The sequence below is a fragment of the Duganella aceris genome (assembly GCF_011090165.1).
GTDB classification, from domain to species: Bacteria; Pseudomonadota; Gammaproteobacteria; order Burkholderiales; family Burkholderiaceae_D; genus Rugamonas; species Rugamonas aceris.
The window spans coordinates 797,690-852,280 of record NZ_JAADJT010000001.1 but is presented as its reverse complement, the minus strand read 5'-3'; the positions used below and the strand labels follow the sequence as shown (position 1 = coordinate 852,280).

Below are 54,591 nucleotides of genomic sequence, written 5' to 3'. Positions count from 1 at the left end.
AAGTTTTCATCGATCACGGCCTTGATCAGCGGGATGGTCGCCTCCTTGCTTAGCTTCTCGCGCTGGACTTTCTGCACCAGGGTCAGGATGCCTTGCTGGCGGCGGCTACGCTCGTCGAGCCAGATCTGGTTGTCCAGCGGGCGGGCGTCGGACGCCTTGCGGATGATCGCTTCCTGTTCCGAGCTGAAGGAGCCGAACCACAGTTCGAATTGCTCCATCGATTTCTTGTAGCGGAACTTGTTCTGATCCTCCTTGCTGCCCTTCATGTTCTTACTGCGGAAGTCGGCATTGTTGGAGGCGAACTTCTTCTCCAACGTGGCGATCTGGTCCGGCTCCAGCGACATGGCCAAATCGGCCAGTTCCGGCAGCGCCTTGTTCAGCAGCAGCTGGGTGCGGTTCTTGATGTCGTCGTAGTCGGCGGTCAGGTCGGCGGTGGTCGGATTGCCGGCCAGCTGTTTCTGCCCATGCTTGAGAATTTGCACGTAATCCAGCAGCTGGGTCTTGCGGTGCCAGCGGAACAGGTCGCGGATATCTTCCTTGACCGCGATCTTCTGATCCGAATTGAGGTCGACGTATTTGTCTATCCACCAGTACAGCAGCGTGTCGCCGTGATTGTAGGCGGTCTTCAAGGCGCCGCAGCCGGCCACGACCACCATGAGGACTATCAGTAAAAGACCGGTTAGCGATCGGCGGCTGTTTTGTGGCATGTTAGACTTTTGCATTTACTCACTCTCTCGATTAGCACCTATGAACGTAGTTATCCTGGCCGCTGGCATGGGCAAGCGCATGCAATCCGCGCTGCCAAAAGTTTTGCACCCGTTGGCGGGCAAGCCGCTGTTGTCGCATGTGCTGGATACCGCGCGCAGCTTGTCTGCCAGCCAATTATGCGTGATTTACGGACATGGGGGCGCAGCCGTGCAGGAGTTGCTGGCCAAACAACCTGAGAAGGTCGCCACCGCGCTGCAGGAGCCGCAGCTGGGCACCGGCCACGCCGTCATGCAGGCGCTGCCGGAGTTGGACGACAATGTGCCGACGCTGATCCTCTATGGTGACGTGCCGCTGACCACCGCCGCGTCGCTGCGGGCGCTGGTCGATGCGGCAGGCAACGACAAGCTCGGCATCTTGACCGTGGTGCAGGACGATCCGTTCGGCCTGGGCCGCATCGTCCGGGAGCATGGGGAGATCACCCGCATCGTCGAGCAAAAGGATGCCACCGAGGCAGAGCGCGCCATCAAGGAAATCAACAGCGGCATCATGGTTGCGCCGACCAGGCGCCTAAAGCAATGGTTGGGCGCCATCAAGAACAACAACGCCCAGGGCGAGTACTACCTGACCGACATCGTCGCGCTGGCCGTGGCGGACGGCGTGCCGGTGGTGTCGGCGCAGCCGTCGGCGCAATGGGAAGTGGCCGGCGTCAACAGCAAGGTGCAGCTGGCCGAGCTGGAACGCATCCACCAGCGCAATATCGCGATCAAGCTGCTGGAACAGGGCGTGACGCTGATGGATCCGGCGCGCATCGACGTGCGTGGCGAACTGATCTGCGGCCGCGACGTCAGCATCGACGTCGGCTGCATATTCGAGGGCAAGGTCGAGCTGGGCGACGGCGTGCGCGTCGGCGCCCACAACGTCATCGTCAACGCCCGCATCCTGGCCGGCGCGCAGATCAAGCCGTTCTGCCATATCGAAGAGGCGGTGGTCGGCGAAGTCTCGATCATCGGCCCGTACGCGCGGCTGCGTCCCGGCACCGTGCTGGCCGAGGATGTGCATGTGGGTAACTTCGTCGAAATCAAGAACGGCCAGGTCGCCGCGCACAGCAAGGCCAACCACTTGGCCTACATCGGCGACGCCACCATCGGCTCGCGGGTCAACATCGGCGCCGGCACCATCACCTGCAATTACGACGGCGTCAACAAGTCGCGCACCGTCATCGAGGACGACGCCTTCATCGGCAGCGACAGCCAGCTGATCGCCCCGGTCACCGTCGGCAAGGGCGCGACCCTGGGCGCCGGCACCACGCTGACCAAGGATGCGCCGGCCGGCAAGCTGACGGTATCGCGTCCGCGCCAGGTCACCATCGAAAACTGGACCCGCCCGGTGAAAAAGCCGAAATAATCCCTTGTGGATAAACGTGTGGGCAAGCGCATGAACAAGCCGGGATAACTATCCCGGCTTTTTTTATTGTGGATAACGATGTGGAGAAGCCTGCTGATAAGCCCTGAGGAAGCCGGGTATAAGCATGGGAAAAGCCAGGGACAACTTGGCGCCGATGAGTGACGCCAGCCAGCTTTCATCTCTGATGTGGATAAAGCTGTGAGTAAGGCGGGATAACTTTAAATTGTGGATAAACTTGGGAATAAGGCAGTGCAAATCCCTTGGAAAAGCGGCTGACAACATGGGAAAAGTATTTCGCCATGTGGATAAGGCTGTGCAAAACCGGCGGGATAACAGCGGTACAAGTCTTCAGACAGCGATCCGGGTCTCGAATTTGCTCCGGAAAGTGGAAAAGTAGGCTTTCACGTTGCGGACATTGACCTGGGTGGCAAACAAACGATGCGCCAGCGCGTGGTAAGCCGGCATATCTGCCACCTGCACGATCAGCACGAAGTCCGGCCCCGGCGCCACGCGGTAGCATTGCAGCACCGCATCCTCGCCGGCCACATGGGCTTCGAACTCGCCCATGCGTTCGGCCGCCTGGATATCCAGCGAGATTTCCACAATCGCCGTCAGGCTCGGTCCGACCTTCTCCGGCGCCACGATCGCCACCTGGCGCTGGATGACGCCGCTTTCGGTCAGTTGTTTAACGCGGCGCAAGCAGGTCGGCGGCGAAACGTGCACCGCCGCCGCCAATTCCGCGTTTGTTTGAGAAGCATCAACTTGTAATGCATTAAGTATGCGTTTATCCAGTTCATCCATAAAAATAACCACTCTAAATGAAATAATATTTCACGATACTAGCATGGTGAAATAATATTCCACAACACGGAATAATTAGAAAGCTTATTTCACCACCGCTGCTCTACGATGACTTCATCAACCAACTGAAGAGGTTCCCCATGTGCGGCATCGTCGGCGCGGTAGCGCAACGCAACATCACCCCCATCCTGATCGAAGGCCTGAAGCGCCTGGAATACCGTGGTTACGATTCCTGCGGCGTGGCGCTGCATGTGGACGGCAAGTTGCAACGCTCGCGCAGCACCTCGCGCGTGGCCGACCTGGAAAAGCAGATCGCCGAAGTCGGCATGCAGGGGTTCACCGGCATCGCCCATACCCGCTGGGCCACGCACGGCGCACCGGCCTCGCACAACGCCCACCCGCACTTCTCGCCGACCACCGACCAGGCGCGCATCGCGCTGGTCCACAACGGCATCATTGAGAACCACGACGAACTGCGCGCCGAACTGGTCGCGCTCGGCTACGTGTTCCAGAGCCAGACCGACACCGAAGTCATCGCCCACCTGGTCGACCACATGTACAACGGCGACCTGTTCGACACCGTCCAGCACGCCGTCAAGCGCCTGCAGGGCGCCTACGCCATCGCCGTGTTCTGCCGCGAAGAACCGCACCGCGTGGTCGCCGCGCGCCAGGGCTCGCCGCTGATCGTCGGCATCGGCCAGGGCGAGAACTTCGTCGCCTCGGACGCGATGGCGCTGGCCGGCACCACCGACCAGATCATCTACCTGGAAGAAGGCGATGTGGTCGACCTGCAACTGGGCCGGGTCTGGATCGTCGACGTCGACGGCAAGCCGGTGCAGCGCGAGGTCAAGACCGTGCAAGCGCACACCGGCGCGGCCGAGCTCGGCCCGTACCGCCACTACATGCAGAAGGAAATCTTCGAGCAGCCGCGCGTCATCGGCGACACGCTCGAAGGCGTCACCGGCATCATGCCGGAGCTGTTCGGCGACGGCGCCTACAACGTCTTCAAGCAGATCGACCGGGTGCTGATTCTCGCCTGCGGCACCAGCTACTACGCCGGCCTGACCGCCAAGTACTGGATCGAATCGGTGGCCAGGATCCCGGTCAACGTCGAGATCGCCAGCGAATACCGCTACCGCGACAGCGTGCCGCATCCGGACACGCTGGTGGTCACCATCTCGCAGAGCGGCGAAACCGCCGACACATTGGCCGCGCTGAAGCACGCGCGCGGGCTGGGCATGCAGCACACGCTGACCATCTGCAACGTCGCCACCAGCGCCATGGTGCGCGAATGCAAACTGTCCTACATCACCCGCGCCGGCGTCGAAGTCGGCGTCGCCTCGACCAAGGCCTTCACCACGCAGCTGGCCGGGCTGTTCCTGCTGACGCTGGCGCTGGCGCAAGTCAACGGCCGCCTCACCGACGCCGAGGAAGCCGAGCACCTGAAAGCGATGCGCCACCTGCCGGTCGCGATCTCGTCGGTGCTGGCGCTGGAGCCGCTGATCATCGCCTGGGCCGAAGAGTTCGCGCGCAAGGAAAACGCGCTGTTCCTGGGGCGCGGCATCCACTACCCGATCGCGCTCGAAGGCGCGCTGAAGCTGAAGGAGATTTCGTACATCCACGCCGAAGCCTATCCGGCGGGCGAGCTGAAGCACGGCCCGCTGGCGCTGGTGACTGAGGAAATGCCGGTGGTCACCATCGCCCCGAACGACGCGCTGATCGAGAAGCTGAAATCGAATATGCAGGAAGTGCGCGCGCGCGGCGGCCAGCTGTACGTGTTCGCCGACGTCGACTCGCGCATCACCTCGGGCGAAGGCATCCACGTGATCCGCCTGCCGGAGCATTACGGCCTGCTGTCGCCGATCCTGCACGTGGTCTCGCTGCAACTGCTGGCCTACCACACCGCACTGGCGCGCGGCACCGACGTGGACAAGCCGCGTAATCTGGCCAAGTCGGTGACGGTGGAGTAGTCGGCCAAGCTTCGAGAACCTCTATCAAGCCATCTACAGCAAGCTGCAGATGGGCGAAATACATTGGATGAGATGAATGACAAATGATAATCCACGAATTATTCCCTCGTCAGGGAGTTGGCGATGTTCGCTTTCACTCATCCACACAAGTTCTTAAAAAATTCGGTTATGTTGAGGATATAGATGGTTTCGATGAAACCTTGCCCTGGCATACATACACGAAACATGAAGGACTGCATTGTTACGTAAAGCAAGGCAAGCTGGTTTGCATTAAGTTTTGGAGGCGAGGATTTAATCGGGAAAAGTGCCGAGGCGCTCATTTCAATTTTCGGCAATCCAGACGAAATTGGGGAGCCTTTATGGATCGACGATAGCACTCAACAAATTACGTTTGAATTCTTTGAGCTCGGGCTAAAGATTTGGTTTGAGGCTGGAAAGGTTATTTCTGTTTTTTGCAATGATAATTATTGAATTTTAGATGGCCTAAGCCAACGCTCGCAGCTCCCCTTTAAGCATCGCGCTCAGCGTCTGCGCCAGGAAAATCGCGATCGTCAACGTCGCGACCGCCAGCGCCAGCAGCGCGATGGCGTCGGTGACGGGACCGGCGGCGTGCTCGGCATAGCGCATCGCCGCCCCGGCCGACGCCGCCAGCGGAAAGCTGGCGGCCCACCACGACACGCGGAACGGCGAGCAATGCGGCAGATGGCGCAGTCGTCCCAGCAACACGGCCAGCACGAATACCATCAGCATGTACAGCGCCTCCGCGAACATATCGATACCGCCAATGGTCGTCACGTAGGCGCTGAAGCCCACGGCGAACGGCGCCACCAGGATCAGCAGCGACGGCTGCAACGCCGGCGCCAGCGGTTCCTCCAATGCCAGCCTCTGGAAGATGAGCGTGAACAGCGGCACCGCGAAGAACAGGCCGACGGCCAGGCCGAACACCATCACCCCATGCAGGCCTTGCCATTGCAGCTGTGGCACCGCCAGCGGCACATCCAGCATGCCGACCACCGGCACGATCCAGGCGGGCGCGACGTGGGTCGCGGCCTGACGCACCGTCATCCAGCGCATGACGATGATCCATGCCAACGCGGTCATCCCCACCGCGCCCAGCACCCACGACAGACGCGCCAGCCATAAGCTGTGCTCGGCCAGCAGGTACGGCATCAGCAGCAAGCTGATCATCGGCGTGCCGAACAGGTTGGCGGCGATCGGGTGATGGAACTCGGCGCGCACCGCATCGAAGCCGGAAATGGCCTTGATGCCATAGGCGACGATCAGCGCCGCGAAAGCGGCGATGGCGGCCGCGCCGATCGCCTGGCTGATCCACAGCGGCGCGCCGAAATGCTGATGCGCCAGCCGCCAGGCGACCGACAAGCCGGTCAAGCCCATGACTCCGCCGAACATGCCGACTGGCAGATATGAAAGTGGTGTGGTGGTGGTTTCCATGATGGTCGACGCGAGCGGTGGGGGAGTCACGATGTTCTCGCAATCCATCCCTGTTGACGATGCTCCAAACGATAGATTTTTTGCTTTTCCGTCTAAATCGGAATGTCCGCCAATCATTACGCTATATGCCCCATCTAACAGATGGGCGCCGCAAAACCTCCTACTGTGGACGCATGAGCACTTCTACTTAGATAAAGGTCGTCAAGATGAAAATTCCCAGCCTGTTGTCCTCCGCCCTGATCGGCGCCGTCGCGAGCGCGCGCTCCATGACGCCCATGGCCACCATCGCCGCCGCCCGCGTCGCGGATCGCAGTACCAGCGGTGAACTGGTCCTGCTGGATCGACCGTTGTTTAAATATGGCGCGCTGGCGATGGGCGTTGGAGAACTGTTCGGCGACAAGATGAAGACCGCGCCGGATCGGACCGTCTTCCTGGGACTGCTGGCGCGTGTCGCGAGCGCCGGGATCGCCGGTGCGGCGCTGGCGCCGAAAGGCCGCGAGTCGGCGGGAGCGGCGGTCGCGGTCGCCACGGCCGTACCGCTGGCCTATTTGACGCTGTCCGCCCGCAAGCGGGCCATGGCGAGCATCGGGCAAACCCGCAGCGGTCTGATCGAGGACGCGCTGGTCGTCGCGGCAGGCGCCGCGATCGTTGCGCTTGCAACGCGGCAGAAACGCGATTAGCTACTCACTATGAGACGCGGCCAGCGCAGTGCAGATTTTTCTGCGCAGCACGAGTGCTAATCATGGCAGCGGTAACACGTCGGATACAATGCCGTTCGTTAGCTTGTAGGGCACGTGAACTCGCGTGCTTGATTTTCCGCCAAAATCGACAGGGTCACGCGTGATGACCAGGCGACCTTGAACTTCGGCTGTCGCTAGAATTATGCAATCAGGAAGCTTTTTTGAGGTTAGCCGACGCAGTTCACCGGCTCGACGCATGATTGCTTCATTGGTCTGCACAATTGCGATTCCCGCGTTCGCCAGATCGTTGTCGAATACCGTGATTTGCGACGAACTTAGCTTGCATGTCGCCTCCATCCAACTGATGGTGCTGATGACCGCGTCGTCATATCCAGCCAACTCCAAGGTAGCCGCCTTAATACCCAGCGTGTGGTCGATCAGGATGTTAGTGTCGAAGAGTACTAGGACCATTCGGCACGCATTTCCTCCTGGTAGGCGACGCCATCTTTGGGCTTGTCGGGGTCGCCGTCCCAGATACCGCTACTCGGTGCCAATGCTCTCAGGCGTGCCTGGCGCCGGGCTTCCCGGGCGTTGGCAGTATCGTCCCGATCATCAGTTGGTTTTGAAGATGCCAGGGCTTTAAACAGTTCCTCTTTCGCCACGTCGGCCAGTCCGGTTTGGCGTGCGCGGGACACCGCCTCAAGCAGTTCCATTTCTTTGTCATTCAGTACCAAGGTAAGTTGTCGCACCACACACCTCGCATCAGATTACATGCAATGCAGTGTATAACAAATTGGCTTGGCAGCTTATCAGTCGTCACGTCATTCTTAACCCGGTTTTACACGACGGGTGTATTTCCTCATGGGAATTTAAGAGTAAGATAGGAAACATCCCGGCTGATATCCGCGTCGGGGATTTTTCCCGAAAGTTCCCATGCGACCTAGCCTGATTCCGATCACCTGCATCGCCGCGCTGCTCAGCGCCTGCGGTGGCGGCACCACCGACACCGATGCCGGCACCATGCAGGCACAAGCCAGCGCCAAGCTGGCGACCGCCTCCACCGTGCTGCAACTCGATGCGGGCGACTTGTCCAGCGAGGACGCGCAGCAGTTCGCCCAGCCCTCTTACCACATGGCGCCGCTGTTGCTCGACACCCCGGATGCGGCCGAGTCGGGCGCGGCTGCGTCAGCCGTCGTCCATCAACAGACGGTGCCCTCGGAGTTTCGCAGGCTGAGCACCCGCCGCTTGACGGTGCAGGCGCTGCGCCAGGTGCAGGCCGATCGGACCGAGTCGTCCAGCGATAACTCGGCGGCGCCGCAAGCGTCCAGCAGCACGGTCGCCACCTATACGCCGGCCCAGATCCGCGCCGCGTATGGATTGCCGACGCTGCCGGCCGGCTACACCAACCTGACGGCGACGCAAGCCGCGCAGCTCGGCGCCGGCCAGACCATCTACATCGTCGACGCCCAGCATAATCCGAACGTCGCCGCCGAACTGGCGGCCTTCAGCAGCAAATTCGGTCTGCCGACCTGCGCCACCAAGAGCATCGCCGCCGGCGCCGCCTTGCCGTTGTCGGCGGCGTCCAGCGCCGCCTGCGAATTGTCGGTGGTGTACAGCACGTCGGCCGGTGCGATGACCACCACCGTTCCGTCCTATGATTCCGGCTGGGCGACCGAGATCGCGCTCGACGTGCAGTGGGCGCACGCCACCGCGCCGTTGGCGCGCATCGTGCTGATCGAAACCAACAGCGCCAGCTACAGCAATCTGCTGGGGGGCGTGAAGCTCGCCAACAATATGGGGCCGGGCATCGTGTCGATGAGCTTTGGCGGTTCCGAAAGCAGCACCACCAGTTCCGCCGACAGCACCTTTTCAGTCGCCGGCATGACCTATCTGGCGGCGACCGGCGACTCCGGGGCCGGAGTGGCATGGCCGTCGGTATCGTCGAAGGTGCTGGCGGTCGGCGGCACGACGCTGACCTATGGCGGCAGCGGCGCGCGCTCCGAGACGGTATGGTCGGGAACCGGCGGCGGCGTCAGCGCCTACCTGGCGACACCGAGTTACCAGACCAGCGCAGTGCCCGGCATGGGCAGCGCGGCGCGCCGCACGGTCGCGGACGTCTCCTTCAACGCCGATCCGAACAGCGGCCAATATGTCGCGGTTATCGCCTCCGGCAGCAGCACCGTGAAATGGACCAGCATCGGCGGCACCAGCCTGGCGACGCCGCAATGGGCCGGCCTGATCGCCGTGGCGAACGCGCTGCGGGTCCAGAACAGCAAGGCGGTGCTGGCCGCGCCGCATACCGCGCTGTACACCCAGATCGCCACGGTGCCGGGTAGCTACGCCAGCGCGTTCGCCGACATCACCTCCGGCAGCCATGGTACCTGCGCCACTTGCAGCGCCAAGACCGGCTACGACGCGGCATCCGGTCTCGGCACGCCGAACGTGGGCGCGTTGCTGAGCACGCTGTCCGGGTTGACCGTGCAGACGGCGCCGGTGGTGAGCGCCGCCACCGTCAACGGCAAGGCCGGCACGGCGCTGAGCTTCACGGCGTCGGTGACGGCCACCAACGCGGTCACTTACGCGCTGTCGGGTGCCCCGTCCGGCATGACCATAGCCGGCACCGGGGTGGTCAGCTGGGCGGCGCCGGTGGCCGGCACCTACAGCGTCACCGTCACCGCCAAGGATGGCGTGAATGGTCTCAGCGGTTCGGGCGTGTACACGGTGGTGATCAGCGCCGCCTCCAGCACCACCACGACCACCACGCCGGTGACCTCCGGCACCAGCGGTCCGGTCATCAAGGCCGGCGCGTTGACCGGCGTCGCCGGCCGCGCGTTGAGCGGCGCCATCGGCATCACGGATGCGACCAGCAAAACCATCATGGTCAACATCTCCGGTGCGCCACTGGGCATGATGTTCGTCGCCAACGGCACGACGATTTCGGTGGTGTGGGCGGCGCCGGTGGCCGGCAGCTATTCATTGCGGCTGACGGCGACCGATGGCAACGGCGCCAACGCCTCCGCCGTCATTCCGGTAACGATCAGCTCCCGCTGAGGCCACTTAATAAACGCTTAAGATATCTCCACCAGAATCTTCGGTACTGGTCCACCCACCTACCGAAGAATGAAACCTGCCCAATGAGTGCCGCCGGCGATGATCTGGCGCTCTCCCAACTTTTGCGCCGGCTGGCCGACGATGCCAGCCGCGACCGCATCGCCGTAGGCGACCTGATGCAGGCGCTCGGCGACCGCGCCATCGGCGCCTTGCTGTTCATTTTCGCCTTCCCCAATATCTTGCCGGTGCCGCCCGGCACCTCCGCCGTGCTGGGCGCGCCGCTGGTGTTCCTGGCGGCCCAGCTGACCTTCGGCATGCGGCCGTGGCTGCCCGGGTTCATCAGCCGGCGCTCGATGGCGCGCGCCGACTTCCATAAGATGGTCGGGCACGTCTTGCCTTGGCTGCAGCGGGCGGAAAAGCTGCTGCGTCCGCGCGTCAGCGTGCTCACCGTTCCCCCGTTCGAATACCTGATGGGCTTGATTTGCCTGCTGCTGGCCACCGTCCTGGTGCTGCCCATCCCGCTGGGCAATATGCTGCCGGCCTTGGCGATCAGCCTGCTGGCCCTCGGCCTGATCGAGCGCGATGGCTATGCGATCGCCGCCGGCCTGCTCGCCGCCGCCACCGCCGCCGTGGTCGTGTCCGGCGTGATCTGGGGCCTGATCAAAGGCGCGGTGTACATGATTTCCCAAGTGCTGGCTTAACGTAGACAGGTAATGATTATGGAATGGTTTTTCGACCCCAACATCTGGGTGGGCTTGCTGACGCTGGTCGTGCTGGAGATCGTGCTGGGCATCGACAATCTGATCTTCATCGCCATCCTGGCCGAGAAGGTTCCGCCGCAGCAGCGCGACAAAGCCCGGCTGATCGGCCTGTCGCTGGCGATGCTGATGCGGCTCGGCCTGCTGACCATGATCTCGTGGATGGTGACGCTGACCGAGCCGCTGTTCTCGGTGGCGGGGACGCCGATTTCCGGCCGCGACCTGATCCTGCTGCTGGGCGGGATTTTCCTGCTGTTCAAGGCGACCATGGAGTTGCACGAGCGGGTCGAGGGCAAGTCCCACGTCCACACCGGCCCGCGCGTGTACGCCAGCCTGGCGGCGGTGATCGCGCAGATCATCGTGCTGGACGCGGTGTTCTCGCTCGACGCGGTGATCACCGCAGTCGGCATGGTCGAGCAGCTGGGCGTGATGATGGCGGCGGTGGTCATCTCGATGGCGGTGATGATTTTCGCCTCCAAGCCTCTGACCCGCTTCGTCAACGCCCACCCGACGGTGGTGGTGCTGTGCCTGAGCTTCCTGCTGATGATCGGTCTGAGCCTGGTCGCCGAAGGCATCGGCTTCAAGATTCCGAAAGGCTATCTGTACGCCGCGATCGGCTTCTCCATCGTGATCGAATTCTTCAATCAGCTGGCGCGCAAAAACTTCGCGAAGAAGGATGCGCACGTGCCGCTGCGCGACCGCACCGCCAACGCCGTGCTGCGCCTGCTGGGCAACCGCTCGCGCGCGGAGATCAGCCAGGAGGCGGAAAGTGAGATGGCGGTGCCCGAGCCGTCCGCCTTCGACAATGAGGAGCGCAATATGGTCAGCGGCGTGCTGAGCCTGTCGCAGCGCTCGATCCGTTCCATCATGACCACGCGCTCGGACCTGACCTGGCTCGACCTGACCGGCGACGCGGCGACGCTGCGCCAGCAGATCCTGGCCACGCCGCACAGCTTCTTCCCGGTGTGTCGCGGCCAGCTCGACGACATCGTCGGCATCGCGCGCGCCAAGGATCTGATCGTCGATCTGTCGCTGCACGGGCAAATCAAGCTCGCCAGCCTGCGCAAGCCCATCGTCATGCCGGACTCGGTCGGCGTCTTGAAAGTGATGGAAACACTGAAGCGCTCGCACGGCCAGCTGGTGCTGATCGCCGACGAGTACGGCACGATCCAGGGCCTGGTGACGCCGGTCGATATCCTGGAGGCGATCGCCGGCGAATTCCCCGACGAGAACGAGCAGCCCGTGGTGCAGTCGCTTGGCGACGACCAATGGAAAATCGACGGCACGGCGGATCTGCTGTACCTGCAGCAGGTGCTGCATAGCGACGCGTTGGCCGCCGACGGCGGCGACTACAGTTCGCTGGCCGGCTTCCTGCTTGAACGCTTCACCACGCTGCCGCAGGCGGGAGAACAGATCGAGTTCGACGGCCTGCGATTCGAAGTTCTGGAAGTCCAGGAGCGGCGCATCGCCACGGTGCTGGTGACGCGCCTGCCGGTCGCCGAGGCTATTGCTCAGGAATAGGCCGCACCACCAGGAAGTGATACGACATGGCGCCGCAGAAGGCGATCGCGGCGCCGGTCAGCAAGGCCGGTACGAAGGACCAGGTCTGCGCGATGTAGCCGGTCAGGATCGGTGCCAGCGCGCCGCCGAGGAAGCCGCCGAAGTTCTGTAGCGCGCCGAGCGACGCGATGCGGCTCGGCGGCGCCGCCACCGTGGCCAGCGACCAGGCGCAGGCCGACGAGGCGTTGGCGAGGAAGATGACGACGGCGATGCAGGCCACCGCCACCACATTGCTGTCGGCCAGCGCCGCCGGAATCGTGAACGCCACCATGCCCAGCGTCGACACCACCACCGCGTTGCGGCGGCCCGACAACGGCGACACGGCGGCGCGGGCGACGCGGTCGGATGCCCAGCCCGCGATCAAGGCGCCGGCGAAGCCGCAGATGAACGGCACCGAGGCCGCCATGCCGGCGTAAGCCAGGTCCATATGCCGCTCGGTGCGCAGGTAGCCGGGCAGCCAGGTCAGATACACCCAGTTCAGATACACCGAACCGAAGAAGCCGAGCATCATGCCCCAGGTGGTGCGGTGCCGGAACAGCGCGCGCCAGGCGGCGAAGCTGCTGGCCGGCCGCTCGCCGCCGGCGCCGTCCGCTTCGAGATAGGCGCGCTCGGCGGCAGACATGCCGGCATGCACCGGATCGCGATACAAGGCGATCCAGACCAGCGCCGCCACCAGCCCCATCGCGCCGGTGACGAAGAAGGCCCAATGCCAGCTGGTCGCGACGATCAACGGCGACAGCAACAAGGGCGCGAGCGCCACGCCCAGCGGCGAGGCCGAGTTGTAGACGCCGGTCGGCGTGCCGCGCGCGCGCAGCGGGAACCAGTTGCTGACCACCCGCGCCGCCGCCGGAAACTGCGGCGCCTCGCCGATGCCTAGCGCGATGCGCGCGATCACGAAGTAGCCGAAGGTCGACGCCAGTCCGCCGGCCGCCTGGGCCAGCGACCACACCACCAGGCCGATGCCGAGCAGCCAGCGCGGCCCGATCTTGTCGACCAGCGCGCCGACCGGCAACTGGCACAGCGCATAACTCCACGAGAACGCCGACAACAGCAGCCCCATCTGGCCGAGCGACAGACCGAGGTCGGCGCGGATGAATTCGTTGGCCACCGCCAGGGTGGCGCGGTCCAGGTAATTGATGACGCCGCACACCACCAGCAGCACCAGCGCCAGGCGCTGGCTACGGCGGATACGGGGCGGAGTCGCCAGGTCGGCTGAGGTGTGGATCATGTCGGAATATACGCAGCGCTGCCCGCTGTAAATCGGGAAAAGGAAGGCGAGTATAGTTCACGACACGATGTCCGGGCAGAAATTGCGTTAGCCGGCGCTGGTGCCCGCCAACGCCACGGCATCCGCGCCGGCGGCGATGCGCAGCGGGGACGTGGGGTCGTTCGCGGCGCGCCATACCGCTTCCGCCACGTCGATGCCGCGCGTGACCTCGGTCTGGGTCGACCATTCGGCGAAGATGTTCTGCGCCAGGTCGGCGTAGGCGTCGGGAATGCCGCCCTGCATCCGTGGCTGCGCGTTGGCGCCGAAGCGGGTGTCGGGCGCGCGTCCCGGCAGCACCAGGTGGACCCGCACGTCGAACTGGCGCAGCTCCAGCGCCAGCGATTCGGTGAAGGCGTTCACTGCCGCCTTGCTGCCGGTGTACACCGCCAGCAGCGGCAGCGCTTTCAAGGTCACGCTCGAGGTGACGTTGACCACTACCCCGGCCCGGCGCTGGCGGAACTGCGGCAGCACGGCCTGCGTCATGGCCATGGTGCCGATGGTGTTGGTCTCGACGACCGCGCGCAGGTTGTCCAGCGTCGCGCCTTCGAGCGCGCCCAGCATGCCAATGCCGGCGTTGTTGACCAGCACGTCGATCGGCCCCGCCTCCGCGACGGCGCGGCGGATGCTGTCGGCGTCGGTGACGTCCAGCGCCAGCACCCGCAGACGTTCGGAGCGCGGCAACACGTCTTCGCGCGGCGTGCGCATGGTGGCGATGACGTTCCAGTCGCGGTCGAGGAAGTATTGCGCGGTGTCGAGGCCGAAGCCGGACGAGCAGCCGGTGATGAGGACGGTTTTCATGAAAATCCTGTAAGTGGTTGACGATGGAACCACTGTAGCCGCGCGCCGCCGGACTTGCTACAATCAACAGTCCATGTTTCATGTGCAGGAGTCCGGTAATGATAGATCCACTCGCCGAGGTGGTCACGCTGTTGCAGCCGCAGGCCAGATTCTCGAAAGTGGTGAGCTCGGCCGGTCCGTGGCGCGTGCGCCGCACCGATGTCGGCCAGCCCTTCTATTGCGTGATCCTGAGCGGCGCCTGCCGCCTCGCCGTCGACGGGCGCGAGCCGATCGTGCTGCGGCAGGACGATTTCATCCTGATCCCGCAGGCCGAAGGCTTCGTCATGTCCAGCCTGGAGGACATGGTGCCGGCCGACGCCGATTCCGAGCCGGTCGCGGTGCGTCCCGGCGAATTCAGACATGGCCCCGCCGATGCGGCGCCGGATGTGGTGCTGCTGCTGGGCTATTGCCGATTCGGCTCGCCGGACGCGGCCTTGCTGGTGTCGTTGCTGCCGCAGCTGATGCACGTGCGCGGCGAACAGCGACTGGTGACGATCGTGCGCTTGCTGGGCGAGGAATCGCGCGCGCAACGGCCGGGGCGCGAGGTGATCCTGTCGCACCTGCTGGAAGTGCTGCTGATCGAAGCGCTGCGCTCCGGCGCCGGCACCGCCGCCTCGCCGGGGCTGCTGCGCGGACTGGCCGACGAGCGCCTGGCCGCCGCGATCCGCCGCATGCACGAGGACATGACCCGTTCCTGGACCGTGGCGGAACTGGCCAAGACGGCCGCGCTGTCGCGCTCGGCATTCTTCGAACGCTTCAGCCGCGCGGTCGGCGTCGCGCCGATGGAGTACCTGCTGCGTTGGCGCATGGCGTGGGCCAAGCATCTGCTGCGGCACCACGACGGCAATGTGGCCGAGGTGGCCGAGCGGGTCGGCTACGGCTCGGCCAGCGCGTTCAGCGTCGCCTTCACCCGCCACGTCGGGCTGGCGCCGACGCGCTACGCGCGCGGCGCTGCGGAACAGCTGGTCTGATCACGGACGATGCTCGGTCCACACCATGCCGCGCTGCGCGGCCACGACCACGGCCTGGGTGCGGCTGCTGACATCGAGCTTGTGCATCAGCGACTTGAGGTGGGACTTGACCGTGCCGCAGCCGATGCCCAGGTCGCGCGCGATCGCCTTATTGCTGCCGCCTTCGGCCAGCAGCGCCAACACCTCGCGCTCGCGCGACGTCAGGTTGCAGGGCCGCAGCGACTGCGCGGCCGCGCCGTCGAAATAGCTGCAGCCTTCAGCGATGACCCGCACCGCGTCGATCAGTTCGGCCGCCGCGCAAGTCTGCGTGAGGTAGCCGCGCGCGCCGTGTTGCACGGCGGCCCGCACTTCCCGCTCGCCGGCCTGCGGCATGACCAGGATGACCGGACAGCACCAGCATGCGTCGGCGGCCATGAAGCCGTCGAAGTCGGTCACCGCCACATCGGCCAGGGTGGACGACGGCGGGACCACGCTGATGCCGTCCTGCGCCGCCAGGATGGCGACCAGGCCGGCCTGGATCAACGGCAGCCGATGCGCCACCAGTACCGTGATGCCCATCAGGCGCGCAGGAACGCCAGCAGGTCGGCGTTGATGGTGGCCGGCATGGTCATCGCCATGCCGTGCGGCGCGCCGGGATGCACCTTCAAGGTGGCGCCCTTGATCAGCTTGACCGCGAGCTGGGACGAAATCCCGATCGGTACGATCTGGTCGTCGTCGCCGTGCAACAGCAGCGTCGGCACGTCGATCTTGGCCAGGTCGGCGCGCATGTCGGTTTCGGAAAAGGCCTTGATGCAGTCGAACGACGCCTTGATGTCGCTGCGCATGCCCATGCGGTAGAAGTCTTCGATCAATCCCTGCACCGGCTTGTTGGCGGGGCGGTTGAAGCCGAAGAACGGCATTGCCAGGTCGCGGTAGAACTGCGAGCGCACGCCCGAGACGCCGGCGCGCAGGCCGTCGAACACTTCCTTCGGCGCGCCTGTGGGATTGTTGTCGGCCTTGATCATGTAAGGCGTGACGGCGGCGATCAGCACCACCTTGGCCACCCGCCTGGTGCCGTGGCGGCCGATGTAGCGCGCCACCTCGCCGCCGCCGGTGGAATGGCCGATCAGCACCGCGCGCTTCAGGTTCAGCGCATCGATTACAGCGGCCAGGTCGTCGCCGTAGTGGTCCATGTCGTTGCCGTCCCAGGTGGTGCCGGACTCGCCGTGGCCGCGACGGTCGACCGCGATCACACGGTAGCCTTGCTGGCCGAGGAACAGCAGCTGCGCCTCCCACGCCGCGCCGGACAGCGGCCAGCCGTGCGAGAACACCACCGGCTGGCCGTTGCCGCCGCTGTCGCGGTAGAAGATGCGGGTGCCGTCCCTGGCGCTGGCGGAACCGCCGGCGGGCGACGGCGACTGTGCGGCGGCCTGCGCTTGCGGCGGCATGGCCAGCACGGCGGCACCGGCCAGCGCGGTCGCTTGCGCGGCGCCGATCAATGCCTGGCGGCGGGAGTTCGGCAATTCGGTGCGGGTGGCGTTGTTCATCGGCGTAGCCTTTCAATGCGCGCCTTTGCTGGCGCTGGTGGGATGGATGACAGCCGGACCATTCTGCCGCCGTGCCGAAGGCGCAACAAGCTATCCATTGGTATGCTTTTGCGATCCCATGCCGATCAGCTGGTTCATGTGCACCAGGTCGACCAGCGTGCGCGCGCCCATCTTCTTCATCACATTGCTGCGGTGGATCTTGATCGACGATTCGCTCAGGCACAGCTGGTCGGCCATGTGCTTGTTCATCAAGCCGGTCACGACCAGGCTGAACACCTGGCGTTCGCGCCGCGACAGCGTGGCGTAGCGCTCGCCGACCCGCGTCTGCGCCGCCGCGTGCAGGCGGCGTTGCTGGTCCTCGGCCAGCGCCTCGCCGACGGCGGCGACGATCTCCTCGGGCCGCGCCGGCATCACCAGGAAGTCCAGCGCCCCAGCCTTCATCGCCCGCACCGCCGTCTGCACGTCGGAGCAGGGGCCGAGGTAGATCACCGGCAGCGCGTGGCGGCGCAGCGCCAGCTGGCGCAGCAGCAGCGCGACGCCGTCGTCGCCATCCTGCGGCGGCACGATCAGGCAGCCGGACCGCTGCGGCATCCACGCGCCACGGAACTGGCTGTGGTCGTCGAGCGCGCACACGGTCAGGCCGGCCTTCACCAGTAGCCTGCGCAGCATGTCGCAGACTGCGCTGTCCTGCTGGACGACATACACCACTCCGTCGGCGTGGGGTGGTTGTTGCATGCGGACTCCTGGCGACATTATTGACCGCCTCAGTGTAAGGATGGCAAGGCTTGCCAACTAGCAGCTTGCAACGGATTACACTTATTTGCCGGGCGAATAGCTATTACAGCGGCGTGGTGTGCCAATCGACTTCCCTGCCGAGGCTGTCGCCCAGCTGGCGGCGCAGGTAGGCGGAACAGGCCAGCGCCATGTCCAGCGGCGCGTGGAACAGCGTGACGCCGGCGATCAGTCCGTGGGCGTCGTAGCGCAGCAGCGTGGCGCCGTGCAGCGGCCGGTTGCCGAACGCGCCGCCTTGCCAGGTCAGCAGCGTCTGCCAGCCGTCGTCCAGCTGGGCGGTGAAGGCGATGCTGTCGTACATGTCGCGCGTGGCGCCGAAAAAGGCGCGCAACGCGTCCGGGCCGATGGCGCGGCCGTTAAACACGGTCGCCTCAAGGAAAACGTCGGCGCGGAAGGCGGCGGCGAATTCCGCCGCCGTGGCGCTGCGCAGCACCGCGCGCCAGGCGTCGCCCGGTCCCGGCGGCGGCGCGGCGCGGGCGGCTTGGTCCGAGTTGGGCGTCATCGCGCTTACGCCGGCAACAGCGTCGCTTCGACGCTGATCTTGGCGCGCATCACCTTGGAGATCGCGCAGCCGGTCTCGGCCTGGGCCACCAGCTGGTTGAAGCGGGCCGGGTCGATGCCTGGGATTTTCGCCACCAGGGTCAGGTGGCTGGTGGTGATGTCGAAGCCGCTGTCGCTCACTTCGAAGGTGATCGCGGCCTTGGTTTCCAGCAGGTCGGGTGTCAACTGTTCCAGCTCCAGCACATAGGCCAGGAACATGGTGAAACAGCCGGCGTGCGAGGCGGCCAGCAGCTCTTCCGGGTTGGTGCCGCTGAGCTGTTCGAAACGGCTGCCGTAGCCGTAGGGATGCCGGTCCAGCGCCCCGCTCTGGGTGCTGATGGCGCCGTCGCCGGTCTTCATGCCGCCGCTCCAGCTGACATTTGCGCGTCGTGTGATTTTCATGGCTTCTCTCTTTCAGGTGGGGGTGGGTACAGCGCGGGGTAGTCGGTATAGCCTTCGGCGCCGCCGCCGTAGAAAGTGGCGCGCTGATAGGGCTGCAACGGCGCGCCGCGCAGCAGCCGCGCCGGGAGGTCGGGATTGGCGATGAACATGCGGCCGAAGCCGATCGCGTCGGCGTGGCCTGCCAGCAGTGCGGCCTCGGCCGATGCGTGGCTGTAGCCGCCGGACGAGATCAGCACGCCGTCGTACAACGGGCGGAATAGCGGCGCCACCCCGATCGCGGTCTCCGGCAACTGGTCGCTGCGGCCGACGCCCGAGGCGCGCGCTTCGATCAGATGCAGGTAGGCGTTGCGGCGGCGGCTGATCGAGGCGATGACGTGGGCGTACAGCGCGGCCGGATCGCTGTCGTGGCTGCCCCCCGCTCTGCCGAACGGCGACAGCCGCACGCCGACGCGGTCGGCGCCGATGGCGGCGCAGACCGCGTCCAGCACCTCCAGCAGCAGCCGGGCGCGGTTGTGGATCGCGCCGCCGTAATGGTCTGCGCGCTGGTTGCTGCCGTCGACCAGGAATTGTTCCAGCAGATAGCCGTTGGCCGCATGCAGTTCGATGCCGTCCATGCCGGCGGCGCGCGCGTTGAGCGCGGCCTGGCGGAACTCGGCGACGATGGCGGGGATCTCATCGAGCGCCAGCGCGTGCGGCGCGACGAAATCGCGCAACGTGGCGTCGGCCGCGTAGCCTTGTCCCGGCGCGGTGATGGCAGAGGGGCCGAGCGGCGCCGCGCCATCGCGGTGCGACGGATGCGACAGGCGACCGACATGGAATAGCTGCTGCACGATGACGCCGCCGGCGGCGTGCACCGCGTCGCTGATGTGACGCCAGCCGTCGATCTGTCGCGGCGTGTAGATGCCGGGCACCGACGGCAGGCCGCGCGCGCCTGCGCTGATGTGGGTCGCTTCGGTGACGATCAGCCCGGCCGAGGCGCGCTGCGCGTAGTACACGGCGCTTAGCGCAGCGGGCACGCCGCCGTCGCCGGCGCGCATGCGCGTCAGCGGCGGCATCACGACTCGGCTGCGCAGCCGCAGCGCGCCGGCACGCAAGGGTTGGAACAAGGGATCTGCTACCGCGTCGGTCATGGCCCGCCTCGAATGGAATGCCGCCCGCATCCGTCAGCGGGCCTGGCGATGATCCATTGTGGTCAGGCCGGCGCGGCCGCACAATCTGGCACTTAGTATATTTCTGCGCCGCCGCGCTTAGACGAAATGCAGGCGCAGGCCGCACATGGCCAGGATGATGACGGTCGACAGCAGCGCCGCGAACGCCGCGCCGCACAGCATGACCGTGTCGGCCAGCGGCTTGCGTGCGCCGTGCGCCAGCATCACCACGCGCAGGCCGGAAAAGGTGTGGGCGACCACGAAGAACGCCCCCAGCAGGTAGTACGGTACCAGGCGGATGCTCCAGGCATCCTTGATCATGCCGACCGGCGCGCCGGTGGCGAAGGCCCAGTCGGTGTCGATGCCCAGGTGCACGCGCGCCAGATACAGCACCGCGTTCAGATGGCTGATCACGGCGAAGATCAGATAAATGCCGGCGGCGATCTGGAAAGTGCGATAACGGTCGGTGCCGCGCTCGGTCAGGCGCCAGGCCATCTGCGCGCCGGAGACGATCAGGAACGCGAACCCGGCCAGCAGTATCGGTTCGACCCATGCGGCGCGGTACACCACGCGGAAGAGCTTCATCACCGCCGTATGGGCTTCGTCGCCGATCAGGCCGAACAGATGGTTGCTGAAGTGGAAGGCGATATAGACCAGCACCAGCACCGCCGCCGCGCCGTGCGCCACGCGCATTTTTCCATGCGGATTCGGGGCCGACATGGCGGCCGGCGCGCGATTGTCGGCGTAGCGGATCGCCACCGCCAGCAGCAGCCACATCGCGCTGACGAACCAGACATCCAGTTGCGGTGCGCCCAACAGCAGGAAGATGACGCCGATGAACGTAAACAGCGGCGGCGCCGCCACCGCCAGCAAGGCGACCCGACGCGCCAGCAGTTCCGCCGCCGTCGGGCGGTAGACCAGCGACAGGCGCATCGCCGCCAGCAGCGCGACCACCGGCAAGGCGATCGCCAGCGCCAGCGACAACGCCGCGATCAGCCAGCCCGTCACGGCGCCGGTGGCGATCATGCCGGTCGCCGCGTGGAACGCCATCAGTGGAAAGGGATAAATCAGCGCCGCGGCCGGCGCCGCGAACCACAGGGGACGACGTCCGCTCACTGTCGCCAGTGGGCGGAGGTCGGAAATGGTGGACGACATTGCTACTCCTTATGATAAAAAAACGATCATAAGGAGATCAGCGGTGGAAGATAAGTTCCAGTTTGGGGGATAGCCGGGCGGTCAATAGCGCACGAACTTCGATTCGTCCGGCGCCACGCCGGACAGCGCGACCTGCCGCACCGGCATCGGCCGCATCGGCGCGCGGCCGTGATTGGCGGCCGGCGGGCGCGCCGCGCGGCGGCCGCCGACGCCGCCGCTGAGCTGGAAGAAGCCCATGGTCTGCTGCAATTCCTCGGCCTGGCTGCTCATCTGCTCGGCGGTCGACGCCAGCTCCTCCGAGCCGGCCGCGTTCTGCTGCGTGGTCTGGCTCAGCTGCGCGATGGCGGCGTTGATCTGCGCCAGGCCGGCCGATTGCTCCTCCGACGCGGCGGTGATTTCCTGCACCAGGTCCGAGGTCTTCTTGATGTTCGGCACCATCTCGCCCAGCATCTTGCCGGCCTGCTCGGCCAGGTGGACGCTGCTGGTGGCGACCTCGCCGATTTCCTGCGCCGCGATCTGGCTGCGCTCGGCCAGCTTGCGCACCTCGGCCGCGACCACCGCGAAGCCCTTGCCGTGCTCGCCCGCGCGCGCCGCTTCGATCGCCGCGTTCAGCGCCAGCAGATTGGTCTGGTAGGCGATGTCGTCGATGATCAGCACCTTGGCGGCGATCTGCTTCATCGCCGACACCGTCGAGCGCACCGCGTCGCCGCCCTCGCTGGCTTCGCGCGCGGCGCGGCTGGCCATGGCGTCGGTGACCTTGGCGTTGTCGGTGTTCTGCGCCACCGAGGCCGTCATCTGCTCCACCGAGGCCGAAGTCTCCTCGACCCCCGCCGCCTGTTCGCTGGACGCCTGCGCCAGCGATTGCGAGGTGGCGCTGACCTGCTCCGACGCGGCGGCCAGGCTTTCGGCGTTGGCGTTGACTTCGGCCACCACCTCGGCCAGCTTGGCCATGGTGTTGTTGGCGTAATCCTTCAGCTCGCCGAACGCGCCTTCGTACGGCTTGTCGATGCTCTGCGTCAGGTCGCCTTCCGACATCGCGCCCATCACCCGCACCACGTCGCCGATGCTGGAGCCGGTGGTGACCGCCAGCTGGTTCAAGCCTTCGCCCATTTCACGCTGGAAGCCCTGCAGGCCGTTGAGGTCGACGCGGGCGTCGAAATTGCCGCGGTTGGCCGCCGCCACCACCGTGCGCTGGCCGTCGATCACCTGTTGCAGCTTGCCCACCATGTCCTTGACCGCCAACAGCATGCTGCCCTGGTCGCCGGGCCGGGTCTTCACTTCTCCGCTGAGGTCGCCGTTGGAGATGCGCGTCATCAGCTCGGCCGCGTAGCCCGGCTCGCCGCCGAGGCTTTTGACCAGGCTGGCCGTGATCAGCCACGCCACCGCGATCGCGATCAGGATCGCCGCACCCGACAGCAGGAACACCAGCCGGCGTGTGCTTTCGTAGGTGTCCGATGCGGCGATGCGGCCCTGTTCCATCAGTTCGGTCTGGAACTTGACCAGCGCCTCCAGCGAGGCCAAGTAGCCGTTGTTGACCGTGACGAACTGCTCCTTCATGTAGTCGAGCGCTTTTTTCGGATCGCTCTTGATCAAGCCGTACAGCTCGTTGTAGGCGGCGTTCAGCGCGGTGCTCTTGTCGGTGATGTCGCGGAACAGCTGGCGGCCCTTGTCGCTGCTGATCATCTTGTCGAGCTTGGCCAGCGCCTCGGCCACGCGGGCGCGGTTGGTTTCCGCCACCGCCTTGTATTTGTCGCGCTCCTCGTCGCTGGTGTACAACAGCATGCTGCGCAGCTGGCGGCCGTTGTCGATGGTGCGCGTCATCGCCTCGTTGGCCAGCACCACCTTGGGATAACGGTCTTCCAGGATCAGATCGACGCCGTTGTCCATCTCCGCCATGCGCGTCAGGCTGATCACGGACAGCAGCAACAGCAGGATCACCACCGCGCCGAAACCCAATGCCAGGCGGGTCGCCACTTTCATCTTCGAAAACATAATTTCTCCTAAGGTATGACGTGTCCGGCATGCGCGCGATGGCGCGCATGAACAACATGCAATGACGTGGAAATTTTCTTTTCTTGCCGGGGCGCGAAACTCGCGACTAGCGTCATGAAAGGTGGCTGGCGCCGGACGGAAATACGCAACGATGAAGGCAAACTTTGGTCTTCATCATGTCATGCTTGCGTGTTTTTAGGCAAGTATTTTCCGGCCGGCGGCCAATTGCCGCGCCACGCCCGCCACGCGTTTGCCCAGGTGTTCGGCGGTCAGCAGGTCGGCCTGGCTCGGGCCGAGGTCGGGACCGGTGTCGGCGTCCGACTGCGCGCCGGCGCCGAGGAAGAAGCCGTGGCGGTTCAGCGTGTCCTCGCTGGTGGTGCTGGCGTTGTGTCCCGGCGCCAGGCCGAGGTTGACCCAATGCATGCCGTGCTGCGCGGCGAAGATCGCCAATTGCTGCAGGGTGGCCAGTTTGTCGCCCGAGCGCGAGGCGGAGTTGGTGAAGCCGGCCGCAACCTTGTCGCCCCAGCCGGCGCCGCCGTTCTGGAAGGCGTTGAAGACGACCTTGGAGGTGGCGTCCATGAAGCCTTTGAATTGCGCCGAGGCGCTGCCCATATAGGTCGGTGCGCCGAAGATCAGCGCGTCGCATTGTTGCAGCCGGTCCCAGTATTGTTCGACCTGGTCGACCTTCACCAGCAGCACTTCGCTGCCCTCGACGGCGGCGGCGCCTTTGGCCACGGCCTGCGCTTGTTTTTCGGTGTGTCCGTAGCCGCTGTGGTAGACCACCGCGACGGTGATTGCTTGCTTCATCTTGGTTCCTGGTAGAGGTTGGCCAGCAGCCGTGCGGCGGCCAGCGGGTAGTAGCCGATTTCGACGGCGGTGATCGCGTTGGCGGCGTCGCGGGTCATGACCACCATGGCGTGGATCACCACGGAGTCGTCGCCGAGGCCGGCGTGGTATTGCAGCAGCTGGCGCGCACCGGCGGCGCCGTGAAAGTCCACCGTCATGCCACTGTAGAAGCCGGCGATGCGGCGGATCGCGCCGCGCACCGCCTCGGCGCCGGCCACCGGAGTGGCCAGGATCGAAGCGTGCAGCACGGCGTCCGGCGCCAGTTCGGCGAAGAAGGCCGGATCGCCGGCCTGCGGCGTGCTCACGCCGTCACGCCGCCGTCGACCGGCACCACGCAGCCGGTGATGAAGCTGGCCTCCGGCGACGCCAGGAAGGCCACCACCGCGCCGATCTCTTCCGGACGCCCGTAGCGGCCCAGCGCCGTGGTCGAGGTCAGGAAGCTGGCGAAGTCGCCCACGTTCGGATTCATGTCGGTCTCGATCGGGCCGATGCCGAGCGCGTTGACGGTGATGCCCTTCGGCCCGAGATCGCGCGATACGCCCTTGACATAGCCGACCAGCGCGGCCTTGCTGGCGGCATAGTCGGCCAGGCCGGGCACGCCGACGCGGGTCGCGGCGGCCGAGGCCATGGCGATGATGCGGCCGTTGTCGCCGATTACCTGGCCGGCGGCGCGGATGGTGGCGATCACGCCGTCGACGTTGACGGCGCGCATGCGGTTGAAGGCGGCGGCGTCGCCCTGAATGCTGTCGCCGGCTTCGAAGGCGCCGGCGTTGGCCACCAGGATGTCGAGCCGGCCGAAGGCTTGCACCACCTCGGCCACCAGTTGCGTGGCTTGCTGCTGCTGGCCCTGGTCGGACTGGAAGGCGGCCGCCCTGACGCCCTGCGCCTGCAGCGCCGCGACCACCAGCGCCGCCTTGTCGCCGTTGGCGGTGTAGCTGATCGCCACGTCGGCGCCCTGCGCCGCCAGCGCCATCGCCGATGCGGCGCCGATGCCGCGTGAACCGCCGGTGACCAGCGCCACTTTACCTTTGAGTACCTTGTTCATTTTTTACTCCCGAGATCTGTTTTGATGTCTGATATTCTATGGACGCAAGACAGGGATCAGTAGACGCCGCCGCCGGATGACATTTATCCGCTGCGCGAATGCGAGCTATTTATTCGGTGAGCAAATATATGAATTCCACCCGGGCTGGATAGTAGGCGGGCGCAGGATAGGCCACACTGGAGCCATCTTATTTCCCACGGGAGTACATCATGAAGCAACGCACCTACCTCATTTCCGGCGCCAGCAAAGGGATCGGCCTGGCGCTGGCGCAGCGCCTGCACGACAGCGGCCACCAGGTGGTCGGCCTGGCGCGCGGCGCCGACGCCGGCTTCCCCGGCAAGCTGGTCAGCGTCGACCTGGGCGACGCCGCCGCCACCGCGCGCGTGCTGGAACAGCTGACCGCCGAATACCGCTTCGACGGCCTGGTCAACAACGTCGGCCTGGTGCGTCCGCAGCTGCTGGGCGCGATCACGCTGGACGACCTGGATGAAGTGATGCGCCTCAACCTGCACGCGGCGGTGCAAGCCACCCAGGCGCTGCTGCCGCAGATGCGCGAGCAGCAATGGGGCCGCGTGGTCAACATCTCCAGCCTGACCATCCTCGGCACGCCGGCGCGCAGCGCCTACGCCGCCGCCAAGTCGGCGTTGACCAGCTTCGCCCGCACCTGGGCGCTGGAACTGGCCAGCACCGGCATCACCGTCAACGCGGTCGCGCCCGGCCCGACCGAGACCGAACTGTTCCGCGCCAACAGCCCGATCGGCAGCGACAACGAGGCGCGCATGCTGGCCTTCGTGCCGATGGGCCGCTTCGGCCAGCCGGACGAGATCGCCGCCGCCATCGCCTTCCTGCTGTCCGAGGACGCCGGCTACATCACCGGCCAGACGCTGCACGTCGACGGCGGCGGCTCGATCGGCAAGCGCGCCGCATGAGCGTGGCCGTGCACCAGCGCCAGGCCGAGATCGCCACCAGGGACGGCGCGATGCCGACCTGGATCTGCCATCCGCAGGGCGCCGGCGCGCACCCGGCGCTGATCTTCTACATGGATGCGCCGGGCATGCGCGAGGAATTGCGCGCCATGTGCCGGCGGCTGGCGGCGGCCGGCTATTACGTCATGCTGCCGGACCTGTATTACCGCAGCCATCACGGCGACATGGGGCCGTTTCGCGGCGACGAGGACGCGCAACACAAGCAGCTGATCGGCCGCCTGATGGGCAGCATCGGCATCGAGCTTGTGATGGCCGACACCGCCGCGCTGATCGCCCACGCGCGCGCGGATCCGGCGGCGGCGCCCGGTGCGCTGGGCTGCGTCGGTTACTGCATGAGCGGCCAGTACGCGCTGAACGCGGCGGCGCGTTTTGCGGACGAGATCGCGGCGGCGGCCTGTTTCTACGGCACCCATCTGATGACCGAGCGCGAAGACAGTCCGCATCGGGTGGTGCGCGACGCGCGCGCTGAAATCTATGTCGGCTGGGCCGGCATCGATCCGTTCGCGCCGATGGAGCAACTGGCGCCGTTCAGCGCCGCGCTGCAAGCGGCCGGCGCCGACGCCCGGGTCGAGCTGTATCCGGACGTCTGGCACGGCTTCGCCTTCCCCGAGCGGCTGGTCTACAATGCCGACGCGGCGGAGCGCCATTGGGAGCGCCTGCTGGACCTGTTCGGGCGCAAGCTGGGGAGCAAGCAATGAACGACCGTTTCCAGGAGTTGATGGTGTTCGTGCGCGCCGCCGACACCGGCAGTTTTTCCGCCACCGCGCGCGACCTGGGGCTGTCGCAGCCGTCGGTGTCGCGCATCGTCTCGGAGCTGGAGACGCGGCTGGGCATCAAGCTGCTGTTGCGCAGCACGCGCCGCATCGTGCCGACCGAGGCCGGCGTGGCCTTCCTGCGCAAGGCGCGGCAAATCCTGTACGACCTGGAGGACGCCGACGAATCGGCGCGCGGCATCGACAGCCTGCGCGGCGTGCTGCGGGTGGCGCTGCCGTCGGTGCTGTGCATCAAGATCCTGATTCCCGGCCTGCCGCTGTTCCTGAAAGACCATCCACAGCTGAAGATCGAATTCCTCACCTCCGACAATATGCAGGACCTGGTGGCGGACGGCGTCGACGTCGCGATCCGCTTCGGCAAGATGAGCGATTCCGGCTTCGGCGCGCGCAAGCTGGCCAGCCTGGAGCGCATGCTGGTGGCCTCGCCCGCCTACCTGGCCGAACGCGGCGCGCCGCAAGCGCCGGCCGAGCTGGCGCAGCACGACCTGATCGTCGGCCCGCTGGTGGCCGCCAACTGGCCGTGGAGCTTCGAGCGCGACGGCAAGACCGACACCATCAAGGTCGAGCCGCGCTTCCTGCTCAATTCGGCGGAAGCGGCGATCGCCAGCGCCTGCCACGGCCTGGGCCTGGCGCGCGCGGCCACGCTGATGTGCCGCGACGAGCTGGCGTCGGGCCAGCTGGTGCCGGCGCTGCCCGGCTACAAGCTGGAGCCGGTCGACCTGCACGCCGTCTACCCGGCCGGCCGTACGCCGTCGCAAAAGGTGCGGCTGTTCACCAGCTTCCTGTCGCAGTTGCTGTAGCCGTTTCGCTTAAAGCCGCACGCCCGGCGGCGGATATGCTACAAAGAGCGTCATGATCAAACGACGAACCATACTCACCTTGCCGGCGTTGCTGGCGCTGGCGCCCGGCGCGCGGGCGGGCGTGGCCGCGCGGATGCGGCTGGTGACGGCGCATCTGCCGCCGCTGGTGTTGGAGGACGACCGGAGCCGTCCGGGCGCGCTGATGGAAATGGTGCGCGAGCTGTGCCGGCGGGCGAAGCTGGCGCCGGAGACGGAATTCGTGCCGTGGCGGCGCGCCGTGTTCCTGGCCACCAGCATGCCGGCCACGGCGATCTTTCCGCTGACCCGCCTGCCCGACAGGGAGGCGCAATTCCGCTGGCTGGCGCCGCTGTACGAGGAGCAGTACGGCTTCCTCGCGCCGCGCCGTGGCAATTTCGACCTGAGCCGGGTGGCGGAGATGAAGGACCGCCGCATCACGCTGCTGCGCGGCGCGGCCCAGGCGGCGATCCTGGCGGAGCTGGGCTACAACAACCTGGTCGAGGCGGCCAGCATCGACGAGATCCACCGCTTCCTGGTGGCCGGCATGGCGGACGCGGCTTTCGGCGAACGCAACATCATCCGCGCGTCGCTGCAAAGCCGTTCCGCCGAAAACCAGTTCGAGGTCGGCGCGCCGTTGCGTAGCACCACCGCCTGGCTGGCCGGGTCGCTCGACTTCGACGAGGACGACGTGCAGTTGTTCCGCCGCGCCATGGCCGCGATGGAGGCCGACGGCGCCAAGCGCCGCATCCTGGCGCGCTACGGCCTCGCCTAGACCTCGCTCCACTGCCGCAGCAGATTGTGATAATGGCCGGTCAGGCCGACCAGTTCCGGGCAGTCGCCGAGGCGGGCGCGCAGGCTCTGGATGTTCTGGTCCAGTTCCAGCAGCAGGCCGCGCCGCATGTCGTCGCGCACCATGCTCTGGGTCCAGAAGAACGAACACACCCGCGCGCCGCGCGTCACCGGCTCGACGCGGTGGATGCTGGTCGACGGATACAAGATCAGATCCCCCGCCGGCAGCTTCACTTCGTGCTCGCCGTAGGCGTCGGTGACGATCAGCTCGCCGCCATCGTACTCGTCCGGGTCGCTGAGGAACAGCGTCGACGAGACGTCGGTGCGCAGCCAGGGACCGCCGGGGATGCGGCGCATCGCGCCGTCGATGTGGGCGCCGTAGTGCTCGCCGCCGGCGTAGCTGTTGAACAGCGGCGGAATCGTGCGCAGCGGCAGCGCGGCCGAGAAGAACAGCGGATTGCGGCCCAGCGCGTCGAGCACGATCCGCCCCAGCTCCAGCCCCAGCGCCGAGGTTTCCGGCAACTGCCGGTTCTGCTTGACCTTGGCGCCCTGCGTGCCGACGGTGGCGCGGCCGTCGATCCAGTCGGACTGGTCGAGGCGGCGGCGCAGCTCGGCCACCTGCTCGCGGCTCAGTACCTCGGGGATGTGCAGCATCATGATGGTCTCTCCTGAATGTAAAAAGCCCCGCCGGTGAAGGCGGGGCCCAGCAACCCGGAATCGGAACCGGCGCTTAGAACTTGACGTTGGCGGTCAGGCTGGCGGCGCGTGGGCTGCCCGGGGTGTAACGGTAGCCGGATTTGTTAATCTGGGCGACGTACTCTTTGTCGGCCAGGTTGTACACGTTCAGGCGGACATCGAAGTTCTTGTTGATCGGATACGACGCCATCGCATCGAACACCCACGACGAGTTGACGTAGGCCGGGGTGCCGACCGCGCCGTCGGTGCCGCGCAGCAGCTTGTCGGTGAAGCGGGCGCCGCCGCCGATCTGCAGGCCGAACGGCAGCGTGTACGAGGTCCACGAGGTGAACGCCTGCTTAGGCGTGTAGCTCAGCTGGTTCTCGCCGTTGGCGGTGACCACGCGGCCGGCTTCGACCTTGGTGTTCATGCGGGTGTAGCCTGCGCTGACCAGCCAGCCACGGGTGATTTCGCCGGTCACGCCCAGTTCGATCCCCTCGACGCGCTTCTTGCCGTTCTGGTAGAACACGGCGGCGTTGGTCGGATCGACTTCCACTTCGTTCTTGACGTCGGTGCGGTACAGCGCGGCCGACAGCGACAGTTTCTGCGCCAGCAGGTCCCACTTGGTGCCGAGCTCGTAGGAGGTGGTTTCCTGCGGATCGTAGTTGACGTTGGCGGCGCTGTTGGCGGCCGCGCTCAGCGTGAAGTTGGTGCCGCCCGGCGGCGATTTCGAGCTGGCCACCAGGGCGTAGAAGCTGCTCTCCGGAGTCAGCTTGTACAGCGCCGACAGCTTGCCGTTGACCAGGTTGTCGCCGGTTTTCAGGTTGGTGGCGAGGCGGGTGCCGATCGGGATCAATTGCGGCGCCGGCGCCGTGACCGCGGCCTGGAGCGCCACCGCGTCATAGGTGGTGGTGTAGTGGTCGACGCGCACGCCACCGTTCAGGATCCACTTGTCGCCGATCTTGGCGGTGTCGAACAGGTACACGCTCTGGGTGTCGGTGCTGCCGTTGCCCTGCGCGCCGGTGCGGGCCGAAGGAATGCTGACCGCCGCGTGCGGGTTCGGGTAGTAGATGTTGGTGCGCGGCAGCGTGACGCCGCCGATCGCGGCGATCGTGTAGTTGATCTGTTTCTCGGTGGTCAGCTCCAGGCCGCCCACCACGGTGTGCTTGACGGCGCCGGTGGCGAATTCCTGGGTCGCGGTGGTCTGGTTGGTGAAGATCTTGTTGCTGGCGTCGCGGTAGGTCAGGTTGGTGCGCGCCATGGTCCAGGTGTCCATCGGACCGGTCAGGATCAGGTTGGCGCCGGTGGCCATGAACGAGGTCAGCAGGTAGTTCTGCTCGGTCTTGCCGGCGCGGGTGGTGTTCTGCAGTTTGACGCCGTTGGCGAAGTCGTGCTCGAAGCGCGCGGTGAACATGTCGGCGGTGACGTCGTCATGGTCCAGGGTCGAGCCGTAGAAGTTTTTCGGATCGACGCGCGGCGCCGTGTTCAGCACCGCCAGGCGGGCTTTTTCGGCGTCGGTCGCGGTGGCGGCGGCCGGCGAGCTGTAGCCCGGCAGGCCGATGGTCAGCACGCCGCCGTCCGGCACGTTGTCCTGCTTGACGTGCAGGTAGTTCAGGTAGATGCGGGTCGGCGAACCGAGGCCGAAGGCGACCGACGGCGCCACCGCCCAGCGCTTGTTCTTGACCATGTCGCGCGCCGGATTGCCGCTGTCCTGGTCGAGCAGGTTGAGGCGGAAGGCGGTGCCGCTGTTGGCGTCGATCACTTTGTTGAGGTCGGCGGTGCCGCGCTTTTGCTGGCCGCTGCCGAAGGTGACGGAACCGAGGTAGGCATCTTCCAGCAATGGCTGCTTGCTGACCAGGTTGATCGAACCGGTCGGCGAGCTGCGGCCGTTGTCGGTGCCGGCCGGGCCCTTGAGCACGTCGATCTGTTCGATGTTGAAGGTGTCGCGCGAGATCGAGCCCATGTCGCGCACGCCGTCGACGTAGATGCTGCTGGAGGCGTCGAAGCCGCGCATGTAGATGGCGTCGCCGGTGGTGGTGTTGCCGTTTTCACCCAGGAAGAAGGCGCCCACGCCCGGGGTGTTGCGCAGCGCTTCGGTCAGCGTGACGGCGCCTTGCTGTTCGATCAGTTCTTTCTTGATGACGGTCAGGGTCTGGGCGGTGTCGACCAGTTTTTCGGTGTACTTGGCGGACGAGGCGCGTTCGGCCTTGAAGTCGTTCTCGCGGTTGCCCTGGACTTGCACTTCCTGCAGTTTTTGCGGGGTGGCGGCGTCCGGCGCGGTGGTCGCGTCGACGGCGTGGGCCGCGACCGGCAGCAGCATCACGGCCAGAGCCGCACTCATGTGTTGGTTGAAACGCGACTGCGCGTGTTTGCGACTCTTGATCATTGCCATGTGCTTCTTTCTTCCAGAATGGTGACGGCTGGCTGCGCGTAAAACTGCTGCGATCTGCGTCCGGCTGCCGGGGGTAGGTAATCGAATGGGTGAGATTGTAACAACATTTTGCAATAACGTAAATGCGAATTGTTATCAATACCATTTCGATACGCGTTTCCCCTATGGGAGAAGTGTTGCAAATTGGCGAATTGAGATGTTTCCGAGGGAATTTTGCGCCGCTCAGGCGTCTTCGCGGTCGAGCCAGGCGCGGGCCTGGGCCAGGGTCTGTTCCAGTTCGGCGCGCACGGTCTGGTAGCGCTCGCCGAGTTCGTGCTCGCGCTGCTCGTTGATGGCGTCCTCGGCGTCGATCGTGGCCTGGATCAGGCGCTTGGCGCCCAGCACGCCGACCGCGCCGCGCAGGCTGTGGAACATGCGCGCGGCGTCGCGCATGCGGCCTTCCTGCAGCGCCTGGCCGGCCAGGTCGGCCGGCTGCATGCCGGTCTCGATGGCGCCGCGCACCATCTTGACCATCACGGCGCGGCCCTTGGCGTCTTTGCCCATCACGCGCATCAGGCTGTCCATGTTGAAGACGGCCGGTTCGGCCGGCGGCGCGGACGGGGCCGGCGTCGGCGCCGCCGCTGGTGGCGCGGCGGCGGCGGCCATCGAGGCCAGCATGTCGGCGATGTCGTCCAGCACCGGGGCCGGTTTCGGCGCCGGCGGCGCGGCGGCGGCGGCCGGCACGGAAGCCGGCGCGGGCGCAGGCGTGCGCAAGGGCGCGGGCAGCGGCGCCGGCACCGGCATGGCGGCGGCCGGGGCGGCCGTGGCGGACTGGCGCTTGCGCAGGTGGCGCAGCAGCACCGCCAGCATTTCCTCGACCTCGATCGGCTTGGCGATGAAATCGGTGATGCCGGCCGCCACCGTGTGCTCGCGCTCGGACTCCAGCACGCCGGCGGTCATGGCGATGATCGGCAGCGTCAGCTTGAGTTCCTGGCGCAGCAGGCGGGTGGCGGTGAAGCCGTCCATCACCGGCATCTGCATGTCCATCAGCACCAGGTCGTAGCGGGCGGCGTCGACCCGCATGCGTTCGACCGCCTGCTGGCCGTCGCCGACCACGTCCAGCGTGGCGCCGGCGTGCTCCAGGATGCCGCGCGCCACCGCCTGGTTCAGCACATTGTCCTCGACCAGCAGGAAGTGCACCCCGGTCAGCGTGCCGCCGATGCCGTGCTCGGCCGCGCCGCGCGACTCCGGATCGGTCGTGGACACCAGCGCCTGGTGCAGCGCGTCGAACAGGCTGGAGCCGGTGATCGGCTTGACCAGCACCACGTCGGCCTCCGGCGCGTGCGAGATCTCGTCCATGCGGTCGCGGGCGAAGGCGTTGACCATGACCACGATCGGCTGCGCGCGGCCGGGCCGCCCGTGCTCGCTGGCGGCCTGGCGGATGCCCTTGGCCGTGGCCAGTCGGTCCATGCCGGGCATGTGCCAGTCGGCCAGCACCACGTCGTACGGCTGCTGGTCCAGGCTCTGGCGGTAGCGGCGCAGCGCGGCGGCGCCGGAATCGACCTCGTCGGCCTGCCAGCCCCAGGCGCGGATCAGCCGCGAGATCAGTTCGCGGCTGGTGCGGTTGTCGTCGGCCACCAGCAGGCGCAACTGGCCCAGCGCCGGCTTGCGGCGCTCCTCGGGCTGCTCGGCCGGAATCTCGAACGGAAGGCTGAACCAGAAGGTCGATCCCTGGCCCTGCCGGCTGTTGACGGCGATCTGACCGCCCATCAGCTCGATCAGGCGCTTGGTGATCGCCAGCCCCAGGCCGGTGCCGCCGAAGCGCCGGGTGATGCTCTGGTCGCCCTGCGAGAAGGCGTTGAACAGCTGTCCCTGCTGCGCTTCGGTCATGCCGATGCCGGAGTCGCGCACCTCGAAGCGCAGCAGCGCGTTGTGTTCGTCGCGCGCGCTCAGCTCGATGCCGACCACCACCTCGCCCTGCTCGGTGAACTTGATCGCGTTGCCGGCCAGGTTGACCAGGATTTGCTGCAGCCGCATCGAGTCGCCGCGCAGATAGCGCGGCACCGCCGGATCGACGCTGATGGCCAGCTCCAGCTCCTTGTCGCTGGCGTTCATGGTCATCATCGTGGCCAGCGAATTCAGGGTGTCGTCGAGCAGGAAGTCGACCGGCGACAGCTCCATGTGGCGCGCCTCGATCTTGGAGAAGTCCAGCACGTCGTTGAGGATGCCCAGCAGCGACTGGCCGGACACGCGCACCATGTTCAGGTACTTGCGCTGCTGCTGCGACAGCGCGGTGTTGCCGAGCAGGTAGACCATGCCCAGCACCGCGTTCATCGGGGTGCGGATCTCATGGCTCATGTTGGCGACGAAATCGCTCTTGGCGCGGTTGGCCGCCTCGGCGCGGTCGCGTTCGCGCTCCAGCTCCACCGCGCGCGCCTCGACCTCCAGCCGCAGCCGGTGGCGCTCGGTGATGTCGGAAATCACCGCCAGCACCTTGGTGCCCTGGTCGGTGCGCACCGCGCTGAGGTTGATCTCGACCGGGAACTCGCTGCCGTCGCGGCGCTGGCCGAACAGCACCGTGCCCTGGCCCATGCGCACCGGCTCGGCGCTGAGGCGGTCGGCGAAGAACCTGACGCGGTGGCCGGCGTGCGCCGCGCGCAGCCGTTCCGGCACCAGGATTTCCAGCGGCTGGCCCAGCACCTCGTCGCGGCCGTAGCCGAAGCAGCGCTCGCCCTCGCGGTTGAAGGTTTCGATGCGGCCGTCGACGCCGACCACGACGATGGCGTTGGGCGCGAACTCAACCAGGCTCTGCAGGCGGGCGTCGGCCGCCAGCCGTTCGTGCATCAGGTCGTTGAAGGCCGAGGTCAGCTGGCCGACCTCGTCGCGCGCGTGCACCGGCAGCGGCGTGAACGCGACCGGGTCGCGGTGCAGTGCGACCATGGTGTCGCGCAGCCTGATCAGCGGCGCCAGCAGGCGCAGCGTCACCCAGCCGATCAGCGCCGCCGCCAGCAGCGAGGCCAGCCCGGCCCACAACAGCAGGCGGTACAGCACGCCGTCGAAGGGTTCGAACGCTTCGTCGGCCGGCAGCGACGTGCCCAGCAGCCAGTCCACCGATTTCAATTGCCGGAAGCTGTTGAGCGCCGGCTGGCCGCTGCTGTTGATGCCCATCAGCGTGCCTTCGAAGCCCTGCTCCAGCGCCTGGGTGGTGGCGGGATTGGGGTTGGGATTGGCGGTGCGCGGCTTGAGCAGGCGGCTGATGTCGGGATGCAACACGTACAGCGGATTGTCGCCGCGGGTCAGCGCGAAATAGTAGCCCGCCTGTCCGACCTTGGCGGTGCGCAGATGGCCCAGCATATTGTCCTTGTACAGGCTCAGCACGCCCAGCAGCACGCCCACCACCTCGCCTTTGGGATTGAGCACCGGCGCGATCATCTGCACGATCGGCTGCTTGTTGATCTTGCCGATGACGGGTTCGGTGATCATCGGCTTGCGGGTGCGCATCACGGTCTTGAAGTAGGCGCGGTCGGAGGCGTCGACGCCGACCCGGCCCGGATTGACCGGCAGGTCGGCGATCACCTTGCCGCGCGCGTCGAGCACCAGCAGGTCGTCGAACAGCGCCAGCACGGCGCGGTCCTGGTAATAGGCGCGCAGTTTGTCGGTGGAGTTGGCGATGTCGAGCGGCTGGTTGCGGGCGGACACGGCGATGATGTCGAGCAGCATCGTCAGCTTGTCGTCGAGCTCCTCGGCGGTGCGGTTGACCAGCGCGGTTTGCTGGGCGAACAGGACTCTGGTGAAGTCGGCCTGCATGCGCCCGGTCTGGACGACCGTCACCAGGGCGATCATCAATATCGACGTGATGCTGGTCGCGAGTGCGACCTTGGCCTTGATCCCTGGTGGCTTCATTTCATCCTTGTCGGCGTGGAAGCAGAATTGCCAAAACGCATAGGGATTCTCCTATCAAAGCCCATGCTTTGCAAGAACGAAAACGGCTGGCGTGCGCCAGCCGTCTTGCTATGAAACGGGATTAACTTGTGACTTATTTTTTGCTATCCGCTTACTTGGCGTTGACCGCCGCCAGAATCACGTCGGCGACCTTCTCCGGTTGCGACACCATCGGCACGTGGCTGCTTTGCAACGTGGTGGTGACGGCGTTGAGCTTCTTGGCGAAAGCGCGTTCCAGGTCCGGTGCGATCATGCGGTCGTTGGCGGCCACGATGTAGTAGCTCGGCTTGGTTTTCCAGGCGGCCACGGTGGTGACGTCGCCGAAGGCCTTGGCGGCGATCGGACCCTGGGTGGCGGCGATCAGCGCGGCGGTGGCCGGCGACACGTCCTGGGCGAAGTTCTTGGCGATCGAATCGGCCGGCACCCACAGGTAGCCGCCGGCGTCGGCCTGCAGCGAAGCGATGCCCGGCGGCACGGCGTAGTTCTTGCCCAGCGCGCCGGCGGCTTCACCTTCGGACGGCGCGAAAGCGGCCACATACACCAGCGCCTTGATCTTGTCGCTGGTGCCGGCTTCGGTGATGACCATGCCGCCCCACGAGTGGCCGACCAGCACGACCTTGCCGGTCTGGGCATCGATCACGCGCTTGGCGGCGGCGACGTCGTCGGCCAGCGAGGTCAGCGGATTTTGCACGGCGACCACTTTCAAGCCTTTGGCTTGCAGCAGCGGGATCACTTTCTCCCAGCTGGAACCATCGGCGAAGGCGCCATGGACCAGGACCACGGTGGTGTCGCTGGCTGGGGTGGCGGCGCCGGCGTTCAGTGCGGCGGCGGACAGGAGGGTGGCTGCGAGTGCGATGGCGGTGCGTTTCATGATAATTCCTTTCGGGTTATACGCTAATAGTTAGCGCGCTAATCATTTGGGTTTTTAATACGCGTTTCACGTGGAACGCGTTTCGATGGAGTGAATATAGCGCACTAATAAATCGCGTGCAAGTTAAATTGGCGGGAATGCGAAAATATTTTCAATCGCCCAGGTTGCGGTTCAGCTTGTGCAGGTTGGTCATCAGCGAGTCCACCTCTTCGAAGCTGACCGAGCATTGGGCGGCAAAGTCCTCGCTGACCTTGATGGCGGCGGCGCGCAGGGCCTGGCCGGCCGGCGTCAGCGTCAGCACGCGGTTGCGCTCGTCCCGCGCATCGCGGTCGCGCAGCAGATAGCCCTCCGCTTCCAGGCGCTTGACCACCGGCGTCACCGAGCCGGAATCCTGCTGCAGGCGCTGCGCCACGTCCTTGATGCCCAGCCCCTCCTCCTCCCACAGCACCACCATCACCAGGTATTGCGGATAAGTCAGGTTCAGCGCGGACAGCAGTGGCTTGTACACCTGCGTCATCTTGAGCGAGGTGTTGTAGATCAGGAAGCACAGGTGCTGGTCCAGCCGAGGCGGCGCCGGCAGCTTGGATGGGAGCTTGGAAGAGGTCATCGCGTTAGCCTAGCGACTATCCGGCGGCAATGCAAACCCAAGCCCCAAAAATATTTTCAACGCCGCGAATCCAAACGCGCCCGCCGCCCCTCTTAGTAGCCGAGGGACTTCCTCTGCGACGATTTGGAGAGCAAAATGTTTTATGTGAAAAATGTACCGGGTTGGGAGCGCGTCGTGCGCGTGGTGGTCGGCCTGATCGCCGTGGTGATCGGCTACAGCGTGCTGGGCGGTATGTGGGGTTCGGTGCTGGCGTTGTCGGCCGCCGGCATCGTGGCGTCCGGCCTGTTCGGTTTCTGCCCGATGTGCGCGATGGTCGGCCGCCGCCTCGACAAGGCCGCCAAGCAAGCGAAACAAGCGTAAGGAACCATGAGCCTGGCAGACCAACATCTCCCCGTGCTGGACGCCGCCCATCGCGGCGATCCGGCGGCCCTGGCGCAGCTGTTGCGGCTGTGCCAGCCCGACATCCGCCGCTACGCCCAACGCAACTGCCTGATCGGCGACGTCGACGACGCCGTGCAGGAAGCGCTGCTGGTGCTGTCGCGTCGGCTGGCGTCGGTGCGCATGCTGGCCGCGTTCTCGGGCTGGCTGTTTCAGGTGGTCAAGCGCGAGTGCCATCGATTGGGCCGCGCCGCCCTGGGCCACGATCCGTGGGACGACGAGCGCGCCGAACAATGGCTGGCCAGCCAGGATACCGCCGGCCTGCGGCTGGAACTAGTCAACGCGCTGGAGTCGCTGCCGGCCGACTATCTGCAAGTGGTGCTGCTGCGCGACTTCGCCGAGATGAGCATCGGCGAGATCGCCGAGCAGATCGGCCAGAGCAGCGCCGCCGTCAAGAGCCGGCTGCACCGCGCCCGGCGGATGGCGCGCGAATACTTGATAGGCTGAGTGCGGTATCGGCTCAAATAGCCGGTCGATGGGCTACACTGGCCGCATGATAAGAGAACTTCCCTCACTGGTGATCCCCGGCGTCACGATCGACGTGCTGAAGGCAAGCTGCGCCACCTGCAGCATGCACCAGCTCTGTTTGCCGATGGGACTGGACGACAAGGACATGGAGCGGCTGGACCAGATCATCGGCCGCCGCCGCAAGGTCGCGCGCGGCGCCAACCTGTTCCGCATCGGCGACACGTTCCAGAACCTGTACGCGATCCGGCTCGGCCACTTCAAGACGTGCCAGGTGAGCCAGGACGGCGTCGAGCAGATCACCGGCTTCCAGATGGCGGGCGAGCTGCTGGGCATGGACGCCATCAGCACCGACCTGCACCATTGCACCGCCGTGGCGCTGGAGGACAGCGAGGTGTGCGAGATCCCGTTCTCGACCTTGCAGCAGCTGCTGGGCGACATGCCGACCCTGCTGCGCCATTTTCACCGCATGATGAGCCAGGAGATCACCCGCGAGCAAAGCGTCATGCTGTTGCTGGGGAATATGCAGGCGACGCAGCGCTTCGCCGCCTTCCTGGTCAACCTGTCGTCGCGCTACGAGGCGCGCGGGTATTCGCCGAACACCTTCCAGCTGCGCATGTCGCGCGAGGAGATCGGCAACTACCTGGGCCTGACCATCGAGAGCATCAGCCGCCTGCTGTCCAGGTTCAAGAAGGAAGCGCTGCTGCGGGTCAGCAACCGCGAGATCGAGATGCTCGATCCGCCCCGGCTCAAGGCCGTCGCCGCCGGCTCGCAGACCTGCAACTAATCGGCCAGCAGCGCCACGCCGCGCTGGGCCGGCCAGGTCCAGGTGCCGGCCAGGCGCCAGTCGCGGCGCGCGCCTTCCACCAGCACGATCCAGCGGCTGCGCTCCAGCATCGGCAGGTCGACGCGGAACACGCCGTCGGCGTCCGGCTTCAGCACCACCTTGATATCCTTCTCCGGCAGCGTCGCGTGCGACAGGTGCAGCAGCAGCGGCCCGGTATCCTTGCGGTTGATCCGGCCCGACAGCACGCCGGTGGCGGCGTCGTAGCCCAGCGCCACCGACACACCCATCGCGACCGCCACCTGATCGCGCCGCAAGTCCTGATTGATGGCCTTGCCCTGCTTGTAGTAATCGCCGACCACCAGCGCGTCCTGGTTGTTGAAGGCCAGCCAGCCGGTGAAGACGCCGCCGGCCACCACCACGGCCGGGCCCAGCATCAGCAGCCAGGGCCAGCGTTGTTTCCACCATGGCGTGACGGCGGGATGATTAAAGACCATGTTGTTTCTCCTTAGCGCGGCACGAAAAACACCGCCGCTTCTTTCACATACAGCGACGGATCGTCGACTGCGCTCAGTTCAATCGCGATCTTGTTCGAGCCGGGCCGGCCGACGCCGTGCGCGGTGCGCAGCCGGATCGGATAGGCCAGGGTCTCGGTCGCCTCGACCCGCACCAGTTGCGCGGTCTGCTGCTCCAGCGTCGGCAGGCCGCTGACGCCGATGCGGTAGACGTGGGCCTGCTCCGAAGTGTTCATGATCTGCAGGCGGTAGACGTTTTCGATCATGCCCTCCTCGACTTCGCGGCCCAGCGCGCCACGGTCGCGGATCACGTCCAGCTTCAGCGGCACGCGCCAGCACAGCGCGGCGCCGGTCGCGGCCACGATCAGCACGAGGATGCCGCTGTAGACCTTGACCCGCGTGCGCAGCGTGCGGCGGCGGATCTCGGTCGGCGTGTAGCCCCGATCCAGCGCGCGCTCGGTGCTGTAGCGGATCAGCCCGCGCGGCTGGCCGAGCTTGTCCATCACGCCGTTGCAGGCATCGATGCAGGCGGCGCAGCCGATACACTCGTATTGCAGGCCGTTGCGGATGTCGATGCCGGTCGGGCACACCTGCACGCACAGCGTACAGTCGATGCAGGAGCCGCCGTTGCCATGCGCATTTTTCGACAGCGGACCGCGCGGCTCGCCGCGCTTGGCGTCGTAGGTGATGATCAGCGTGTCCGGATCGAACATCGCGCTCTGGAAGCGCGCGTAGGGGCACATGTACTTGCACACCTGCTCGCGCATCCAGCCGGCGTTGCCGTAGGTGGCGAAGGCGTAGAACAGCACCCAGAACCACTCCCACGGGCCGAAGGCCAGGCTGAACACCTCCATGCCCAGCAGCTTGATCGGCGTGAAGTAGCCGACGAAGGTAAATCCGGTCCACAGCGCCACCGCGCCCCAGGCCAGATGCTTGGCGGATTTCCTGGCGAACTTGGCGGCCGACGGCGGCTGCCGGTCGAGCGCGATGCGGGCGCTGCGCGGACCTTCAATCTTGCGTTCCAACCACAGGAAGATTTCGGTGTACACCGTCTGCGGGCAGGCGAAGCCGCACCAGACCCGGCCGGCCACCGCCGTCGCCAGGAATAGCAGGTAGGCGCAGATGATCAGCAGCAGCGCCAGGTAGATGAAGTCCTGCGGCCACAGCACCAGTCCGAAGATGTAAAACTTGCGCGCGCCCAGGTCGAACAACAGCGCCTGGCGGCCGTTCCATTGCAACCAAGGCGCGCCGTAGAACGCCAGCTGCGTCAGCCAGACGAACAGCCAGCGCAGGCGGGCGTAGCGTCCCTTGGCCTCGCGCGGATAGATCTCCTCGCGCGCCGCATACATGCTGATGACTTGCTGCTCGCTCATTTTTCAGCGACGACGGCGGCCGGTTCGGTGGCTGGCGCCGGTTTGCCCGGATCGTTGGACAAGCCCCAGACATAGGCCGCCAGCACGTGCGCCTTGTCGTCGCCGAGGAAGTCCTGGAACGCCGGCATGGTCGTGGTGCGGCCCTTGTTGATGGTTTCCTTGACGGTCTCGATGCTGCCGCCGAACAGCCAGATCTTGTCGGTCAGGTTGGGCGCGCCGAGCAATTGGTTGCCCTTGCCGCCGGCGCTGTGGCAGGCCATGCAGGCGCCGAACTTGTCCTTGCCGAACACCACCTTGATCGGATCGGCGGTCGAGCCGGACAGGCTCAGCACATAGTGTGCGACGTTCTCCACATCCTTGTCCGAACCCAGCGCGGCGCCCATCGGCGGCATCATGCCGACCCGGCCGTGCAGGATGGTTTCCTTGATGGTTTCCGGCGAGCCGCCGAACAGCCAATCGTTGTCGGTCAGGTTGGGGAAGCCCTTGTTGCCGCGCGCGTCGGAACCGTGGCATTGCGCGCAGTAGGTCAGGAACAGCCGTTCGCCGATGGCGCGCGCCTGCGGATCGGATGCGACCGCGCGCAGATCCTGCTTGCGGTATCTGGCGAACAGCGGGCCGTAGTCGGCTTCCGCCTGCTTCAGCTCGGCCTGGTAGGCGCCGCTGGACTTCCAGCCCAGCTTGCCCGCGTAGGTGCCGAGTCCCGGATACAGGAACAGATAGGCCAGCGCGAACACGATGGTGATGTAGAACAGCCACATCCACCAGCGCGGCATCGGCGTGTTCAGCTCGCTCAAGTCTTCGTCCCAGACGTGGCCGGTCGTACCCACCGTGCCGTCGGCGGCCTTGGCCAGCCTGACCTTCGCCTGCGAGAACAGCAGCACGCCGCAGCCGACGATGCCCAGCAAGGTCAGCAGGACGATGTACCAATCCCAGAAGCCGTTGGTGAAATCAGCCATGGCCGTGCTCCTCGTCGTCGGCGAACGGCAGTTGCGCCGCCGCCGCGAAATCGGCTTCCTTGTTGCGGACGAAGGCCCACCACAGGATGCCCATGAACGTGATGAAGGAGATCACCGTCATCACGCTGCTGGCGCGGTCAAACAGGTTGTCGATAGCCATGCTAGTTCCTCGTCTTGATTAATGTGCCCATGCCTTGCAGGTAGGCGATCAGGGCGTCTTCTTCGGTCTTGTCCTTGAGCTGGTCCGGCGCGGCGGCGACCTCGGCCTCCGTGTACGGCGTGCCGAGACGGCGCAGCGCGTTCATCTTCGGCACGATCTCGGCCGGCACCAGCGCGGTCCTGGCCAGCCAGGGGTAGTTCGGCATATTCGATTCCGGCACCACGTCGCGCGGATTGTTGAGGTGGGTGCGGTGCCATTCGTCGCTGTAGCGGCCGCCCACGCGCGCCAGGTCAGGACCGGTGCGCTTGGAGCCCCACTGGAACGGCCGGTCGTAGACGAACTCGCCGGCGACCGAGTAGTGGCCGTAGCGTTCGGTCTCGGCGCGGAACGGCCGCACCATCTGCGAGTGGCAGTTGTAGCAGCCTTCGCGCACGTAGATGTCACGCCCGGCCAGCCGCAGCGGCGAGTAAGGCTTGAGGCCGGCGATCGGCTCGGTGGTGGACTTCTGGAAGAACAGCGGTACGATCTCGACCGCGCCGCCGACGCTGATCACCAGCGTCACCAGCGCGATCAGCAGCCAGGGGTTTTTTTCGATCCACTCGTGGGAAAATTTCATATCTGCTCCGAATCAGGCGTGACCGGCGGCCAGCGCGGGAATGCGCGCCACGGCGGTCTCGCGGTTACGCAAGGTCATCCAGGTGTTCCAGGCCATGACGCACATGCCGCTCAGGTACAACAGGCCGCCGCCGAGGCGCACCACGTAGTACGGGTAGGTGGCCTTGACGCCTTCGACGAAGCTATAGGTCAGCGTGCCGTCGGGATTGACCGCGCGCCACATCAGGCCCTGCATCACGCCGGCGATCCACATCGCGGCGATGTACAGCACGATGCCGATGGTGGCGACCCAGAAGTGCAGGTCGATCAGCCGGGTGCTGTACATCTTCCGCTGGTTCGCCAGGCGCGGCAGCAGGTAGTAGATCGAACCCATGGTGATGAAGCCGACCCAGCCGAGCGCGCCGCCGTGCACGTGGGCGATGGTCCAGTCGGTGTAGTGCGACAGTGAGTTGATGGTCTTGATCGACATCATCGGACCTTCGAAGGTGGCGATGCCGTAGAACGACAGCGAGACGATCATGAACTTCAGGATCGGGTCGGTGCGCAGCTTGTGCCAGGCGCCGGACAAGGTCATCATGCCGTTGATCATGCCGCCCCAGCTCGGCGCCAGCAGCACCAGCGAGAACACCATGCCGATCGATTGCGTCCAGTCCGGCAGCGCGGTGTAGTGCAGGTGGTGCGGGCCGGCCCACATGTAGGTGAAGATCAGCGCCCAGAAGTGCACGATCGACAGGCGGTACGAGTACACCGGACGTTCCGCCTGCTTCGGGATGAAGTAGTACACCATGCCCAGGTAGCCGGCGGTGAGGATGAAGCCGACCGCGTTATGCCCGTACCACCACTGGATCATCGCGTCCTGCACGCCGGAGTAGGCGGAGTACGATTTGAACAGAGACGCCGGCATCACCGCGCCGTTGACCACGTGCAGGATGGTGACGGCGATGATGTAGGCGGCGAAGAACCAGTTGGCGACGTAGATGTGCTTGACCTTGCGCCTGATCAGCGTACCGAAGAAGACGATCGCGTACGAGACCCAGACCACGGCGATCAGCAGCGAGATCGGCCATTCCAGCTCGGCGTATTCCTTGCCGCGCGTGTAGCCCATCGGCAGCGTGACGACCGCGCTGAGTATGACCGCTTGCCAGCCCCAGAAGGTGAAGGCGGCCAGCTTGTCCGAGAACAGCCGCACCTGGCAGGTGCGCTGCACCACGTAGTACGAGGTGGCGAACAGGCCGCAGATGCCGAAGGCGAAAATCACGGCGTTGGTGTGCAGTGGGCGTAGCCGGCCGTAGGTCAGCCAGGGTATGTCCAGGTTTAGCGCCGGCCAGGCCAGCTGGGCGGCGATGATGACGCCGACCAGCATGCCGACCACACCCCAGACTACCGTCGCGACAGCGAATTGCTTCACGACCTTGTAGTTGTACGTTTGTTCCAATTCAGTTCTCCCCAGAACACTTTGATGATTTGGATCAAAGGTTACGTTTTGGGGCGTCAAAAAACTTTGATGTGGATCAAAATTTGCCGGATGGAGGCGAACCCCGAGGCTTGCGCTCAGGGTCGGACCCCGAGGGGTCCGACCCCGTATCGCCGTGCGGGGTGGCGCTGCGATCGTCGTCCTGCAACACGCGCAGCGCCGGGCCGACCAGGTCGTCGAACTGGCCGTCGTCGGAAGCGTGGAAGAACACCCACAACGCGGCGAACACGGCGGCCACGCTGAGCGGAATCAGCAGGTACAAGGCTTCCATCAATCGCTCCCGCGCAAGCGCAGCGCGTTGGCCACCACCACCGCCGAACTGAGCGCCATGCCGACGCCGGACAGCCACGGGTTCAGCAAGCCGGTCGCGGCGGCCGGTATCGCCACCACGTTATAGACCGCGGCCCAGACCAGGTTCTGCCGGATCACGCGCATGGTGCTAGCGGCCACACGCGCGCTATCGGCCACCGCGCCGAGACGGCCGTTGAGCAGCACCGCGTCGGCATGCGCCTGCGCCAGCGCGGCGCCGCCGCCCATCGCGAACGAGACGTCGGCCGCGCCCATGACGGCGGCGTCGTTGATGCCATCGCCGATCATCGCCACCACGCAGCCGCGCCGCTGCAGCTGCTGCACGAAGTCCAGCTTGTCGGCCGGCAGATAGCCGCCGACCGTGGTCTCAATGCCGAGCTGGTCGCCGACGCGACGCGCCAGCACGTCATGGTCGCCGCTGAGCAGCACCACCGTCTTGCCGTGATCGCGGAAGTAGTCGACCGTCGCTTGTGCGTCGGGCCTTATCCCGTCTTGCAGATGCAGGCAGGCCAGCCACTGGCCTTCGGCGCCGAGATAGACCGGGGTGACGCCCTCGCCGATGTCGTGCGGCGGCGGCGGGCCGCTCAGCGCGGCGACGAAGTGGGCGTTGCCGAGGCGGTAGCGGCGGTTGTGCACCGTGCCTTCCAGGCCGCTGCCGGGCGTTTCCTGCACCGTTGTCGCGCGCCAGTCCTCGCGTCCGGCCTGGTCGGCGGCGGTGGTGATCGCGCGCGCCAGCGGGTGCGCGCTTTGCGCTTCCAGCGCTGCCGCCACTTGCAGGAAAAAGTCGGCGCGCATCGCGCTCAACGCTGCGATCCGTCGCAACACCGGGCGGCCGTAGGTCAGGGTGCCGGTCTTGTCGAGTACCACGTGGGTGGCGCGGTGCAGCGTCTCCAGTGTTTGCGCGCCGGTGATCAGCACGCCTTGCCGCAGCAGCTTGTCGGTGGCGGCGGCCAGCGCGGTCGGCGTCGCCAGCGACAGCGCACACGGGCAGGACACCACCAGCACCGCGATCGCGATCGGCCAGGCGCGCGCGGCGCTGTAGCCGTCGATGCAGTACCAGACGCCGAACGCGGCCAGCGCGAACAGCAGCAGGCCGGCGACGAACCAGGCGGCGACGCGGTCGGCCCAGAGCGCGATGCGCGGCTTGTCGCCGCCGGCGCGGTGTATCAGCTTGACCAGGTCGGACAGGGTGCTGTCCTGCGCGCGGCGGCTCACTCGGGCGAGGATGACGCTGCCGGCGTTGATGGCGCCGCCGGGGATGGCGTCGCCTGGCTGCTTGGCGGCCGGGGCGCTTTCGCCGCTCAGCAGCGACAGGTCGAGCCTGGTGCTGCCCTCGATGATGACGCAATCGGCGGCCACCGCTTCGCCGGGCTTGATAACGATGATGTTATCCACAGCCAGCGCGGCGGCCCGCACGACGGTGGCGGCGCGGCTGGCCGGATAATTTTCCAGCAGCGTGGCCGATGCGGGCAGCGCATGTTGCAGCCGTTCCAGCGCGGCGCCGGCCTTGCGGCGGGCGCGCAGTTCCAGGTAGCGGCTGCACAGCAACAGGAAGATGAACATGGTGACCGAGTCGAACCAGACCTCGCCGTGGCCGCCGACCGTGGCGTGCACGCTGGCGCCGAAGGCGGCGGCGATGCCGAGCGCCACCGGCACGTCCATGCCGAGGGTGCGGGCGCGCAGGCTGGTCCAGGCGCCGCGCCAGAACGGTTGCGCCGAGTAACAGATCGCTGGCAGCGTCAGCAGCAGGCTGGCCCAGCGCATCAGCGTCGCCATGTTGGCGTCCAGCGTGCCGGCTTCTGCCAGGTAGGCGGGGGCGACGTACATCATCACCTGCATCATCGAGAGGCCGGCGACGAACAGTTGGCGGCCCAGTGTGCGGGCGGCTTTGGCTTGCTGCTGAGCGTGGCGGCCGGCTTCGTAGGGGTAGGCGGGGTAGCCGATCATGTGCAGCGCGGCGAGGATGTCGCCCGGTTGGCAGGCGTCGCTTCGCCAGCGGACGTACAGGCGTTCGGTGGCGACGTTGAGTTGGGCCGCTTGCACGCCGGGCAGTGTGTTGAGGCGCTGTTCGATCAGCCACACGCAGGCGGCGCAGCGCAGGCCCTCGACGGTGAAGGTGGATTCGCGGCTGTCGGCGTCGGCATCGACGGCGAAGCGTGGGTCGACGTTGTCGTACAGTTGCAGTTCGGGCGGAAGCTGCTGCGCGCCCTCGGCGCTGGCGGCGTAGGCGGTGCGGTCGCGGTAGTAGCTTTGCTGGCCGAGGTCGACAATGGTTTGCGCCACCGCCGCGCAGCCGGGGCAGCACATCGCGTGGTCGATGCCGTCGATGCGGACGATCAGGCTGGCGGCGGCGCGGTTGGACAGTTTTGCATCGTCGCGCGCGGGTGGGCCGTCGGCGCGGGCAGGTCGGCCGGTGGCGGCGCGTGGGGATGGGGCGGGGCCGAGGGGCGCGGGCTGTGGCGCCGGCAGCGGCAGGCCGCAGTGGTGGCAGGTGGCCGGTTCGGCCGTGTTCAAGGGTGTGGTGTGAGGCATAGCGTGTCCATCCATTCGGGCGTCAGGTTGCCCGTCGCGCGCGCGAGGCCGATCATGCCGAAGGCCAGCACCAGCAGGCCGCAGCCAATACGCACCGGGCGCTTTTGCATGGCGCGTTGCAGGCGCGCGCCAAGCAGGCCGAGGCCGGTCAGCATCGGCAGCGTGCCAAGGCCGAAGGCGAGCATCACCGCCGCGCCGCTTGCGGTCGAGCCGCTCAGCATCGCGGTGGCCAGAGCGCTGTAGACCATGCCGCAGGGCAGCCAGCCCCACAGCGCGCCCAGGGCGAAGGCTTTGTGTGCTTGGTCGGCGGGCAGCAGGGAGCGCATCATCGGCGCCATCGCCGGCTGGGCGCGCTGCCACAGCACGCGGCCGCCCTGCTCCAGCACGGCCAGGCCGCGCCAGGCGTTCATCAGGTGCAGGCCGAGGGCTATCAGCATCAGGTTGGCCAGCCAGTAGAAGACGGCCTGCACGCCGGCCAGCGCGATCAGGTCACGCGCGCCGCCGGCCACGCCGCCCGCCAGCGCGCCGGCCAGCATGTAGCTGCCGACGCGGCCGGCGTTGTAGGCCAGGACGTGCGACAGCGCGTTCGTCGCCGCGCGCGCGATGGGAATGGTGGCGCGATCGGGCGCCGCCGCCTCCCGCGCCTTCCCGGCTCTCGCCCCCGTTGCCGCGCCCGTCTTTCCCGCCGTGCGAACCTGGCCCATCGCGCGTGGCGCGGTGGTTCTGGCGGCGCGGTTTGGCTGCGCCGTCGCGGCCAGCGCGCCGACGATGCCGCCGCACATGCCGACGCAGTGGATGCTGCCCGCCATGCCGACCACGAACACAGGCAACAACTGCAACGCTTTCATATCGGCCTCAGATCGTCTTGGAGTAGCGCAGCGGCTGCGGGGCGTTTTCGCGCGCCAGGCTCAGGTAGCGGTCGAACACCATGCAGATATTGCGAATCAGCAGACGCCCCTTCGGCGTCACCGTGATCCACTGCGGATCGATGGTCAGCAGCCCTTCCGCTTCGAACGGCTTCAACTGCGCCAATTCCGCCTCGAAGTAGCGCGCGAACTGGATCGGATGCGCCTGCTCCATCGACGAAATCGACAACTCGGTATTGCACATCAACTTCTGAATCACGATGCGGCGTATCAAGTCATCGTTCTCCAGCTTGATACCGCGCACGATCGGCAGCCTGCCGGCATCCAGCTGCGCGTAATAGCCGTCCAGCGACTTCTCGTTCTGGCTGTAGGTCGCGCCCACCGCGCTGATGGCCGAAACGCCGCAGGAAATCAATTCCGATTCCGCACGCGTCGAATAGCCCTGGAAGTTGCGCTGCAAACGTCCCTGGCGCTGCGCCACCGCCAGCTCGTCGTCCGGCTTGGCGAAATGGTCCATGCCGATATACACATAGCCCGCCGCGCACAGCCGGCCGATGCACAAGGCCAGCAACTCCAGCTTGACCGCCGGCGTCGGCAGATCGGCCTCGGCGATGCGGCGCTGCGGCTTGAACAGATGCGGCATGTGCGCATAGTTGTACAGCGCGATGCGGTCCGGATCGGCGGCGATCACCTGCTCCAGCGTGCGCGCCACGCTGGTCAGGCTCTGCTTCGGCAGGCCGTAGATCAGGTCGATGCTGATGGAGCGGTAGCCGGCGTCGCGCGCGGCGTCCATCACGAGGCGGGTTTGCGCCTCCGGCTGGATGCGGTTGACGGCCTTTTGCACCTCCGGATCGAAATCCTGCACGCCCAGGCTGATGCGATTGAAGCCCTGCACCCGCAGGCTGTGCACGCGCCCGGGGCTGACGGTGCGCGGATCGATCTCGATCGAATACTCGCCCTGCTGGTCCGGCGCGAAATCGAAATTGGCGCGCAGATGCTCCATCAGGTCGCCCATCTGGCGATCGCTGAGATAGGTCGGCGTGCCGCCGCCGAAGTGCAGCTGCTCGATCTGCCCCATGCCGTCGAACAGCCGGCCCTGCATGGCGATCTCCTGCTTCAGGTAGCCGAGATAGGTTGCGGCCTTGCCGTGGTCCTTGGTGACGATCTTGTTGCAGCCGCAGTAGTAGCAGATGGTGTCGCAGAACGGAATGTGGATGTACAGCGACAACGGCCGGCGACTGCGGCGCATGCGCAGGCCGGCCACCGCCTCCAGGAACTGGCCGTAGCCGAAATCGTTCTGGAAGCGGTCCGCAGTCGGGTACGAGGTGTAGCGTGGTCCCGACTGGCTGAGTTTGCCGATGATGGCGGCGTCGAATTCAACGGCGGGAAAGGCGGTGTTCATGATGTTCACGCGGCCAGTCGCTTCAATGGTGCTTGCGGTGCGCGCACGGCGCGCGAGGAGTGGCGGGCCGGGCCGAACTTGAACAGGCTGACCGCCTGCGTCAGGCCGCCCGCTTCGTTGGCCAGGCTGGCGGTGGCCGCCGCCGCCTCTTCGACCAGCGCGGCGTTCTGTTGCGTCACCTGGTCCATGTGGGCGATGGCCGAGTTGACCTGGTCGACGCCGATGCTTTGCTCGCGCGAGGCCACCGAGATCTCGTTCATGATCGCCGTCACCTGCTGCACCGAGGCCACCACCTGCTTCATGGTGGCGCCGGCGCGGTCGACCTGCACCATGCCGGCGCTGACCTTGCCGACCGAAACGTCGATCAGGTTCTTGATGTCCTTGGCGGCGGTGGCGCTGCGCTGGGCCAGGTTGCGCACCTCGCCGGCCACGACCGCGAAGCCGCGTCCCTGTTCGCCGGCCCGCGCCGCCTCGACGGCGGCGTTCAGCGCCAGGATGTTGGTCTGGAAGGCGATGCCTTCGATCAGGCCGATGATGTCGACGATCTTGCGCGACGAGCTGTTGATCTCGTCCATGGTGGCGATGACGTCGGCGACAATCTCTCCGCCCTGCACGGCGACGTCGGACGCGTTGCGCGCCAGCAGGTTGGCCTGCGCCGAGTTGTCGGCGTTTTGCTTGACGGTCGACGAGAATTCCTCGACGCTGGACGCGGTCTGCTCCAGGCTGGCGGCCTGCGCCTCGGTGCGGCCGGACAGGTCGGCGTTGCCGGCGGCGATCTGGCGCGTGGCCACCGCCATCGCTTCGACGTTGACCCGCACGTCGCGGATGGTGGCGATCAGGTTGCTGTTCATTTGCTGCAAGGCGCGCAGCAGCTGTCCGACCTCGTCGGTGGCCTCGGTGTCGAACGAACCGGACAGGTCGCCGGCGGCGATCGCGCGCGCGCCCTGCAAGGCGCGGTCCAGCGGTTGCAGCACCGACACGCGCAGCGTGTACCACAGGAAGACGTTGATCAGCAGGCCGGCGAAGGTGGCGCCGAAGATGGCGTAGTTGTGCGCGCCGTGGCCTTCCCACAGCGTGGCGGCGCAGACCGCGACCTGCAGCACGTTGACCACGCTGGTGGCGAGCCAGATGCGCATGCCCAGCGAAACGTGGCTCAGCCGCGACAGCAGCGTGCCGACGCCGGGACGGATCACCTGGCCGTTCTTGATGCGGATGCCGTGGCTGGCCTCGGTCCGCATGGCGCGGTAAGCGTGCTCCGCGTCGGCGATCTGTTGCCGGCTGGCCTTGACCCGCACCGACATATAGCCGGTGGTCTTGCCGTTGTCGCGGATCGGCGTGACGTTGGCGCGCACCCAGTAGTGGTCGCCGTTCTTGCAACGGTTCTTGACGATGCCGGTCCACGGCGTGCCGTCCTTGATCGAGGCCCACAGGTCGGCGAAGGCTTCGGACGGCATGTCCGGGTGGCGCACGATGTTTTGCGGCGCGCCCTTCAGTTCCTCCTCGGTGAAGCCGCTGATCTGCGTGAAGTACGGGTTGATGTAGGTGATGTTGCCGTTTAAATCCGTTTTCGAGACGATGGCCTGGTCGTCCAGCACTTCCACTTCGCGATTGGTGACGGGTTGATTGTTGCGCATGACGTAAGCTCCGGCTGTTTTTATTGCTGTATCGCAATAGATGCAGTCAGTTTACGTAGTCCTCCCCGCAAATTTATTGATGTAGATCAAAATTCTCCGGATTGGGTTCGGATAGTCGAAGCTCCCTCAATCGCCGACCGTCAGCGGCCGCAGCGAGCCGACCGCGTAGCCCTGGGCGTAGTCCAGGCCCAGCTCGCGCACCACTTCCAGCGTCGGTTCGTCCTCGACGTATTCGGCCACCACGCTGATGCCCATCACGTGGCCGACCTCGTTGATCGCCTTGACCATCGCCCGGTTGATCGCGTTGTGGGCGATGTCGCGGATGAACACGCCGTCGATCTTGAGGAAGTCCACCGGCAGCGCCTTCAGGTAGGCGAACGACGACAGGCCGCTGCCGAAATCGTCCAGCGAGAAGCGGCAGCCCAGCGCCTTCAGCCCGGCCATGAAGTCCTGCGCCTTGAGCAGGTTGGCGATCACGGCGGTCTCGGTGATCTCGAAGCAGATCTGCTCGGGCGCGATGTCGTGCTCGACGAATTGTTCGACGATGTAGTCGTGCAGGCCTTCGTCGCCCAGCGAGGTGCCGGACAGGTTGACCGAGTATTGCGCCGGCATGGGCTGGCGGTCGGCGATGTAGGCCTGTTCCTCGCTCAGGCTCTCGCGCACGCTGCGCACGTGGTGGCAGACGGCGCGGATCACCCAGCGGTCGATCGCGGTCATCATGTCGTAGCGCTCGGCGGCGGGGATGAAGGCGCCCGGCAGGATCAGGTCGCCCTTGGCCGGCTGAATTCGGATCAGCACCTCGTCGTGGACGTCGACGTGCGCGCCGAGGCCGACGATCGGTTGGGCGTACAGCCGGAAATAGTGGCGCTCGAAGGCTTCGTTCAGGCGCGACACCCACAGCATCTCGCCCTGGCGGCGCGCCAGCCGCAGGTCCGATTCCTGGTACACGTGGACCCGGTTGCGGCCGCGCTCCTTGGCCAGGTAGCAGGCCTGGTCGGCGGCGATCAGCAGCTCGGTCATCGACTTGCTGTTGTGGTTGATCTCGACCACGCCGATGCTGGCGCCCAGCTCGAAGGTGTGGTCGTCCCAGACGAAGCGGAAGTTCTTCACCGACTGGCGCAGGCCGTCGGCGATCAGCGCCGCCTGGTCCGGCGGACAGTGCGGCAGCAGCACGCCGAGCTCGTCGCCGCCGAGGCGGGCCAGGATGTCGCTGTCGCGCATCTGCGTCTGCAGCATCTTCGACAGCAGTTGCAGCAGCAGGTCGCCGGCGCTGTGGCCGCAGGTGTCGTTGACGATCTTGAACTGGTCCAGGTCCATGTACAGCAGCGCGTGGACGTGGTTGTCCTGCTTGGCGCTGTGTAGCGCGTTGGCGATCTGCACTTCGAATTCGCGTCGGTTGATCAGGCCGGTGAGAGTGTCGTGGCTGGCGTTCCACGACAGTTGCTTGGCCAGCTTGCGCTCGTGGCTGACGTCGCGGAACACCACCACCGCGCCCATCAGTTCGCCATCGTCGGCCCAGATCGGCGAGGCCGATTCCTCCACCGAGATGCGGCGGCCATCGCGCGTGACCAGCTGGTTTTGCGTCGACACGTCGATCGTCTGGTGCAGCCGCAGGCATTGCAGCGCCACGTGTTCCGAGGCCGCGCCGCTGGCCTCGTCGACCAGGTGCAGCGTGGTGCCGATGTCGATGCCGCGCGCGTCGTCGTTGCCCCAGCCGGTCAGCTGCTCGGCGATGCGGTTCAGGTAGTTGGTCTTGCCGTGTTCGTCGGTGGTGATCACGCCCTCGCCGATCGAACGCAGCGTGGCGGCGGCCATCTCGCGCACGCGCGCGCTGGAATGCTCCGCTTGCTTGCGCGCGGTGATGTCCCAGACGATGCCCAGCGTGCTGACCGGCTTGCCGTCCTCGTCGCTGAACACATGGGCCTTGGCCGCCAGCCAGTGCAGCGATTGGTCTTCCCAGACCACCCGGTACTCGACCTCGTAGCCGGTGCCGTCGTCGACCGCCTGCTGCATGGTGCTGAGCAGGGTGTCGCGGTCGTCCGGGAAGACGAATTGCAGGAAGGTGCTGAAGGGTTGGGCCCGGTCGCCGACCGACAGGCCGAGCAGACTGGCGCCCGGCCTGTCCCAGTTGACGGTGCTATCGATGACTTTGCCGTCGCTGAGCCTTGAGTCCCAGATCGACATGCGCGCCGCATCGAGCGCCATGAGTAAATGTCGCTGTATATGGTCCATATCCGCAGCTCCAACATCATTCCGTTAGAGCGATAGTATGAACCAAAGTTCCCTAATTTGTCGTCGATTCGGCCGTGGCGTGCTTGTCGCCCAGGTGTTTGACGGCGGCGAGGTCGCGCACATTCTTTTGTACCGCCACCGCGGCGAACAAACTGAGCACGAACGACATGGCGTAAAAGCCTTTTTCGCTCGGCGCCAGGGTGGCGTTGAACAGCCCCACGCTCAGCAGCAGGATGGCCAGCAGCAGCGACATCCAGCACAGGCCGAAGTACATGCCGCTGACCGGGATCGCCTCGGCGCGGTCGCGCACCGATTTCTGCAGCGACACGGCGGCGAACAGGCCGTACATCAGGACCGTGAAGTAATAGCCTTTTTCATTCAGCGGCATGGTGGCGTTCCACAGGCCGATCAGGTAGGTCGCGGCGCCGGCGCATAGCGCCAGCCAGGAGGCGCCGACGAAGGCGGCGGTGGGTCCGTTGGATAAGGGTTGTGCCATGTGGGCTCCTGTTGGTTAGGTGCATGCGGGAAACATGCGTCTGCGGATGTTATCAGATCATTCAGCTTGGTTTCTTGATCATTTTCAATAATTTTCCGCCCATCATCACCACCAGCAGCGCCAGCGCGCCGGCGATCACGCCGGCCACGGCGTCGAGCAGGCTCGGCGTGACGAACCCCAGCACCGGGCCGATGGCCGGCACGCCGCCCGCCGCTTCGGTGGCGTGGTGGATGATGTCGTGCGCGCCCGGCGTGCCGTGGGTCAGGATGCCGCCGCCGACCATGAACATGGCGGCCGTGCCGACCACCGACAGCAATTTCATCAGCTTGGGCGCCGCCGCCAGCAGCAGCCGGCCGAAGCCGCGCACCGCCGCGCCGCCGCGCTGGCTCAGGTAGAGGCCGGCGTCGTCCATCTTGACGATGCCGGCGACGATGCCGTACACGCCGACCGTCATCACCAGCGCGATGCCGATCACCACCGTGACCTGTTGCATGAACGCCGCGTCCGCCACCGTGCCGAGCGCGATGACGATGATTTCCGCCGACAGGATGAAGTCCGTGCGGATCGCGCCCTTGATCTTGTCCTTTTCCAGCGCCACCAGGTCGACCTCGGGATTGGCCAGCGCTTCGGTCAGCTCGCTCTTGTGCTGCTTGTCCTCGTCGCCGTGCAGGAAACCGTGGGCGATTTTCTCGAAGCCCTCGAAGCACAGGTACAGGCCGCCGACCATCAGCAGCGGCGTGATGGCCCACGGCGCGAAGGCGCTGATCGCCAGCGCGGCCGGCACCAGCACCGCCTTGTTCTTCAGCGATCCGACCGCCACCGCCCACACCACCGGCAGTTCGCGCTCGGCGCGCACGCCCGAGACTTGTTGCGCGTTCAGCGCCAGGTCGTCGCCGAGCACGCCGGCGGTCTTCTTGGCCGCCACCTTGCTCATGGCGGCGACGTCATCGAGAATGGACGCGATGTCGTCGATGAGGGCAAACAGGCTGGAACCGGCCATCAGCGGGTTCCTTCTCGGGTGGTGTGGGTCATGGCGGCTCCTTGGTTGATAAGCAATATTAACCCATGCCGGACGCGCCGCGATAACCATAGCGCCGGTACAATGTGGATTGCCGCGCAGCATGGTGCTGCCGCCGTTCGAATGGGATGAGTATGAGCTTCGCCACCTGGTTCACCTTTTTTGTCGCCGCCTGCATCATCGCCATTTCGCCCGGTTCCGGCGCGGTGCTGTCGATGTCGCACGGACTGTCGTATGGCGTGCGCCGCGCCAGCGCCACCATCCTGGGCCTGCAGACCGGCCTGCTGCTGATCTTTTTCATCGCCGGCGCGGGCGTCGGCTCGCTGCTGATGGCCTCGGAGCTGGCGTTCAACATCGTCAAGACGGTCGGCGCGCTGTATCTGATCTACCTGGGCTTGAGCCAGTGGCGCGCCAAGGTCAGCATCGGCCAGCAGGAATCGCAGGCGGACGTTGTGGTGCCGACCGTGAAAAAACGCTTTTTGACCGGTTTCCTGACCAATGCGACCAATCCCAAGGGGATTATCTTCATGGTGGCCGTGCTGCCGCAGTTTATTACCCAGGGCCATCCGCTGTTGCCGCAACTGC

51 protein-coding genes and 1 pseudogene (2 of these 52 only partly in view) are annotated in these 54,591 nt (G+C 66.0%); 15 read left to right on the top strand and 37 right to left on the bottom strand.

All coding sequences use genetic code 11. The features are described 5' to 3' along the window. Positions 1 to 656, bottom strand: the 5' portion of a protein-coding gene (locus GW587_RS03765; RefSeq protein WP_229259268.1) for a DUF6279 family lipoprotein. It extends 175 nt beyond the left edge of the window; 656 of the gene's 831 nt are visible here — the first part of the coding sequence; the start codon lies at positions 654 to 656; its stop codon lies off the left edge, out of view. Positions 657 to 747: 91 nt separating this feature from the next. On the opposite strand from GW587_RS03765, the gene glmU reads away from it, so the two are divergent. Continuing rightward, positions 748 to 2,112, top strand: coding sequence for a bifunctional UDP-N-acetylglucosamine diphosphorylase/glucosamine-1-phosphate N-acetyltransferase GlmU (gene glmU / locus GW587_RS03760; protein ID WP_166098654.1), 1,365 nt, complete (start codon positions 748 to 750; stop codon positions 2,110 to 2,112). Positions 2,113 to 2,460: 348 nt separating this feature from the next. Here the strand turns inward: glmU and GW587_RS03755 are convergent, their stop codons facing one another. After that, positions 2,461 to 2,913 (bottom strand): Lrp/AsnC family transcriptional regulator, encoded by a 453-nt coding sequence (locus tag GW587_RS03755; protein ID WP_166098652.1) that lies wholly within the window; start codon positions 2,911 to 2,913, stop codon positions 2,461 to 2,463. Between the two features lie 140 nt (positions 2,914 to 3,053). Between GW587_RS03755 and glmS the strand changes: the two genes are divergently transcribed. Next, the gene (glmS, locus tag GW587_RS03750) at positions 3,054 to 4,883 is read left to right on the top strand and encodes a glutamine--fructose-6-phosphate transaminase (isomerizing) (RefSeq protein ID WP_166098650.1); all 1,830 of its coding nucleotides are present in this window, start codon (positions 3,054 to 3,056) and stop codon (positions 4,881 to 4,883) included. 483 nt (positions 4,884 to 5,366) lie between these two features. Here glmS and GW587_RS03745 read toward each other — a convergent pair whose 3' ends face one another. Then, on the bottom strand, positions 5,367 to 6,365 hold the full coding sequence (locus tag GW587_RS03745; RefSeq protein ID WP_371875538.1) for an SLAC1 anion channel family protein: 999 nt from the start codon (positions 6,363 to 6,365) through the stop codon (positions 5,367 to 5,369). 176 nt (positions 6,366 to 6,541) lie between these two features. Here GW587_RS03745 and GW587_RS03740 point away from each other — a divergent pair, with 176 nt between their 5' ends. Further along, the gene (locus GW587_RS03740; protein WP_166098647.1) at positions 6,542 to 7,015 is read left to right on the top strand and encodes a hypothetical protein; all 474 of its coding nucleotides are present in this window, start codon (positions 6,542 to 6,544) and stop codon (positions 7,013 to 7,015) included. Between the two features lie 60 nt (positions 7,016 to 7,075). On the opposite strand, the gene GW587_RS03735 is transcribed toward GW587_RS03740, so the two are convergent. Then, positions 7,076 to 7,486, bottom strand: coding sequence for a PIN domain-containing protein (locus GW587_RS03735; RefSeq protein WP_166098645.1), 411 nt, complete (start codon positions 7,484 to 7,486; stop codon positions 7,076 to 7,078). Next, a complete protein-coding gene (locus GW587_RS03730; RefSeq protein WP_166098643.1) occupies positions 7,477 to 7,728 on the bottom strand; it encodes a hypothetical protein in 252 nt (83 codons plus the stop codon). Before GW587_RS03730 ends, GW587_RS03735 begins: the two co-directional genes overlap by 10 nt. Positions 7,729 to 7,948: 220 nt before the next feature. Between GW587_RS03730 and GW587_RS03725 the strand changes: the two genes are divergently transcribed. From GW587_RS03725 to GW587_RS03715, 3 genes are all read left to right on the top strand, one after another. Beyond that, positions 7,949 to 10,066, top strand: coding sequence for a S53 family peptidase (locus GW587_RS03725; RefSeq protein ID WP_166098640.1), 2,118 nt, complete (start codon positions 7,949 to 7,951; stop codon positions 10,064 to 10,066). Between the two features lie 83 nt (positions 10,067 to 10,149). Next, complete coding sequence (locus GW587_RS03720; RefSeq protein ID WP_166098637.1) at positions 10,150 to 10,767, top strand: exopolysaccharide biosynthesis protein; 618 nt, start codon at positions 10,150 to 10,152, stop codon at positions 10,765 to 10,767. Positions 10,768 to 10,785: 18 nt separating this feature from the next. Further along, positions 10,786 to 12,345 carry a TerC family protein gene (locus GW587_RS03715; protein ID WP_166098635.1) on the top strand — a complete coding sequence of 520 codons (1,560 nt, stop codon included), beginning with the start codon at positions 10,786 to 10,788 and terminating at the stop codon, positions 12,343 to 12,345. On the opposite strand, the gene GW587_RS03710 is transcribed toward GW587_RS03715, so the two are convergent. Together GW587_RS03710 and GW587_RS03705 are read right to left on the bottom strand one after the other, a co-directional pair. Continuing rightward, positions 12,329 to 13,612, bottom strand: a complete 1,284-nt coding sequence (locus tag GW587_RS03710) for an MFS transporter (RefSeq protein ID WP_166098632.1) — start codon at positions 13,610 to 13,612, stop codon at positions 12,329 to 12,331. The two genes, GW587_RS03715 and GW587_RS03710, sit on opposite strands and share 17 nt — an antisense overlap. An 87-nt stretch (positions 13,613 to 13,699) precedes the next feature. After that, positions 13,700 to 14,449 carry an SDR family NAD(P)-dependent oxidoreductase gene (locus tag GW587_RS03705; protein WP_166098630.1) on the bottom strand — a complete coding sequence of 250 codons (750 nt, stop codon included), beginning with the start codon at positions 14,447 to 14,449 and terminating at the stop codon, positions 13,700 to 13,702. A 98-nt stretch (positions 14,450 to 14,547) separates the two neighbouring features. On the opposite strand from GW587_RS03705, the gene GW587_RS03700 reads away from it, so the two are divergent. Further along, entirely contained in the window at positions 14,548 to 15,459 is a 912-nt protein-coding gene (locus GW587_RS03700; RefSeq protein WP_166098627.1) for an AraC family transcriptional regulator, read from the top strand. On the opposite strand, the gene GW587_RS03695 is transcribed toward GW587_RS03700, so the two are convergent. The 11 genes from GW587_RS03695 to GW587_RS03645 all read right to left on the bottom strand — a co-directional run bounded on the left by GW587_RS03695 (position 15,460) and on the right by GW587_RS03645 (position 24,905). Next, positions 15,460 to 16,017, bottom strand: a complete 558-nt coding sequence (locus GW587_RS03695; RefSeq protein ID WP_166098624.1) for a response regulator transcription factor — start codon at positions 16,015 to 16,017, stop codon at positions 15,460 to 15,462. Further along, positions 16,017 to 16,985, bottom strand: a complete 969-nt coding sequence (locus tag GW587_RS03690) for an alpha/beta fold hydrolase (protein WP_166098622.1) — start codon at positions 16,983 to 16,985, stop codon at positions 16,017 to 16,019. The genes GW587_RS03695 and GW587_RS03690 overlap by 1 nt, the downstream gene beginning before the upstream one ends. 90 nt (positions 16,986 to 17,075) lie before the next feature. Further along, the gene (locus GW587_RS03685; RefSeq protein ID WP_166098620.1) at positions 17,076 to 17,720 is read right to left on the bottom strand and encodes a response regulator transcription factor; all 645 of its coding nucleotides are present in this window, start codon (positions 17,718 to 17,720) and stop codon (positions 17,076 to 17,078) included. Between the two features lie 103 nt (positions 17,721 to 17,823). After that, a complete protein-coding gene (locus GW587_RS03680; protein ID WP_166098619.1) occupies positions 17,824 to 18,279 on the bottom strand; it encodes a hypothetical protein in 456 nt (151 codons plus the stop codon). A gap of 5 nt (positions 18,280 to 18,284) precedes the next feature. After that, positions 18,285 to 18,719 carry an OsmC family peroxiredoxin gene (locus tag GW587_RS03675; protein ID WP_166098616.1) on the bottom strand — a complete coding sequence of 145 codons (435 nt, stop codon included), beginning with the start codon at positions 18,717 to 18,719 and terminating at the stop codon, positions 18,285 to 18,287. Further along, positions 18,716 to 19,849: an alkene reductase gene (locus tag GW587_RS03670; RefSeq protein ID WP_166098612.1), complete on the bottom strand. Its 1,134-nt coding sequence runs from the start codon at positions 19,847 to 19,849 to the stop codon at positions 18,716 to 18,718. The genes GW587_RS03675 and GW587_RS03670 overlap by 4 nt, the downstream gene beginning before the upstream one ends. A 117-nt stretch (positions 19,850 to 19,966) precedes the next feature. Next, positions 19,967 to 21,022, bottom strand: coding sequence for a hypothetical protein (locus GW587_RS03665; protein WP_166098610.1), 1,056 nt, complete (start codon positions 21,020 to 21,022; stop codon positions 19,967 to 19,969). An 81-nt stretch (positions 21,023 to 21,103) separates the two neighbouring features. Next, the gene (locus GW587_RS03660) at positions 21,104 to 23,014 is read right to left on the bottom strand and encodes a methyl-accepting chemotaxis protein (RefSeq protein WP_166098608.1); all 1,911 of its coding nucleotides are present in this window, start codon (positions 23,012 to 23,014) and stop codon (positions 21,104 to 21,106) included. A gap of 195 nt (positions 23,015 to 23,209) precedes the next feature. After that, positions 23,210 to 23,821: a flavodoxin family protein gene (locus tag GW587_RS03655; protein ID WP_166098605.1), complete on the bottom strand. Its 612-nt coding sequence runs from the start codon at positions 23,819 to 23,821 to the stop codon at positions 23,210 to 23,212. After that, the gene (locus GW587_RS03650; RefSeq protein ID WP_166098602.1) at positions 23,818 to 24,165 is read right to left on the bottom strand and encodes a hypothetical protein; all 348 of its coding nucleotides are present in this window, start codon (positions 24,163 to 24,165) and stop codon (positions 23,818 to 23,820) included. The genes GW587_RS03655 and GW587_RS03650 overlap by 4 nt, the downstream gene beginning before the upstream one ends. After that, positions 24,162 to 24,905 carry an SDR family NAD(P)-dependent oxidoreductase gene (locus GW587_RS03645; protein ID WP_166098598.1) on the bottom strand — a complete coding sequence of 248 codons (744 nt, stop codon included), beginning with the start codon at positions 24,903 to 24,905 and terminating at the stop codon, positions 24,162 to 24,164. Before GW587_RS03645 ends, GW587_RS03650 begins: the two co-directional genes overlap by 4 nt. A gap of 209 nt (positions 24,906 to 25,114) precedes the next feature. On the opposite strand from GW587_RS03645, the gene GW587_RS03640 reads away from it, so the two are divergent. Genes GW587_RS03640 through GW587_RS03625 form a run of 4 tightly spaced genes read left to right on the top strand, consistent with a single transcriptional unit; the run spans position 25,115 to position 28,254 of the window. Continuing rightward, positions 25,115 to 25,834 carry an SDR family oxidoreductase gene (locus GW587_RS03640; RefSeq protein ID WP_166098595.1) on the top strand — a complete coding sequence of 240 codons (720 nt, stop codon included), beginning with the start codon at positions 25,115 to 25,117 and terminating at the stop codon, positions 25,832 to 25,834. Continuing rightward, positions 25,831 to 26,589 (top strand): dienelactone hydrolase family protein, encoded by a 759-nt coding sequence (locus GW587_RS03635; protein WP_207393317.1) that lies wholly within the window; start codon positions 25,831 to 25,833, stop codon positions 26,587 to 26,589. The genes GW587_RS03640 and GW587_RS03635 overlap by 4 nt, the downstream gene beginning before the upstream one ends. After that, the gene (locus GW587_RS03630; RefSeq protein ID WP_166098593.1) at positions 26,586 to 27,464 is read left to right on the top strand and encodes a LysR family transcriptional regulator; all 879 of its coding nucleotides are present in this window, start codon (positions 26,586 to 26,588) and stop codon (positions 27,462 to 27,464) included. Before GW587_RS03635 ends, GW587_RS03630 begins: the two co-directional genes overlap by 4 nt. 52 nt (positions 27,465 to 27,516) lie before the next feature. After that, a complete protein-coding gene (locus tag GW587_RS03625) occupies positions 27,517 to 28,254 on the top strand; it encodes a substrate-binding periplasmic protein (RefSeq protein ID WP_229259267.1) in 738 nt (245 codons plus the stop codon). Here the strand turns inward: GW587_RS03625 and GW587_RS03620 are convergent. The 5 genes from GW587_RS03620 to GW587_RS03600 all read right to left on the bottom strand — a co-directional run bounded on the left by GW587_RS03620 (position 28,251) and on the right by GW587_RS03600 (position 36,737). Then, entirely contained in the window at positions 28,251 to 28,928 is a 678-nt protein-coding gene (locus GW587_RS03620; RefSeq protein ID WP_166098591.1) for a Fe2+-dependent dioxygenase, read from the bottom strand. The genes GW587_RS03625 and GW587_RS03620 overlap by 4 nt on opposite strands. Before the next feature lie 73 nt (positions 28,929 to 29,001). Further along, entirely contained in the window at positions 29,002 to 31,338 is a 2,337-nt protein-coding gene (locus GW587_RS03615) for a catecholate siderophore receptor Fiu (RefSeq protein ID WP_166098589.1), read from the bottom strand. A 222-nt stretch (positions 31,339 to 31,560) separates the two neighbouring features. Beyond that, complete coding sequence (locus GW587_RS03610; RefSeq protein ID WP_166098587.1) at positions 31,561 to 35,220, bottom strand: response regulator; 3,660 nt, start codon at positions 35,218 to 35,220, stop codon at positions 31,561 to 31,563. A 151-nt stretch (positions 35,221 to 35,371) separates the two neighbouring features. After that, the gene (locus GW587_RS03605; protein ID WP_166098584.1) at positions 35,372 to 36,130 is read right to left on the bottom strand and encodes an alpha/beta fold hydrolase; all 759 of its coding nucleotides are present in this window, start codon (positions 36,128 to 36,130) and stop codon (positions 35,372 to 35,374) included. Positions 36,131 to 36,281: 151 nt separating this feature from the next. Continuing rightward, positions 36,282 to 36,737 (bottom strand): MarR family winged helix-turn-helix transcriptional regulator, encoded by a 456-nt coding sequence (locus tag GW587_RS03600; protein ID WP_166098582.1) that lies wholly within the window; start codon positions 36,735 to 36,737, stop codon positions 36,282 to 36,284. Positions 36,738 to 36,872: 135 nt separating this feature from the next. Between GW587_RS03600 and GW587_RS03595 the strand changes: the two genes are divergently transcribed. Genes GW587_RS03595 through fnr form a run of 3 tightly spaced genes read left to right on the top strand, consistent with a single transcriptional unit; the run spans position 36,873 to position 38,427 of the window. Next, positions 36,873 to 37,097 carry a YgaP family membrane protein gene (locus GW587_RS03595; RefSeq protein WP_166098579.1) on the top strand — a complete coding sequence of 75 codons (225 nt, stop codon included), beginning with the start codon at positions 36,873 to 36,875 and terminating at the stop codon, positions 37,095 to 37,097. Between the two features lie 6 nt (positions 37,098 to 37,103). Beyond that, positions 37,104 to 37,622, top strand: a complete 519-nt coding sequence (locus tag GW587_RS03590) for an RNA polymerase sigma factor (protein WP_166098577.1) — start codon at positions 37,104 to 37,106, stop codon at positions 37,620 to 37,622. A gap of 46 nt (positions 37,623 to 37,668) precedes the next feature. After that, positions 37,669 to 38,427: a fumarate/nitrate reduction transcriptional regulator Fnr gene (gene fnr, locus GW587_RS03585; RefSeq protein WP_166098575.1), complete on the top strand. Its 759-nt coding sequence runs from the start codon at positions 37,669 to 37,671 to the stop codon at positions 38,425 to 38,427. Here the strand turns inward: fnr and GW587_RS03580 are convergent. From GW587_RS03580 to GW587_RS03515, 14 genes and pseudogenes are all read right to left on the bottom strand, one after another. Next, positions 38,424 to 38,921 (bottom strand): FixH family protein, encoded by a 498-nt coding sequence (locus GW587_RS03580; protein WP_166098572.1) that lies wholly within the window; start codon positions 38,919 to 38,921, stop codon positions 38,424 to 38,426. The two genes, fnr and GW587_RS03580, sit on opposite strands and share 4 nt — an antisense overlap. An 11-nt stretch (positions 38,922 to 38,932) precedes the next feature. Beyond that, positions 38,933 to 40,312, bottom strand: a complete 1,380-nt coding sequence (gene ccoG, locus GW587_RS03575) for a cytochrome c oxidase accessory protein CcoG (RefSeq protein ID WP_166098570.1) — start codon at positions 40,310 to 40,312, stop codon at positions 38,933 to 38,935. Further along, entirely contained in the window at positions 40,309 to 41,268 is a 960-nt protein-coding gene (gene ccoP / locus GW587_RS03570; RefSeq protein WP_166098568.1) for a cytochrome-c oxidase, cbb3-type subunit III, read from the bottom strand. Before ccoP ends, ccoG begins: the two co-directional genes overlap by 4 nt. Next, positions 41,261 to 41,428, bottom strand: coding sequence for a cbb3-type cytochrome oxidase subunit 3 (locus GW587_RS03565; protein WP_166098566.1), 168 nt, complete (start codon positions 41,426 to 41,428; stop codon positions 41,261 to 41,263). Before GW587_RS03565 ends, ccoP begins: the two co-directional genes overlap by 8 nt. A 1-nt stretch (position 41,429) precedes the next feature. Continuing rightward, the gene (ccoO, locus tag GW587_RS03560) at positions 41,430 to 42,044 is read right to left on the bottom strand and encodes a cytochrome-c oxidase, cbb3-type subunit II (protein ID WP_166098563.1); all 615 of its coding nucleotides are present in this window, start codon (positions 42,042 to 42,044) and stop codon (positions 41,430 to 41,432) included. A gap of 12 nt (positions 42,045 to 42,056) precedes the next feature. Continuing rightward, a complete protein-coding gene (gene ccoN, locus GW587_RS03555) occupies positions 42,057 to 43,478 on the bottom strand; it encodes a cytochrome-c oxidase, cbb3-type subunit I (protein ID WP_166098561.1) in 1,422 nt (473 codons plus the stop codon). Between the two features lie 157 nt (positions 43,479 to 43,635). Then, positions 43,636 to 43,788 (bottom strand): annotated as a pseudogene (gene ccoS / locus GW587_RS31150) (cbb3-type cytochrome oxidase assembly protein CcoS); the annotation flags it as partial. After that, complete coding sequence (locus tag GW587_RS03545; RefSeq protein ID WP_166098556.1) at positions 43,788 to 46,358, bottom strand: heavy metal translocating P-type ATPase; 2,571 nt, start codon at positions 46,356 to 46,358, stop codon at positions 43,788 to 43,790. The pseudogene ccoS and the gene GW587_RS03545, both read right to left, overlap by 1 nt. Continuing rightward, positions 46,337 to 47,206: a sulfite exporter TauE/SafE family protein gene (locus GW587_RS03540; RefSeq protein WP_166098554.1), complete on the bottom strand. Its 870-nt coding sequence runs from the start codon at positions 47,204 to 47,206 to the stop codon at positions 46,337 to 46,339. Before GW587_RS03540 ends, GW587_RS03545 begins: the two co-directional genes overlap by 22 nt. Positions 47,207 to 47,213: 7 nt before the next feature. Continuing rightward, positions 47,214 to 48,626 (bottom strand): oxygen-independent coproporphyrinogen III oxidase, encoded by a 1,413-nt coding sequence (gene hemN, locus GW587_RS03535; protein ID WP_166098551.1) that lies wholly within the window; start codon positions 48,624 to 48,626, stop codon positions 47,214 to 47,216. A gap of 5 nt (positions 48,627 to 48,631) precedes the next feature. Beyond that, positions 48,632 to 50,260 (bottom strand): methyl-accepting chemotaxis protein, encoded by a 1,629-nt coding sequence (locus GW587_RS03530; protein WP_166098549.1) that lies wholly within the window; start codon positions 50,258 to 50,260, stop codon positions 48,632 to 48,634. A gap of 126 nt (positions 50,261 to 50,386) precedes the next feature. Then, the gene (locus GW587_RS03525; protein WP_166098546.1) at positions 50,387 to 52,492 is read right to left on the bottom strand and encodes an EAL domain-containing protein; all 2,106 of its coding nucleotides are present in this window, start codon (positions 52,490 to 52,492) and stop codon (positions 50,387 to 50,389) included. Positions 52,493 to 52,544: 52 nt separating this feature from the next. Next, positions 52,545 to 52,988, bottom strand: a complete 444-nt coding sequence (gene yiaA / locus GW587_RS03520; protein WP_166098543.1) for an inner membrane protein YiaA — start codon at positions 52,986 to 52,988, stop codon at positions 52,545 to 52,547. A 61-nt stretch (positions 52,989 to 53,049) separates the two neighbouring features. Beyond that, complete coding sequence (locus tag GW587_RS03515; protein ID WP_166098540.1) at positions 53,050 to 53,988, bottom strand: DUF808 domain-containing protein; 939 nt, start codon at positions 53,986 to 53,988, stop codon at positions 53,050 to 53,052. Between the two features lie 152 nt (positions 53,989 to 54,140). On the opposite strand from GW587_RS03515, the gene GW587_RS03510 reads away from it, so the two are divergent. Continuing rightward, positions 54,141 to 54,591, top strand: partial view of a LysE family transporter gene (locus tag GW587_RS03510; RefSeq protein WP_166098537.1) — the 5' portion only. Its footprint extends 191 nt past the window's final position; only the first 451 of its 642 coding nucleotides appear in the window; the start codon lies at positions 54,141 to 54,143; its stop codon lies off the right edge, out of view.

What these genes read in the sequence shown, in the direction of transcription:
- glmU (WP_166098654.1), top strand. Translation starts at nt 748, where the DNA reads ATGAACGTAGTTATCCTGGCCGCTGGCATGGGCAAGCGCATGCAATCC.
- GW587_RS03755 (WP_166098652.1), bottom strand. Translation starts at nt 2,913, where the DNA reads ATGGATGAACTGGATAAACGCATACTTAATGCATTACAAGTTGATGCT.
- glmS (WP_166098650.1), top strand. Translation starts at nt 3,054, where the DNA reads ATGTGCGGCATCGTCGGCGCGGTAGCGCAACGCAACATCACCCCCATC.
- GW587_RS03740 (WP_166098647.1), top strand. Translation starts at nt 6,542, where the DNA reads ATGAAAATTCCCAGCCTGTTGTCCTCCGCCCTGATCGGCGCCGTCGCG.
- GW587_RS03735 (WP_166098645.1), bottom strand. Translation starts at nt 7,486, where the DNA reads ATGGTCCTAGTACTCTTCGACACTAACATCCTGATCGACCACACGCTG.
- GW587_RS03730 (WP_166098643.1), bottom strand. Translation starts at nt 7,728, where the DNA reads ATGGAACTGCTTGAGGCGGTGTCCCGCGCACGCCAAACCGGACTGGCC.
- GW587_RS03725 (WP_166098640.1), top strand. Translation starts at nt 7,949, where the DNA reads ATGCGACCTAGCCTGATTCCGATCACCTGCATCGCCGCGCTGCTCAGC.
- GW587_RS03720 (WP_166098637.1), top strand. Translation starts at nt 10,150, where the DNA reads ATGAGTGCCGCCGGCGATGATCTGGCGCTCTCCCAACTTTTGCGCCGG.
- GW587_RS03715 (WP_166098635.1), top strand. Translation starts at nt 10,786, where the DNA reads ATGGAATGGTTTTTCGACCCCAACATCTGGGTGGGCTTGCTGACGCTG.
- GW587_RS03710 (WP_166098632.1), bottom strand. Translation starts at nt 13,612, where the DNA reads ATGATCCACACCTCAGCCGACCTGGCGACTCCGCCCCGTATCCGCCGT.
- GW587_RS03705 (WP_166098630.1), bottom strand. Translation starts at nt 14,449, where the DNA reads ATGAAAACCGTCCTCATCACCGGCTGCTCGTCCGGCTTCGGCCTCGAC.
- GW587_RS03700 (WP_166098627.1), top strand. Translation starts at nt 14,548, where the DNA reads ATGATAGATCCACTCGCCGAGGTGGTCACGCTGTTGCAGCCGCAGGCC.
- GW587_RS03695 (WP_166098624.1), bottom strand. Translation starts at nt 16,017, where the DNA reads ATGGGCATCACGGTACTGGTGGCGCATCGGCTGCCGTTGATCCAGGCC.
- GW587_RS03690 (WP_166098622.1), bottom strand. Translation starts at nt 16,985, where the DNA reads ATGAACAACGCCACCCGCACCGAATTGCCGAACTCCCGCCGCCAGGCA.
- GW587_RS03685 (WP_166098620.1), bottom strand. Translation starts at nt 17,720, where the DNA reads ATGCAACAACCACCCCACGCCGACGGAGTGGTGTATGTCGTCCAGCAG.
- GW587_RS03680 (WP_166098619.1), bottom strand. Translation starts at nt 18,279, where the DNA reads ATGACGCCCAACTCGGACCAAGCCGCCCGCGCCGCGCCGCCGCCGGGA.
- GW587_RS03675 (WP_166098616.1), bottom strand. Translation starts at nt 18,719, where the DNA reads ATGAAAATCACACGACGCGCAAATGTCAGCTGGAGCGGCGGCATGAAG.
- GW587_RS03670 (WP_166098612.1), bottom strand. Translation starts at nt 19,849, where the DNA reads ATGACCGACGCGGTAGCAGATCCCTTGTTCCAACCCTTGCGTGCCGGC.
- GW587_RS03665 (WP_166098610.1), bottom strand. Translation starts at nt 21,022, where the DNA reads ATGTCGTCCACCATTTCCGACCTCCGCCCACTGGCGACAGTGAGCGGA.
- GW587_RS03660 (WP_166098608.1), bottom strand. Translation starts at nt 23,014, where the DNA reads ATGTTTTCGAAGATGAAAGTGGCGACCCGCCTGGCATTGGGTTTCGGC.
- GW587_RS03655 (WP_166098605.1), bottom strand. Translation starts at nt 23,821, where the DNA reads ATGAAGCAAGCAATCACCGTCGCGGTGGTCTACCACAGCGGCTACGGA.
- GW587_RS03645 (WP_166098598.1), bottom strand. Translation starts at nt 24,905, where the DNA reads ATGAACAAGGTACTCAAAGGTAAAGTGGCGCTGGTCACCGGCGGTTCA.
- GW587_RS03640 (WP_166098595.1), top strand. Translation starts at nt 25,115, where the DNA reads ATGAAGCAACGCACCTACCTCATTTCCGGCGCCAGCAAAGGGATCGGC.
- GW587_RS03635 (WP_207393317.1), top strand. Translation starts at nt 25,831, where the DNA reads ATGAGCGTGGCCGTGCACCAGCGCCAGGCCGAGATCGCCACCAGGGAC.
- GW587_RS03630 (WP_166098593.1), top strand. Translation starts at nt 26,586, where the DNA reads ATGAACGACCGTTTCCAGGAGTTGATGGTGTTCGTGCGCGCCGCCGAC.
- GW587_RS03625 (WP_229259267.1), top strand. Translation starts at nt 27,517, where the DNA reads ATGATCAAACGACGAACCATACTCACCTTGCCGGCGTTGCTGGCGCTG.
- GW587_RS03620 (WP_166098591.1), bottom strand. Translation starts at nt 28,928, where the DNA reads ATGATGCTGCACATCCCCGAGGTACTGAGCCGCGAGCAGGTGGCCGAG.
- GW587_RS03615 (WP_166098589.1), bottom strand. Translation starts at nt 31,338, where the DNA reads ATGGCAATGATCAAGAGTCGCAAACACGCGCAGTCGCGTTTCAACCAA.
- GW587_RS03610 (WP_166098587.1), bottom strand. Translation starts at nt 35,220, where the DNA reads ATGAAGCCACCAGGGATCAAGGCCAAGGTCGCACTCGCGACCAGCATC.
- GW587_RS03605 (WP_166098584.1), bottom strand. Translation starts at nt 36,130, where the DNA reads ATGAAACGCACCGCCATCGCACTCGCAGCCACCCTCCTGTCCGCCGCC.
- GW587_RS03600 (WP_166098582.1), bottom strand. Translation starts at nt 36,737, where the DNA reads ATGACCTCTTCCAAGCTCCCATCCAAGCTGCCGGCGCCGCCTCGGCTG.
- GW587_RS03595 (WP_166098579.1), top strand. Translation starts at nt 36,873, where the DNA reads ATGTTTTATGTGAAAAATGTACCGGGTTGGGAGCGCGTCGTGCGCGTG.
- GW587_RS03590 (WP_166098577.1), top strand. Translation starts at nt 37,104, where the DNA reads ATGAGCCTGGCAGACCAACATCTCCCCGTGCTGGACGCCGCCCATCGC.
- fnr (WP_166098575.1), top strand. Translation starts at nt 37,669, where the DNA reads ATGATAAGAGAACTTCCCTCACTGGTGATCCCCGGCGTCACGATCGAC.
- GW587_RS03580 (WP_166098572.1), bottom strand. Translation starts at nt 38,921, where the DNA reads ATGGTCTTTAATCATCCCGCCGTCACGCCATGGTGGAAACAACGCTGG.
- ccoG (WP_166098570.1), bottom strand. Translation starts at nt 40,312, where the DNA reads ATGAGCGAGCAGCAAGTCATCAGCATGTATGCGGCGCGCGAGGAGATC.
- ccoP (WP_166098568.1), bottom strand. Translation starts at nt 41,268, where the DNA reads ATGGCTGATTTCACCAACGGCTTCTGGGATTGGTACATCGTCCTGCTG.
- GW587_RS03565 (WP_166098566.1), bottom strand. Translation starts at nt 41,428, where the DNA reads ATGGCTATCGACAACCTGTTTGACCGCGCCAGCAGCGTGATGACGGTG.
- ccoO (WP_166098563.1), bottom strand. Translation starts at nt 42,044, where the DNA reads ATGAAATTTTCCCACGAGTGGATCGAAAAAAACCCCTGGCTGCTGATC.
- GW587_RS03545 (WP_166098556.1), bottom strand. Translation starts at nt 46,358, where the DNA reads ATGCCTCACACCACACCCTTGAACACGGCCGAACCGGCCACCTGCCAC.
- GW587_RS03540 (WP_166098554.1), bottom strand. Translation starts at nt 47,206, where the DNA reads ATGAAAGCGTTGCAGTTGTTGCCTGTGTTCGTGGTCGGCATGGCGGGC.
- hemN (WP_166098551.1), bottom strand. Translation starts at nt 48,626, where the DNA reads ATGAACACCGCCTTTCCCGCCGTTGAATTCGACGCCGCCATCATCGGC.
- GW587_RS03530 (WP_166098549.1), bottom strand. Translation starts at nt 50,260, where the DNA reads ATGCGCAACAATCAACCCGTCACCAATCGCGAAGTGGAAGTGCTGGAC.
- GW587_RS03525 (WP_166098546.1), bottom strand. Translation starts at nt 52,492, where the DNA reads ATGGACCATATACAGCGACATTTACTCATGGCGCTCGATGCGGCGCGC.
- yiaA (WP_166098543.1), bottom strand. Translation starts at nt 52,988, where the DNA reads ATGGCACAACCCTTATCCAACGGACCCACCGCCGCCTTCGTCGGCGCC.
- GW587_RS03515 (WP_166098540.1), bottom strand. Translation starts at nt 53,988, where the DNA reads ATGGCCGGTTCCAGCCTGTTTGCCCTCATCGACGACATCGCGTCCATT.